This window comes from Phaeobacter sp. HS011, from assembly GCF_018101215.1.
In the GTDB taxonomy this organism is placed as follows: domain Bacteria; phylum Pseudomonadota; class Alphaproteobacteria; order Rhodobacterales; family Rhodobacteraceae; genus Phaeobacter; species Phaeobacter inhibens.
This window is the reverse complement of record NZ_JAGEUF010000005.1, coordinates 336,419-391,302: the sequence shown is the minus strand read 5'-3', so window position 1 is coordinate 391,302 and position 54,884 is coordinate 336,419. Positions and strand designations below refer to the sequence as shown.

Annotated in this window: 64 protein-coding genes (1 of these 64 cut by a window edge); 29 read left to right on the top strand and 35 right to left on the bottom strand. The window is 58.6% G+C overall.

Going from position 1 to position 54,884, the window contains the following annotated elements:
- The 8 genes from J4721_RS12535 to hmgA form a co-directional block, all read right to left on the bottom strand.
- On the bottom strand, positions 1-479 hold the 5' portion of the coding sequence (locus J4721_RS12535; protein WP_211002773.1) for an NnrU family protein. Its footprint begins 217 nt before the window's first position; 479 of the gene's 696 nt are visible here — the first part of the coding sequence; its start codon is at positions 477-479; its stop codon lies beyond the left edge, outside the window.
- A 44-nt stretch (positions 480-523) separates the two neighbouring features.
- Positions 524-1,210, bottom strand: a complete 687-nt coding sequence (gene maiA / locus J4721_RS12530) for a maleylacetoacetate isomerase (RefSeq protein WP_211002772.1) — start codon at positions 1,208-1,210, stop codon at positions 524-526.
- A gap of 51 nt (positions 1,211-1,261) precedes the next feature.
- Complete coding sequence (locus J4721_RS12525) at positions 1,262-1,804, bottom strand: VOC family protein (protein ID WP_014878840.1); 543 nt, start codon at positions 1,802-1,804, stop codon at positions 1,262-1,264.
- Complete coding sequence (locus J4721_RS12520) at positions 1,801-2,031, bottom strand: DUF2783 domain-containing protein (RefSeq protein ID WP_014876120.1); 231 nt, start codon at positions 2,029-2,031, stop codon at positions 1,801-1,803. Before J4721_RS12520 ends, J4721_RS12525 begins: the two co-directional genes overlap by 4 nt.
- Positions 2,028-3,647, bottom strand: coding sequence for an FAD-dependent oxidoreductase (locus J4721_RS12515; RefSeq protein ID WP_211002771.1), 1,620 nt, complete (start codon positions 3,645-3,647; stop codon positions 2,028-2,030). The genes J4721_RS12520 and J4721_RS12515 overlap by 4 nt, the downstream gene beginning before the upstream one ends.
- Before the next feature lie 154 nt (positions 3,648-3,801).
- Complete coding sequence (locus tag J4721_RS12510; RefSeq protein ID WP_014876118.1) at positions 3,802-4,752, bottom strand: MBL fold metallo-hydrolase; 951 nt, start codon at positions 4,750-4,752, stop codon at positions 3,802-3,804.
- Positions 4,753-4,763: 11 nt separating this feature from the next.
- The gene (fahA, locus tag J4721_RS12505) at positions 4,764-6,020 is read right to left on the bottom strand and encodes a fumarylacetoacetase (RefSeq protein WP_102873429.1); all 1,257 of its coding nucleotides are present in this window, start codon (positions 6,018-6,020) and stop codon (positions 4,764-4,766) included.
- A 104-nt stretch (positions 6,021-6,124) separates the two neighbouring features.
- Positions 6,125-7,486, bottom strand: a complete 1,362-nt coding sequence (hmgA, locus tag J4721_RS12500; RefSeq protein ID WP_014876116.1) for a homogentisate 1,2-dioxygenase — start codon at positions 7,484-7,486, stop codon at positions 6,125-6,127.
- Between the two features lie 73 nt (positions 7,487-7,559).
- Here hmgA and J4721_RS12495 point away from each other — a divergent pair, with 73 nt between their 5' ends.
- The 3 genes from J4721_RS12495 (at position 7,560) to J4721_RS12485 (ending at position 9,754) form a co-directional block, all read left to right on the top strand.
- Entirely contained in the window at positions 7,560-8,000 is a 441-nt protein-coding gene (locus J4721_RS12495) for a MarR family winged helix-turn-helix transcriptional regulator (RefSeq protein WP_014878845.1), read from the top strand.
- 57 nt (positions 8,001-8,057) lie between these two features.
- Complete coding sequence (locus J4721_RS12490; protein WP_061048126.1) at positions 8,058-9,272, top strand: adenylate/guanylate cyclase domain-containing protein; 1,215 nt, start codon at positions 8,058-8,060, stop codon at positions 9,270-9,272.
- Positions 9,273-9,442: 170 nt separating this feature from the next.
- Positions 9,443-9,754 (top strand): VPEID-CTERM sorting domain-containing protein, encoded by a 312-nt coding sequence (locus J4721_RS12485; protein ID WP_211002770.1) that lies wholly within the window; start codon positions 9,443-9,445, stop codon positions 9,752-9,754.
- A 36-nt stretch (positions 9,755-9,790) separates the two neighbouring features.
- Here J4721_RS12485 and xrtE read toward each other — a convergent pair whose 3' ends face one another.
- The 5 genes from xrtE to trmD form a co-directional block, all read right to left on the bottom strand.
- A complete protein-coding gene (gene xrtE, locus J4721_RS12480) occupies positions 9,791-11,419 on the bottom strand; it encodes an exosortase E/protease, VPEID-CTERM system (protein WP_211002769.1) in 1,629 nt (542 codons plus the stop codon).
- A complete protein-coding gene (locus J4721_RS12475) occupies positions 11,406-12,215 on the bottom strand; it encodes a division plane positioning ATPase MipZ (RefSeq protein WP_014878849.1) in 810 nt (269 codons plus the stop codon). The genes xrtE and J4721_RS12475 overlap by 14 nt, the downstream gene beginning before the upstream one ends.
- A 219-nt stretch (positions 12,216-12,434) precedes the next feature.
- Positions 12,435-12,656 (bottom strand): 50S ribosomal protein L31, encoded by a 222-nt coding sequence (gene rpmE, locus J4721_RS12470; protein ID WP_014876110.1) that lies wholly within the window; start codon positions 12,654-12,656, stop codon positions 12,435-12,437.
- A gap of 11 nt (positions 12,657-12,667) precedes the next feature.
- The gene (rplS, locus tag J4721_RS12465; protein ID WP_014876109.1) at positions 12,668-13,039 is read right to left on the bottom strand and encodes a 50S ribosomal protein L19; all 372 of its coding nucleotides are present in this window, start codon (positions 13,037-13,039) and stop codon (positions 12,668-12,670) included.
- Between the two features lie 302 nt (positions 13,040-13,341).
- Complete coding sequence (trmD, locus tag J4721_RS12460) at positions 13,342-14,142, bottom strand: tRNA (guanosine(37)-N1)-methyltransferase TrmD (RefSeq protein ID WP_027248507.1); 801 nt, start codon at positions 14,140-14,142, stop codon at positions 13,342-13,344.
- Between the two features lie 55 nt (positions 14,143-14,197).
- Here trmD and J4721_RS12455 point away from each other — a divergent pair, with 55 nt between their 5' ends.
- Entirely contained in the window at positions 14,198-15,238 is a 1,041-nt protein-coding gene (locus J4721_RS12455) for a phosphotransferase family protein (RefSeq protein ID WP_247656085.1), read from the top strand.
- A gap of 12 nt (positions 15,239-15,250) precedes the next feature.
- Here the strand turns inward: J4721_RS12455 and rimM are convergent, their stop codons facing one another.
- The 8 genes from rimM to ffh form a co-directional block, all read right to left on the bottom strand.
- Positions 15,251-15,754, bottom strand: a complete 504-nt coding sequence (rimM, locus tag J4721_RS12450; RefSeq protein ID WP_014876106.1) for a ribosome maturation factor RimM — start codon at positions 15,752-15,754, stop codon at positions 15,251-15,253.
- Between the two features lie 150 nt (positions 15,755-15,904).
- Positions 15,905-16,546 carry a 5,6-dimethylbenzimidazole synthase gene (gene bluB, locus J4721_RS12445; protein ID WP_102873433.1) on the bottom strand — a complete coding sequence of 214 codons (642 nt, stop codon included), beginning with the start codon at positions 16,544-16,546 and terminating at the stop codon, positions 15,905-15,907.
- Positions 16,547-16,550: 4 nt separating this feature from the next.
- Positions 16,551-16,910: a 30S ribosomal protein S16 gene (rpsP, locus tag J4721_RS12440; protein ID WP_014876104.1), complete on the bottom strand. Its 360-nt coding sequence runs from the start codon at positions 16,908-16,910 to the stop codon at positions 16,551-16,553.
- 41 nt (positions 16,911-16,951) lie between these two features.
- Positions 16,952-17,260: a chorismate mutase gene (locus tag J4721_RS12435; RefSeq protein WP_014876103.1), complete on the bottom strand. Its 309-nt coding sequence runs from the start codon at positions 17,258-17,260 to the stop codon at positions 16,952-16,954.
- Between the two features lie 57 nt (positions 17,261-17,317).
- Entirely contained in the window at positions 17,318-17,920 is a 603-nt protein-coding gene (locus J4721_RS12430) for a GNAT family N-acetyltransferase (RefSeq protein WP_027248509.1), read from the bottom strand.
- Positions 17,921-17,957: 37 nt separating this feature from the next.
- The gene (locus J4721_RS12425; RefSeq protein WP_014878854.1) at positions 17,958-18,704 is read right to left on the bottom strand and encodes a GNAT family N-acetyltransferase; all 747 of its coding nucleotides are present in this window, start codon (positions 18,702-18,704) and stop codon (positions 17,958-17,960) included.
- Entirely contained in the window at positions 18,701-19,246 is a 546-nt protein-coding gene (locus tag J4721_RS12420) for a GNAT family N-acetyltransferase (protein WP_102914378.1), read from the bottom strand. Before J4721_RS12420 ends, J4721_RS12425 begins: the two co-directional genes overlap by 4 nt.
- A 1-nt stretch (position 19,247) precedes the next feature.
- Positions 19,248-20,771: a signal recognition particle protein gene (ffh, locus tag J4721_RS12415; protein WP_014878856.1), complete on the bottom strand. Its 1,524-nt coding sequence runs from the start codon at positions 20,769-20,771 to the stop codon at positions 19,248-19,250.
- A 491-nt stretch (positions 20,772-21,262) separates the two neighbouring features.
- Here ffh and J4721_RS12410 point away from each other — a divergent pair, with 491 nt between their 5' ends.
- The 4 genes from J4721_RS12410 (at position 21,263) to J4721_RS12395 (ending at position 25,783) form a co-directional block, all read left to right on the top strand.
- Complete coding sequence (locus J4721_RS12410; RefSeq protein ID WP_211002768.1) at positions 21,263-23,257, top strand: elongation factor G; 1,995 nt, start codon at positions 21,263-21,265, stop codon at positions 23,255-23,257.
- Between the two features lie 108 nt (positions 23,258-23,365).
- A complete protein-coding gene (locus tag J4721_RS12405) occupies positions 23,366-23,893 on the top strand; it encodes a prolyl-tRNA synthetase associated domain-containing protein (protein ID WP_102875272.1) in 528 nt (175 codons plus the stop codon).
- Between the two features lie 106 nt (positions 23,894-23,999).
- Positions 24,000-24,878 (top strand): LysR family transcriptional regulator, encoded by an 879-nt coding sequence (locus tag J4721_RS12400; protein WP_102873438.1) that lies wholly within the window; start codon positions 24,000-24,002, stop codon positions 24,876-24,878.
- Positions 24,875-25,783, top strand: coding sequence for a DMT family transporter (locus J4721_RS12395; RefSeq protein WP_102873439.1), 909 nt, complete (start codon positions 24,875-24,877; stop codon positions 25,781-25,783). Before J4721_RS12400 ends, J4721_RS12395 begins: the two co-directional genes overlap by 4 nt.
- Positions 25,784-25,789: 6 nt before the next feature.
- Here J4721_RS12395 and J4721_RS12390 read toward each other — a convergent pair whose 3' ends face one another.
- Entirely contained in the window at positions 25,790-26,137 is a 348-nt protein-coding gene (locus J4721_RS12390) for a helix-turn-helix transcriptional regulator (protein WP_014878861.1), read from the bottom strand.
- Positions 26,138-26,233: 96 nt separating this feature from the next.
- Between J4721_RS12390 and J4721_RS12385 the strand changes: the two genes are divergently transcribed.
- The 7 genes from J4721_RS12385 (at position 26,234) to J4721_RS12355 (ending at position 30,918) form a co-directional block, all read left to right on the top strand.
- Entirely contained in the window at positions 26,234-27,127 is an 894-nt protein-coding gene (locus J4721_RS12385; protein WP_211002767.1) for a DMT family transporter, read from the top strand.
- A 196-nt stretch (positions 27,128-27,323) separates the two neighbouring features.
- Positions 27,324-27,668 carry an AtpZ/AtpI family protein gene (locus tag J4721_RS12380; RefSeq protein ID WP_211002766.1) on the top strand — a complete coding sequence of 115 codons (345 nt, stop codon included), beginning with the start codon at positions 27,324-27,326 and terminating at the stop codon, positions 27,666-27,668.
- Between the two features lie 27 nt (positions 27,669-27,695).
- Entirely contained in the window at positions 27,696-28,499 is an 804-nt protein-coding gene (locus J4721_RS12375; protein ID WP_014876091.1) for a F0F1 ATP synthase subunit A, read from the top strand.
- 57 nt (positions 28,500-28,556) lie between these two features.
- Positions 28,557-28,781: a F0F1 ATP synthase subunit C gene (locus J4721_RS12370; RefSeq protein ID WP_008562443.1), complete on the top strand. Its 225-nt coding sequence runs from the start codon at positions 28,557-28,559 to the stop codon at positions 28,779-28,781.
- Positions 28,782-28,867: 86 nt separating this feature from the next.
- A complete protein-coding gene (locus J4721_RS12365) occupies positions 28,868-29,413 on the top strand; it encodes a F0F1 ATP synthase subunit B' (RefSeq protein WP_014876090.1) in 546 nt (181 codons plus the stop codon).
- Positions 29,414-29,417: 4 nt separating this feature from the next.
- Positions 29,418-29,978 carry a F0F1 ATP synthase subunit B gene (locus J4721_RS12360; protein ID WP_014876089.1) on the top strand — a complete coding sequence of 187 codons (561 nt, stop codon included), beginning with the start codon at positions 29,418-29,420 and terminating at the stop codon, positions 29,976-29,978.
- A gap of 190 nt (positions 29,979-30,168) precedes the next feature.
- The gene (locus J4721_RS12355; RefSeq protein WP_211002765.1) at positions 30,169-30,918 is read left to right on the top strand and encodes an acyltransferase; all 750 of its coding nucleotides are present in this window, start codon (positions 30,169-30,171) and stop codon (positions 30,916-30,918) included.
- A gap of 36 nt (positions 30,919-30,954) precedes the next feature.
- Here J4721_RS12355 and J4721_RS12350 read toward each other — a convergent pair whose 3' ends face one another.
- A complete protein-coding gene (locus J4721_RS12350; RefSeq protein ID WP_014876087.1) occupies positions 30,955-31,725 on the bottom strand; it encodes a FadR/GntR family transcriptional regulator in 771 nt (256 codons plus the stop codon).
- A 158-nt stretch (positions 31,726-31,883) separates the two neighbouring features.
- On the opposite strand from J4721_RS12350, the gene J4721_RS12345 reads away from it, so the two are divergent.
- The 4 genes from J4721_RS12345 to J4721_RS12330 all read left to right on the top strand — a co-directional run bounded on the left by J4721_RS12345 (position 31,884) and on the right by J4721_RS12330 (position 36,780).
- Positions 31,884-32,222, top strand: coding sequence for a hypothetical protein (locus J4721_RS12345; RefSeq protein ID WP_014878866.1), 339 nt, complete (start codon positions 31,884-31,886; stop codon positions 32,220-32,222).
- A 123-nt stretch (positions 32,223-32,345) separates the two neighbouring features.
- Positions 32,346-35,801 (top strand): chromosome segregation SMC family protein, encoded by a 3,456-nt coding sequence (locus tag J4721_RS12340; protein WP_211002764.1) that lies wholly within the window; start codon positions 32,346-32,348, stop codon positions 35,799-35,801.
- 58 nt (positions 35,802-35,859) lie between these two features.
- Positions 35,860-36,327, top strand: coding sequence for a YbjN domain-containing protein (locus tag J4721_RS12335; RefSeq protein WP_014876085.1), 468 nt, complete (start codon positions 35,860-35,862; stop codon positions 36,325-36,327).
- Positions 36,328-36,390: 63 nt separating this feature from the next.
- Positions 36,391-36,780 carry a hypothetical protein gene (locus J4721_RS12330; protein WP_211002763.1) on the top strand — a complete coding sequence of 130 codons (390 nt, stop codon included), beginning with the start codon at positions 36,391-36,393 and terminating at the stop codon, positions 36,778-36,780.
- A gap of 40 nt (positions 36,781-36,820) precedes the next feature.
- Here the strand turns inward: J4721_RS12330 and J4721_RS12325 are convergent, their stop codons facing one another.
- The 4 genes from J4721_RS12325 to J4721_RS12310 form a co-directional block, all read right to left on the bottom strand.
- On the bottom strand, positions 36,821-37,993 hold the full coding sequence (locus J4721_RS12325) for a lytic murein transglycosylase (RefSeq protein WP_211002762.1): 1,173 nt from the start codon (positions 37,991-37,993) through the stop codon (positions 36,821-36,823).
- A 39-nt stretch (positions 37,994-38,032) separates the two neighbouring features.
- Positions 38,033-38,944 (bottom strand): adenosylcobinamide-phosphate synthase CbiB, encoded by a 912-nt coding sequence (gene cbiB, locus J4721_RS12320; RefSeq protein ID WP_211002761.1) that lies wholly within the window; start codon positions 38,942-38,944, stop codon positions 38,033-38,035.
- On the bottom strand, positions 38,941-39,894 hold the full coding sequence (locus J4721_RS12315; protein WP_102855892.1) for a threonine-phosphate decarboxylase: 954 nt from the start codon (positions 39,892-39,894) through the stop codon (positions 38,941-38,943). The genes cbiB and J4721_RS12315 overlap by 4 nt, the downstream gene beginning before the upstream one ends.
- A 425-nt stretch (positions 39,895-40,319) precedes the next feature.
- The gene (locus J4721_RS12310) at positions 40,320-41,294 is read right to left on the bottom strand and encodes a glutathione S-transferase family protein (RefSeq protein ID WP_211002760.1); all 975 of its coding nucleotides are present in this window, start codon (positions 41,292-41,294) and stop codon (positions 40,320-40,322) included.
- A gap of 326 nt (positions 41,295-41,620) precedes the next feature.
- Between J4721_RS12310 and J4721_RS12305 the strand changes: the two genes are divergently transcribed.
- The gene (locus J4721_RS12305) at positions 41,621-41,983 is read left to right on the top strand and encodes a hypothetical protein (RefSeq protein WP_061049554.1); all 363 of its coding nucleotides are present in this window, start codon (positions 41,621-41,623) and stop codon (positions 41,981-41,983) included.
- A gap of 156 nt (positions 41,984-42,139) precedes the next feature.
- On the opposite strand, the gene J4721_RS12300 is transcribed toward J4721_RS12305, so the two are convergent.
- On the bottom strand, positions 42,140-43,312 hold the full coding sequence (locus J4721_RS12300; RefSeq protein ID WP_211002759.1) for a MalY/PatB family protein: 1,173 nt from the start codon (positions 43,310-43,312) through the stop codon (positions 42,140-42,142).
- A gap of 97 nt (positions 43,313-43,409) precedes the next feature.
- Here J4721_RS12300 and def (J4721_RS12295) point away from each other — a divergent pair, with 97 nt between their 5' ends.
- The 5 genes from def (J4721_RS12295) to J4721_RS12275 all read left to right on the top strand — a co-directional run bounded on the left by def (J4721_RS12295) (position 43,410) and on the right by J4721_RS12275 (position 46,228).
- A complete protein-coding gene (gene def, locus J4721_RS12295; RefSeq protein WP_102855525.1) occupies positions 43,410-43,928 on the top strand; it encodes a peptide deformylase in 519 nt (172 codons plus the stop codon).
- A gap of 72 nt (positions 43,929-44,000) precedes the next feature.
- Entirely contained in the window at positions 44,001-44,510 is a 510-nt protein-coding gene (def, locus tag J4721_RS12290) for a peptide deformylase (RefSeq protein ID WP_211002758.1), read from the top strand.
- Positions 44,507-45,004, top strand: a complete 498-nt coding sequence (def, locus tag J4721_RS12285) for a peptide deformylase (RefSeq protein WP_014878876.1) — start codon at positions 44,507-44,509, stop codon at positions 45,002-45,004. Before def (J4721_RS12290) ends, def (J4721_RS12285) begins: the two co-directional genes overlap by 4 nt.
- A 69-nt stretch (positions 45,005-45,073) precedes the next feature.
- A complete protein-coding gene (fmt, locus tag J4721_RS12280; protein ID WP_211002757.1) occupies positions 45,074-45,979 on the top strand; it encodes a methionyl-tRNA formyltransferase in 906 nt (301 codons plus the stop codon).
- 12 nt (positions 45,980-45,991) lie between these two features.
- On the top strand, positions 45,992-46,228 hold the full coding sequence (locus tag J4721_RS12275) for a hypothetical protein (RefSeq protein ID WP_014878878.1): 237 nt from the start codon (positions 45,992-45,994) through the stop codon (positions 46,226-46,228).
- Between the two features lie 17 nt (positions 46,229-46,245).
- Here J4721_RS12275 and J4721_RS12270 read toward each other — a convergent pair whose 3' ends face one another.
- The 7 genes from J4721_RS12270 to J4721_RS12240 all read right to left on the bottom strand — a co-directional run bounded on the left by J4721_RS12270 (position 46,246) and on the right by J4721_RS12240 (position 50,820).
- Positions 46,246-46,869 (bottom strand): trimeric intracellular cation channel family protein, encoded by a 624-nt coding sequence (locus J4721_RS12270; RefSeq protein WP_014876072.1) that lies wholly within the window; start codon positions 46,867-46,869, stop codon positions 46,246-46,248.
- Positions 46,866-47,333 (bottom strand): ribonuclease HI, encoded by a 468-nt coding sequence (rnhA, locus tag J4721_RS12265; protein ID WP_014876071.1) that lies wholly within the window; start codon positions 47,331-47,333, stop codon positions 46,866-46,868. The genes J4721_RS12270 and rnhA overlap by 4 nt, the downstream gene beginning before the upstream one ends.
- The gene (locus tag J4721_RS12260; protein ID WP_014876070.1) at positions 47,326-47,925 is read right to left on the bottom strand and encodes a class I SAM-dependent methyltransferase; all 600 of its coding nucleotides are present in this window, start codon (positions 47,923-47,925) and stop codon (positions 47,326-47,328) included. The genes rnhA and J4721_RS12260 overlap by 8 nt, the downstream gene beginning before the upstream one ends.
- Positions 47,922-48,374 carry a DUF3429 domain-containing protein gene (locus J4721_RS12255; RefSeq protein ID WP_014876069.1) on the bottom strand — a complete coding sequence of 151 codons (453 nt, stop codon included), beginning with the start codon at positions 48,372-48,374 and terminating at the stop codon, positions 47,922-47,924. Before J4721_RS12255 ends, J4721_RS12260 begins: the two co-directional genes overlap by 4 nt.
- Positions 48,371-48,988 (bottom strand): LysE family translocator, encoded by a 618-nt coding sequence (locus tag J4721_RS12250; protein WP_211002756.1) that lies wholly within the window; start codon positions 48,986-48,988, stop codon positions 48,371-48,373. The genes J4721_RS12255 and J4721_RS12250 overlap by 4 nt, the downstream gene beginning before the upstream one ends.
- A gap of 121 nt (positions 48,989-49,109) precedes the next feature.
- Positions 49,110-50,060: a 4-hydroxy-3-methylbut-2-enyl diphosphate reductase gene (gene ispH / locus J4721_RS12245; protein ID WP_014876067.1), complete on the bottom strand. Its 951-nt coding sequence runs from the start codon at positions 50,058-50,060 to the stop codon at positions 49,110-49,112.
- A gap of 190 nt (positions 50,061-50,250) precedes the next feature.
- Positions 50,251-50,820 (bottom strand): NYN domain-containing protein, encoded by a 570-nt coding sequence (locus tag J4721_RS12240; RefSeq protein ID WP_014876066.1) that lies wholly within the window; start codon positions 50,818-50,820, stop codon positions 50,251-50,253.
- A gap of 139 nt (positions 50,821-50,959) precedes the next feature.
- Here J4721_RS12240 and folK point away from each other — a divergent pair, with 139 nt between their 5' ends.
- From folK to J4721_RS12220, 4 genes are all read left to right on the top strand, one after another.
- Positions 50,960-51,529, top strand: coding sequence for a 2-amino-4-hydroxy-6-hydroxymethyldihydropteridine diphosphokinase (gene folK / locus J4721_RS12235; protein ID WP_014878883.1), 570 nt, complete (start codon positions 50,960-50,962; stop codon positions 51,527-51,529).
- 92 nt (positions 51,530-51,621) lie between these two features.
- Positions 51,622-51,975: a DNA-directed RNA polymerase subunit omega gene (gene rpoZ / locus J4721_RS12230; RefSeq protein WP_014876064.1), complete on the top strand. Its 354-nt coding sequence runs from the start codon at positions 51,622-51,624 to the stop codon at positions 51,973-51,975.
- A 40-nt stretch (positions 51,976-52,015) separates the two neighbouring features.
- Positions 52,016-54,148 (top strand): bifunctional (p)ppGpp synthetase/guanosine-3',5'-bis(diphosphate) 3'-pyrophosphohydrolase, encoded by a 2,133-nt coding sequence (locus J4721_RS12225; RefSeq protein WP_014876063.1) that lies wholly within the window; start codon positions 52,016-52,018, stop codon positions 54,146-54,148.
- A gap of 33 nt (positions 54,149-54,181) precedes the next feature.
- On the top strand, positions 54,182-54,835 hold the full coding sequence (locus J4721_RS12220; protein ID WP_014876062.1) for a DUF2062 domain-containing protein: 654 nt from the start codon (positions 54,182-54,184) through the stop codon (positions 54,833-54,835).
- The last annotated feature ends 49 nt before the right edge of the window (positions 54,836-54,884 follow it).

The following is a 54,884-nucleotide window of genomic DNA, read 5'->3' as shown; positions in this document are numbered from 1 at the left end:
AGGACCGCAGCGCTTGCAAGAAACAACGACCCGCCAAAAACAATGGCATGAGCCAGATCGCCATTGGCCAAAAGATGTGACAGCGACCAAAGCAGCAGAGCCAACAGGAGCGGGTGGCGGCTAAGCGCGGCTCGGCCAAGGTCACCCTGTGTCGGATCGGCGGTACGCTTTCCTCCCAGTGTGTAGGGGGTATCCACCCCCATGCCCCAGACTGCCAGTACAAAGGCCACGGGCATTGCCAGCATAGGCGCCCAGCGGGCCCAATCGAGAGGTGGCCAAAGTTCAACATAGGGCGCCTGCGCCGCCGCGACGATCACCCAGCCAAACAATACCAACGACAATAGCCCGTAGGCCGAGAAATAAACCTTGCGCCCGAGGGATGCGATCATCCGCCCGCGCAGATCGGCGAGCCGCGGCAAAAAGTGACTGACGGTGAACACCGTCATAGCGAGGGCGAAGCCCGTCCAACCGGTTGCCATCTATGATCTCCTCGCCCGGCGAAAACGGTGTGACTGCGCGCGGATCATTCTGTCTGCTTCTGTGGCGGATCCAAAGTGTGAACTGCGTCAGGATGCGCCATCGCGAAGGCCGGGTTCCCAGCGCAGGTAGTCTCTATCGTCACGAGACGTGGGAGATCATCGAAATTCACCCCCCACCGGCGTGCGTTGTAGAGCTGCGGTATAAGACAAAGATCTGCAAGCCCCGGATGATCGCCAGTGCAATAGGGCGCAACGGGATGTTCCTCCAGCAGTGTGTTAAAGGCAACAAGCCCCGGACGAATGAAATGTCGCATCCAGTCGGCGGGCATGTCGACAGGTTGCGCGGCTGGGGAGGCAGCGGATCCCGTGCAAAGACCACTGGCATGGCGGGCAACTTTCAGATTGCAGACCGGATGCAGGTCGACGGCAATGGCGTGAGCCAAGGCTTGAGCCGTGGCGCGCTCTGCCGGAGTGCGAGGCAATAAATCCAGATGCCGGGTCTGGTCCAGATAGTCTAGAATAGCCAGTGACTGCGTCAGCCGTAGTCCGTCGATCTCCAGCACAGGCACCAGGCCTTGGGGGTTGCGGGCCAGATGGTCGGGGCTGACCTGCTCTCCCTTCACCAAATCGACCGTTACGGCCCGATAGGCGATACCCGCCAGGTTCAGCGCAATGCGGACCCGGTAGCTGGCCGATGATCGCCAATAGTCATATAATATGACGTCAGACATTCCGGTTCCCCTACATCGCGATAGTCATAGACAACAGTACAGCCCGTAGGCCTAAACATTGTTCAGCTCCTTGGCATGCAGCCAGTCGGCATGTTTTGGGGCCTTCTTGGTCTTTGACCAGTCCTCCAGCATATCCCATTTTACGGCGTTCAGGCGCTGAAGAAGAGCCTCCTCTTCGGGATCAGGGCAGGCCAGTTCAACCCGGTGACCGTTCGGATCGAAGAAATAGATTGAGTGAAAGATGGAGTGGTCGGTCACACCCAAAACCTCAACCCCGTTGGCTTCCAGATGCTCTTTGAACTCAATCAGTGTGTTGCGGTCTTTCACCTTGAAGGCGATGTGCTGCACCCAGATGGGGGTGTTGCGGTCGCGATCCATTTCCGGTTTGGTCGGCAGCTCAAAGAAGGCCAGCACGTTGCCGTTACCCGCATCCATAAAAATATGCATGTAGGGGTCCGGCTCATGGGTAGAGGGGACATGGTCCTCGGCAATCGCCAGGACGAAATCCATGTTCAGCATCTTATTGTACCATTCAACCGTCTGCTTGGCGTCCTTGCAGCGGTAGGCGACATGGTGGATTTGCTCGATTTTCATGTGTCAGTCTCCCCTTGCGGTAGCGCAGCAGCTGCCAGCGCTTGTGTCAGGATTGCGCGCGTTCCAATATGGTTCGCCAGCACCAGTACCAGACGCGCGTTCAACGCATCGCTTTGGCTCTTGGTCAGCCCCTCATGGGCCGCGAGCAGATCCGCATAGAAGTCATCGGCCCTTTCGATGTTGGGGGCCAAAATCAGATGTTCAGGATCGGTGCTAAGAGCGTTCATACCGAGGTCTCCTTGCCAATCGCGCGGCGCAGGGCTGCACGAAATTGGTTTTCGTCAAAGGCCGGGCGCCGCGCCGCTACGTGCTGATCGGGACGGATCAGATAGACGGCACTAGTTTCATCGCCGAGGTAACGCTCGCGCAGGGTTCTGGTCGTGTCGTCTTTGGTCGACAAGTTGAGCCGCGTCACCGTGATGCCCGCTTCTTCAAAGCTATCGGGGGCCTCTGCGTCGATGGTCAGCAGGGTAAACCGGTCTGCCAGTTGGGGCAGCAGATATCCGTCCGGGGTAGGCGCATCTGGGCAGGGGCTACCCGGCCTGGTCCGATGCGGCCCACGCAAGGCATCCGCCGAATTCAGCGCCGACCCCTCATAGGTGCAGGGGAGGGATAGGCGCCCAGAATTCACCAGCGGGCGGGCAAAGGCGTGATGTTCGGACAGATCCAGAACCGCGTCCCGCAGAACCCGGCTCATTTCCGACTTCGGTGTGATGAAATCGGTGGAACGGGATGAGTTCAGGATGTTTTCATCTGCGCCATGGACGCGTTCGCGGTCATAACTGTCCAGCAGGCTCTCCGGCGCCTTTCCCTCTAGCACCAGTTTCAGTTTCCAGCACAGGTTATCTGTGTCCTGCAAACCGGAGTTGGCCCCCCGGGCGCCGAATGGTGACACCTGATGTGCGGCATCGCCTGCAAAGAGCACGCGACCGTGGCGGAATTTTTCCATCCGGCGGCACTGGAAGGTGTAGATTGAGACCCACTCCAGCTCGAATTTCACATCCTCGCCCAGCATTTCCTTCAGCCTTGGGATCACGTTCTCCGGGCGCTTCTCTCGTTCCTTGTCGATGTCCCAGCCCAACTGCAGGTCGATCCGCCAGACACCGTCAGGCTGTTTGTGCAGGAGTGCTGATTGCCCCTTGTTGAAAGGCGGGTCAAACCAGAACCAACGCTCGGTCGGAAAGTCTGCCTCCATGATCACATCCGCGATCAGGAAGTTGTCCTCAAACACCCGACCCACGAAATCGAGCCCCAGCATCTGCCGGGTTGGGGAGCCCGCGCCATCGCAGGCAATCAGCCAATCTGCCTCAAGATTGTAAGCCCCTTCTGGTGTGTCGATCTCCAGCGTGACGTGATCCTCATGGGTGCCGATTGCAGAGACCTTGTTACGCCCACGAATCTCAATCGGGGCCCCTGCTGCCTGAAGTGCCTTAGCCCGCTGAACCAGATATTCCTCAAAGTAATATTGCTGCAGGTTGATAAAGGCGGGCTGCGCATGGCCGCTCTCCGGCAGCAGGTTGAATTCATAGACCTTGCGGTCATCAAAAAACACTTTGCCCAGGTTCCACTGCACGCCTTTGTCCACGAGCGGGTCGCAGAAGCCGAGGCGGTCAGCGATTTCAAGACTGCGTTTGGAAAAACAGATGGCCCGGCTGCCGAAGCTGACCTTGTCATTCTCGTCAAGCACCACGACCCCAATCCCCTGTTGGGCGAGATCAATTGCGGCGGCCAGCCCCACAGGTCCGGCACCAATCACGATGACAGGGTGGCGTACCGGGGAGCCTGTGTCCTGATCTTCGCTGCGCTGATAGGGGTACATGGGAACTTCAAAGATCTTGTTCATCTGGTTTCCTCCCGAAAATACATGCCGTAGGGCAAAGCTCTCCCATGTACCGGCAGGGGTTGCCGGTATCGGATAAGAGCCTGTCATAAATTGCCCCGGCACGACACGATCTGGATCAAATCACCCCAGATGGGTCTCTGCCGGGTCTTGGATCTTAGCCCTGCAGTGCGTCCCACATTTCCAGATCGCGCTGGGCGGTCCAGATGCGTGGGGTATCGACGCCGCGGGCCTCATCATAGGCGCGCGCCACGTTGAAGGGCAGACAATGCTCATAGATCGCGTAGTCCGCAAACTTCGGATCACATTCGGCGCGCACCGCGTCCCAGGCCTCTTTCAGGGTGCCGTTGCGGGCCGCAACCTTGGCGGCAGGGCGGTAGGTGCTTTCGACGAAATCGCGGGTGTTCTCAATGGCAGCAGTGACCATCTCTTTGCCCACCAGCGCATCGCCGCGGCCTGGCGCGATGGCGTCGACGTCATAGGCCTTGATATTGTCCAGCGTCCGGCCCCAGTCGCCGAAATGCCCGTCGCCGCAATAACAGGCCGAGTGGTATTCAACGATGTCACCGGTGAACATCACGTTCTGATCTGGCACATGGATCACCGCGTCACCTGCGGTATGGGCACGGCCCAGATGCTTGATGTCGACGCGGCGGTTGCCGAGGTAAACAGTCATCGAGTCGCTGAAGGTGGTGGTCGGCCAGGTCAGACCGGGGATGCTCTCATGGCCTTCGAAGAGGCGTGGGAAGCGCTGGAACTCGCTGTCCCAGTCTTCCCGCCCACGTTCGACGACCATCGACCGCGCCTTATCCGACATGATGATGTTCTGCGCGCCAAAGGCAGATGCGCCCAGCACGCGGACAGCATGATAATGCGTCAGCACCACATGGGTGATGGGCTTGTCGGTCACGGACCGGACGCATTCGATCACCTTATTCGCCAGCCGCGGGGTGGCCTGGGCCTCAACGATCATCACAGAGTCATCGCCGATGATGACGCCGGAGTTCGGGTCGCCCTCGGCGGTGAAGGCATACAGGCCCTCGCCGATCTCATCAAAGGTGATCTTCTTTTCGGTCATGTCCCCTTGGGACGCAAAAGCTTTTGCCATGGTGGTCTTCCTTATCTTGCGTAGGGGTCTTCAAGGGCGGCCAGAACAGTGCCGGTGCAATCGCCAAAGCCGATGGTATAGCCATCGCCCTTTGCCGCGCCCTTCAGGGTCAGCGTATCGCCATCAGCGATGAAAGAACGCTCCTCGCCGGTGTCCAGCGTCAGCGGCTCCTTGCCGCCCCAGCTGAGTTCCAGAAGTGAGCCACGGCTGTCCTTGGTTGACCCGGAAATGGTGCCCGAACCCAAAAGGTCGCCTGCGTTCATCGGGCAGCCGGAGGTGGCGTGATGTGCCAGCTGCTGCGCGGCGGAGTAGTACATCTCCTTGTAGTTGGTGCGTGCGATGGTGGTCGCCTCTTTGCCCTGCGGCGCCATTGTGACTTCCAGGTCGATATCATAAAGCATCGGCCCGCAATCCTTCAGGTGGTCCAGCAGCTCCACCTCGCGCTCCGGCGTGTCGCAGCGGAACGGCTCCAGCGCCGCTTTGGTCACAATCCAGGGGCTGATCGTGTTGGCCGTCGCCTTGGCCTGAAACGGCCCTAGCGGTTGATATTCCCAGGCTTGAATATCGCGTGCAGACCAGTCGTTCAGCAGCACGTAACCAAAGATATGATCGTCTGCTTCCTGAACGGTGATCGGCCCCTCGGAAGGGGTGCCGACGATGGCGCCCATTTCCAGCTCGATATCGAAGCGCGCGCAGGGCGCCCACCGTGGCTTGTCGTCATTCGGGCCTTTCAGCTGGCCCCAGGGGCGGCGTACATCGGTGCCGGACACCACCACAGAGGAGGCGCGACCATTGTAGCCGATCGGGATATGGAGCCAGTTCGGAGGCAGGGCATTTTCCGGGCCGCGGAACATGGTACCAACATTGAAGGCGTGGTTCTTGCCGGCGTAGAAGTCGGTGTATTCGCTCACCGCAAACGGCATGAGCAGTTCGGCAGCGGAGGCGGCAACCAGCAGAGGCTCGACCTTGTCCTGTTCGGCGGCTCCTTCGGACAGCAATGCGGTCAGACGGTCGCGCAGTGCAGCCCAGACGGCGGGGCCTTCCTCCATCAGGTCGTTCCAATAGGGCACGTCGAACAGCGGCGCATCGCCCAGCTGGATCAGCCCGGTCTCCTCGGCGGCCTGCATGTCCAGGATCATGTCGCCGATCGCAACACCACAGCGCGGATCATCACTGTCGACAGAGAACACACCATACGGCAGGTTGTTCAGGGGGAAGGGGTGGGCCGTACTATTGGCAGAAGAGACCCAGGATTTCATCAAAGGCATGCGTGATCCTTTTGTTTGAGAGCCGCTGCTCTCGTCATCTTTCCCGAAATACTCCGGGGGTGAATGCGGCCCTTGGGCCGCAGAGGGGGCAGCGCCCCCCCTATTTATTTTTTGCCCGGGGTGCCGTCGAATTTCTTTTCGATGTCGGCCCAGCAATCGATGTAGTCATCCTGCAGCGGTGCCTCATTGGCGGCAAATGGGGTCAGATGCTGCGGGAAACGGGTCTCGAACATAAAGGACATTGTGTTGTCCAACTTCTCCGGACCCAAATCTGCGTTGGATGCGCCCTCAAAGGCGTTTCTATCCGGGCCGTGCGGCAGCATCATATTGTGCAGGCTGACGCCGCCGGGAACAAAGCCCTGTGGCTTGGCGTCATACTGGCCATAGATATTGCCCATCAGTTCCGACATGATGTTCTTGTGATACCACGGTGGGCGGAAGGTATCTTCCGCCACCATCCAACGTTCCCGGAACAGAACAAAATCGATATTTGCGGTGCCGGGCTGGCCAGACGGCGCCGTCAGCACGGTAAAGATTGACGGATCCGGATGGTCAAACAGGATGGCTCCAACCGGGCAATAGGTCCGCAGGTCATATTTCACCGGCGTGTAGTTGCCGTGCCAGGCCACGACATCCAGCGGTGAGTGACCGATTTTGGTCTCGTGAAACTGGCCACACCACTTGATTGTGACGGTAGAAGGCGTCTCACGATCCTCAAATGCCGCCACCGGGGCCTTGAAATCCCGGGGATTTGCCATGCAGTTGGCCCCGATCGGACCACGGCCGGGCAATTCAAACTTCTGCCCGTAATTTTCGCAGACAAAGCCACGACAGGGGCCGTCCAGCACTTCGACCCGGTAGACCAGCCCGCGTGGGATGATGGCAATTTCCTGAGGTTCAATATCGATGATGCCCAGCTCGGTTGCAAACCGCAGGCGCCCTTTCTGTGGGACCACCAGCAATTCGGAATCAGCGGAATAAAAGTAGCTGTCCACCATGGAGTCGGTAACCAGATAGATATGGCTCGCCATGCCGACCTGGGTGTTGACGTCTCCTGCCGTGGTCATGGTGCGCATACCCGTGAGCCAGGTCAGTCCCTCTGTGCCGTGCGGCACGGGATCCCAGCGGTACTGACCGAGGCTGATCACATCCGGGTCCACGTTCGGGGCGGACTTCCAATAGGGCAGATCAATCTTAGCGTAGCGGTGCGAGTGTTTGACCGACGGGCGAATGCGATAGCACCAGGTGCGTTCGTTCTGATGGCTTGGAGCGGTAAAGGCCGTACCACTCAGCTGTTCGCCATAAAGGCCGTAGTTGCATTTCTGGGGGCTGTTCATGCCCTGCGGTAGGGCACCGGGCAACGCTTCTGTTTCAAAGTCATTGCCAAATCCGGGCATATAACCCGTGTGAGGCCCTGCAGGAGATGGGGCCTGGATCATTTCATGGGCATCGACTTCGTGATTCATGATGCGCTCCTTGTTGGTGTGCTCTGTTTCGGTAATAGTTGATTTTGTAACTAACAAGGGATAGCTCTATCCCATGGATGAAAAAGATGACTTCGCGCTGCAGGATTTCTTGCCGTATCTGCTCAACCGGGCTGCGGAGGAATCCTCGCTTGAGTTTCAAAAGCACTACAAGAACCGCTATGGAATGCTGCGCAATGAATGGCGGGTGCTGTTTCATTTGGGCAATTACGGTCGCATGACAGCAACTGAGATCGGCCAGCGTGCCAAGATACATAAGACGAAGATCAGCCGGGCGGTTGCGAAACTTGCAGAACGTCGCTTTGTTCTGCGTCATCGCGATGAGAAAGATCGTCGTGCCGAGCACCTGGAGCTTACGTCGCAAGGTGAGGCCGCGTATCGTGACCTGAGCACGCAGGCTGCGATCTATGACCGTCAACTCGCGGGGCGGCTCAGCGACGGGGAAAGTGCGGCGCTGCGCCACATGTTGCGCAAACTTGCAGGAATTGAGCCATAGACATCGCCGGGCCGAGGCCTCAGATTGGACCGGCAACACAATATGAGGCCGTGCATAATGACGGATGCTGCTTCGCGCGCCACGCCGATAATCGACTGGCTCACTGCTGAAGGGCTACGAGGGGCCAGCCGTCAGGAGATGTTGCAGGGGTTCTGCCAGAGGCTCGCCGATATCGGGGTGCCTCTGCTGCGCTTCCATCTGGCACAGCGCGCCTATCATCCGAAATATGGTGGTATCGGGTTTAGCTGGACGCGGTCCGACGGGCTGTCGCATGAGTTCTATGAACACAGCGATACCCCGCGGGATGAATGGCTTTACAGCACTTTCTACTACATGTTGGAACGCGATGTTCCGGAGTTCCGAAGTAAGCTGACGGGCCATGTTCTGGAGAGATTTCCGGCGTTGGCACAGTTCAAGCAGCGCGGGGCGACGGATTATTTTGCATTGGCAAAGCGGTTCGGCGATTTTGCTGACGCGCCCTTTGACCCTCGGCGCCCGGGCGAGGGTATATTGTCCTCTTGGTCGACCGATCACCCGGAGGGGTTTACAGATGCAGATCTGGCCCTGATCCGCCAGATTTATTCGCATCTGGCATTGGCGTTGCGCGCGGCGTCCGCACAGCAGATGGCCAAAGATCTGTTGCAGGTCTATCTGGGGCGCGATGCCGGGCAGCGGGTTTTGTCGGGAGAAATTCAACGCGGATCCTCCCGCCAGATTGATGCGGTGATCTGTTACTTCGATCTGAAAGGGTTCACCCAGCTAGCAGAACAAATTCCGGGTGCCGAACTGATTGATATGCTCAACGATTACTTCGGTCTGGCTGTTGAGACGATCCAGTCTCATGGTGGGAATATTCTGAAATTCATGGGTGATGGTATATTGTCCATGTTCGATCTTGGCAGCATTGGCGAGGATGCGACTGCTGCCCTGGCAGCCGCCAGCGCGCTACAGGGGAAAATTCGCAATCGAAATATGCAGCGCTCTGCGCAAGGCGTGCCAACTGCGGATTTCACTCTTGCACTGCACGCCGGCGAAATCCTCTACGGAAATATTGGGTCTGAGAACCGGCTGGATTTCACAGTTATAGGGCCAACCGTCAATCTGACGGCCCGAATCTCAGGTATGCACACTTCCGTCGGGCGCAGCATCATCGTGTCTGAACAGGTGCAGAAAGCAGCTCAGCCGACCAGCCACGATCTGGTCTCGTTGGGGCGCTATATGCTGCGCGGTGTCGCGGAGCCGGTGGAGTTGTTCACGATCTACGAGGGTTAATTTCCGCGGCCTGTTTGGGGTAGGAATTCTGTGAAAGGTAAAATTTGCCATAATTTTCGCATTTTTCTCCCTTAGTGCTGAGAGCAAGAAAAGGGTGTGGCCAGTGGGATTCGTCAAAAAATCGCAACGCGTCACCCCGGACAGCGACAGAGCAGCAAGGATAAGACGCAATGAAACTGACACTGCGCATGACCCATCTGATAGCCACAGCGGCTGTTTGGCTCGCAACCGGTCCGAGAGCCTTTGCGGCGGGTGAGTGGCCGGATGCTGGTGGCCCCGGGAACGGCAATGGCAATGGGTGGGGCAATGGCTGGGGCAACGGTTGGGGCAACGGCGGAGGTAATGGAAATGGCAATGGCAACGGTGGTGGCCAGACGGTTCCGGAGATCGATGTCAGTGCAGGTCTGCTCGCCGTCGCTGCGGTTGCGGCAGCGCTGCTGTTGACCTGGGAATTGCGCCGTCGCCGATCCGTACAGAACTGACGCTGTCACAGCGTATCACGTCAGGGAAAACCGGGCCTAGATCAGGGCCCAGTTTTCTGTGGCAAAGGCGACATAAGCGATCAGCGCATTGGCCACCATATGGGCCACTATCGCTGCAGCGAGACCACCTCCGCGCAGATACAGCGCACCAAATATGGCGCCTGCCGCCATTCCCAAGGCAAAGCGATCATGCATCAGACCAAAGAGCGCACTCGTAACGAGGAGTGCGATGACGGCCCGCAGAATCTGACTTTGCCCCGCCATGCGTCGTAGCAGATATCCGCGAAAAAATAGTTCTTCGACAATCGGGACTAGAACCATGGTCCCGAGAAGACGTGTGCCAACCCAGAGCATATCACGCTCATCGGTGCCGCCCCGGCTGATATCCGGCGTAGACGTCACAATCCAGACGGCGGCGATCGCGGCGCCAGCCGCGATATCAATCGGCCGTGGTCGATATGCCAACTGGCGTAGGGCTGGCCAGAATACGAGCAAAGCGGCGGCCATCATCGCCGCGCGTAGCGGGTAGCCTTGCGCAGGATTGGCCCAAATCGCGGACACCAGTACACCGCTTAACATCATCACGATAAATGGAATGATGGAGGCGAGCAGCATATCAGCGCGCATCGGCGGCAGCTCAGCCGCAGCTGCGGCCAGCGCCTCCGGATTGCTCTGCAACCAGCGAGAGCGATGCGCAATGGCCAGAACCAGCAGCGCCAACAGCGTGAACATCAGCCAGCCGGCATAACTATGGAAGCCGTTAACTGCGTGCTCCGGTGCAATCCATGCGCCGATCAGGATCAGGATGGCGATACGTGCGACGTTGAATGCCCAGCTGAGCAGAAGCGCAGCTGGGAACAATACCAGCCAGTACCGTGTCTGACGGATATCCCGTCCCATCAGCAGCGCATATAGCCCCATGAATGTGGTCACGAGCGCAAAACCCTCTACGCCGGAGCATGGCTCACCGATCTCCACCAAAAACCCGTCAACACGGATCAGATGCAGCGCCGCATCAGACCAGACCGTCGCGCCGGAGACTTCCAGTACCCAAGTCACCAGAATGAATGTCACCGAGGTCAGCGCCTCGATATTCCAAATCGGCTCCATCATGCGGGTTATATCAGGCATGACCAGCGCGACCATCAGCGCCAAGGTCAAAGAGAACCCACAGCCGCGCAACCAGACCAGCCATGCTCGCAGTGGCATAAGTGACAGCACCCCGCCCAGCCCGGCTATGGCGCCACCCAGGCAGATCAGAATCAGGGTTGGTGATATCCATGCGTTGATCCCAGCGGGACCAAAGAGCGCCAGCGGGACAAGTGCGATTATTAGCCCCGAAAAGTTGAGGGCCAGCGCCGAGGGGCGTCTTGGGGCCAGTCCTATGGCTGCGGTCAACGCGTGATATGCGTTGCGCATCAGGATCAGATACAGCCCAAGCACAGTTAGAAGGGCCAGCAAGCGCCCAGCGATAGAGCGTACAGTTGTGCAGGCAAGATCTACGCCAGTGAACTTGCAATGCACGTTCGCCAGCAGCTGATAGGCCACCATGATAATAAACAGTTCAACAACTGCCAGCCCAAGAACCAGGACCAGCCGCCGCCCGCCGCGCTGAACGACCCGCCCGGTCTCGCCGGCGGTGAGGGCTTGGTCAGATATCGACATCCACGCCTGGCAGGTTCAGCGATTTCATCATGTCGCGCAGTTCCTGACGTGCGGCGATATTTGAGATATTCAGCTGCTTGACGCCAATGTCCTTCAGGTCGAGCAACGTCAGTCCACGCGGGAACAGCTCCCGAAAGACAACCCGCTCAGAAAAGCCGGGTGCGACGCGAAACCCGATCCGTTTGGACAGCATCGAAATGGCGCGTTCCATCTTCTCCTTGTTGACCATGCGCTGGGTGCCGACACGATTGCGGATCACGATCCAGTCAATCGGCTTCAACCCGGCCTGGGCTCGCAGTTGCCGCGCATTCCAGACCATTTCGGAATAGACGGAAGGGCCAGTGATTTTCTCACCCTTTTGGTCGGTATGAGCTAGGAGGTCAAAATCGACAAAACTGTCGTTCAGCGGTGTGATCAGCGTATCTGCCAGAGAATGGGCGACTTGGCTCAGACGGGTATGCGATCCCGGGCAGTCAATCAGGATGAAATCATTGCTGGGTTCCAGTTCGGAAACCGCCGCAGACAGCCGGTGGTCATAGACATTTTCGCCCGGCTGTAGGCTATCAGCGTCGATTTCAGGCAGTTCGTGCAGCGCTACCAACGGCAGCTCCAACGCAGCTTTCTCCATGAATGCCTTGCGGTTCTCCAGATAGCGCCCCAGTGACCGCTGCCGCAAATCAAGGTCCAAGGCGGCAATTTTGTACCCAAGCCGGGCCAGCGTGGTTGCCACATGCATGGAGACGGTGGACTTGCCCGCACCACCTTTTTCGTTGCCGACGACAATAATATGCGCCACGTTCACTTCCCCCAATCACTGCGCGAAATACTGCGCATCTTGGGCTGACTATACTGCCCGCACGAATCGATGGGAAGCGCGATATCCGCAGGTTAGGGCCTGATTTAGGCTCTGTAGTTTCTGCCGGGCGAACCTGGGCAATGAACTTGTTCGTTGGGGCTGCAACAAAAAACGCCGCCCGAAGGAGCGGCGTTTTCCGAAAAATAAGACCAGATCGGCTTAGAAGCCCAGACCTTCGTATTTCTTTTTGAACTTGGAGACACGGCCACCGGCGTCCATCAGACGGGTGGAGCCACCGGTCCATGCGGGATGCACGGTGGGGTCGATGTCCAGAGCCAGGGTGTCACCCTCTTTGCCCCAGGTGGAGCGCATCTTGAGGATGGTGCCATCGGTCATTTTGACGTCGATGAAGTGGTATTCGGGATGGGTGTCGGCTTTCATGATACCACTCCTTACGCTTTGGCTTTGTAGTTTGTATCTTCTGCAATCCGTGCGGATTTACCGCGACGGGCGCGCAGATAGTACAGTTTCGCGCGACGCACACGGCCGCGGCGAACGACAGTGATGCTGTCGATGTTGGTCGAATGCAGCGGGAACACACGCTCCACACCTTCGCCAAACGAAATTTTGCGAACGGTGAACGAACCGGCGATGCCGGAGCCGTTTTTACGGCTGATGCAGACGCCTTCGTAGTTCTGCACGCGCGAACGGCTGCCTTCGGTCACTTTGTAGCCGACGCGGATGGTGTCACCGGCTTTGAAATCGGGGATCTCTTTCCCCAGGGCGGCAACTTGTTCCGCCTCCAACTGTGCGATCAGGTCCATCGCAGGTCTCCTATAATTGCTCGTGGTTTTGTCCACGAAGTTTTGCGCGGTTGCGAGAGCTCTTGGTCTTCATCGGGTCCCGCAGATAGCAGCCCGCCAGAGATCACTCCGTTCTTTCCTAAGCGTGTATCGTGCATCCCCCCAGATTGCCGAAGAAGGCGGGTCAGGGATTTCATGATGCAACAGAACAGCGGTCCATAGACGCAAAAGCGAATCCAGACAGACGCCTTCTATGCTTGTTTGATCGGTGGATCAAGGGGACAGTCTGTGTTTGAGAACCGCAGATGCTGCCTTCGGATCGTTCAATCTTTTTTCTTACGGTCCTGGTGGGCCTGCCAGAGATCAGGACGGCGCGCTTGCGTGATGTCTTCACTCATTTTCTGGCGCCATTCAGCAATTTTACCGTGATGGCCGGACATCAGCACATCAGGAATGGTTTGCCCTTTCCATTCCGCCGGGCGGGTATATTGCGGATGTTCAAGCAGGCCGGAGGAAAAACTCTCCTCTTCGGTAGAGGCCTGATTGCCAAGGACACCAGGGATCAGGCGCACGGTGGCGTCGATCATCGCCTGCGCTGCAATCTCGCCACCGGTCATGACAAAATCCCCCAAGGAGACTTCCTGAATTCCATAGTGCTGCAACACGCGCTCATCGACGCCTTCAAATCGCCCGCAGAGCAGTGTGACACCATCGCAGCGTGACAGATCCTGCATCAGAGCCTGATCCATCCGGCGACCGCGCGGCGACAGGTAGATCAACGGCCAATTGCCGACAGTGCCCGCCATCGTATGCTCAATCGCATCTCCCAGCACATCCGCCCGCAGCACCATGCCAGCGCCTCCACCTGCTGGGGTGTCATCGACGTTGCGGTGTTTTCCAATGCCAAACTGGCGTAGATCAACCGTCTCCAGCTGCCACAGCCCCTCTTGCAGGGCCTTGCCGGTCAGGCTTTCACCCAAAATGCCGGGGAAGGCATTCGGGAACAGGGTCATGATTTTCGCCTTCCAAACGCCGACCAGATCCGGCGTTGGAGTCATCAGCTCGCGTGGCTTGAAAGAGGGGCGAATGGCCTTGCGGCCGTGAGATTTGTTTTGTGCACTCATGTGGTGCTGTTTAATCCAGTTAGAACGACACGCAATAAAAAGCTTTGGTGTTTGAATGAATTCGGAAATGCCCCCAATTGTAACTGCCCGTGAGTATCAGGCCGCAATTGATGCGGTGCAGGCGCGCGCCAGAGCGTTCTGGCCACGCATTGCATCGGACCTTGGTCTGGCTGCCGAAGGTGCCCGGTTTCGTCAGCTTCTGGTGAACAGCCGGTATCAGCATGTTCGCAGCGTGCAGGAGGTGAAAACGGCAACCGGGCAACGCTATGTTTTGAGAGCTGCGTTTGATGAAACCAACGCCGCGGGGCAATTCAAGTCTCTAGACAGGCATCAACAGGCGTCGGCAAGGCTGAGCGCAGTCCCAGGTGTGTCATCACCTTCGATATTGTGGCGTGATCGGGACAGCGTTGTTGTGTTGATGGAGTTTGCCGAGGGTGACACAGCGTACCGCGCACTATCGCTGAGTGAGTACGGGTTTGGTGACCGGGCAGAGGTGCTTCAGCGGATAGGGCATGCTGTTGCTGCGCTTCACCGTGTATCGGACGTTGGAGAACAAAGGTTTTGGCCCAAATCATTCCTGAAACAGGTTTCAACTCAGGCAGAAGCTGTTCGGGCGGGGCAATTTCACGTCCTGAAACCCAAAAGATTCCTAGGGCTGTGTGCGTTGCTGCATCGCGCTGGACGTTCTGCCCGCGGGCAGGTTTTTCGCGGCGCGGTAGAACACGGTGATTTGCATCTGCGTAATGTTATGATGTCCGACACCGATGTGTCCTTCATCGACTATTCAAACCACAAGGGGATTTTTCCCCACCGGGACATTGCAAATATTTGGCTATCCAACTGCCCGGATCACCTGGCAGCTAACGGACGTCAGCCCGGTTTCGGCGGTGTTGCCAGTGCGGATTGGGTGGCATTCGAAGACGGATACGGTATGCGGCTGACAGCTGATCCGCTTTTCCGGTTTTTCTTCATCTGGCGTCTGTTCAAGCTGTGGTCCGCTCTGGCGGCGAGGCCATCGGATCAACACCGGCGCACTACCGACGTCGTGGCCGGTGCTCAAAATGTTTTGGACGCTTTATTGGAAGCTGACGCGTGAATGCTGAAGCCCTCAGAACAACCCTTCCGGCGGATCTGCGATGATGCGGCCCGCTGCAAGATCTACAGTTGGCACTGCGGCTAGCGTAAAGGGCAGCAATACTGTCTTACTGTCTGCGGGGATGGTGATTTCCAGAAGATCACTGGCGCCGTGGTTCTGTACTGATTTTACGGTGCCCAGCAGTGTTCCGCCGGTGTCGTAAACCTCCAGCCCCATCAGATCGGTGTGATAGTATTCATCATCCGGCAGGCTCGGCAGACGGTCGCGCGGCGCGAACAGCCGGATCCCCTTCAGAGCATCAGCCTGTTCCTTGGTCTCGATCCCGCCGATACGGGCGGTAAACCCGTTCTTGATGGCGCGGACCAAGGTGATCGTATAGGTCTGGCTGCCGTCTTCTGTGCTGAGTGGGGAATAGTCTTCAATATCCTCGGGCATCGCACAGAAACTCTTCAGCCGCACCTCGCCCCGCACCCCGTACGAGCCGGAAATGGCGCCAACGCAAATCTGCTCAGTCATTCAATCCATCCTTTGCAGAACCGCTCAGCAGTCCAGGTACCGCCTGCGAGTCCACAGCGTTCTGTTTGGTAGTTGCGTTCATAGAGAACACCCGCGGTAAAGGCGATCAGAACAAAAACCGCAAGCCGGATCAATCGCCACATCAGTGGATTACCGGGTTTCGATCGGCAATGCGTTGCGTCGGGTTTCCCAGCCCAGCTGCTCCAGTTCCGGCGTTTTGGATATCCGCTCGGGATGGCCAACGCAGAAATATCCAATCAACTGCCAGTCGGCTGGGACATCCAAATCCCGGTTCAGCTGTTGCGGATCAAGGATCGACACCCAGCCCAGCCCCAGACCTTCGGCACGTAGGGCGAGCCAGAACAGGGTCACAGCGGTAACGACGGAGTAGCGGCGCATCTCCGGCATCGTGCCAGCACCGAGCTTGTGACCTTTTGTTGTGGAATCGTCGCAGTAGATCGCCAGCTGAACAGGTGCTTCGCGCATGCCTGACAGTTTCAGCTTGGCATAGCGTTCGGCCTTGGCTTCTGAAAAACCGGCCAGCGCCGTGGCATTTGCGGTCTCGAAATTCTCAAGTGCTGCAGCACGGGCTGAGTCACTTTCTACGCGGATCACCCGCCAAGGTTCGCTGAGCCCGACCGAGGGCGCCAGCTGAATGGTGTCGAGACAGCGCGTAAGCACTGCCTCGTCCACCGGATCGGAGCGAAACCGGCGCACATCGCGCCGGACCCGCATCAACAGATCAAGTTGCATGCGGAAGTCTTCAGAAAACGAATTGTCCCGCATGTTCATCAACTTACTCCGCGTCTGCAGTCGCTTCAGCAGCTTTGGCTGCTTTTTCTTCGGCGCGCTCCTGAGCTTTCTTGCCAGGGGTGCCTTTCTTGGGGTTGTTCCGCTCCACCTTAGCGCGAACGCCAGCAGCTTCCAACATCCGAGCAATACGATCTGTAGGCTGAGCGCCCTGATCCAGCCAGTGCTGCACGCGTTCCATGTCCATTTTTACGCGCTCTTCACTGTCTTTCGGCAGCAGCGGGTTGTAGGTGCCCAGCTTTTCGATGAAGCGACCATCGCGCGGCATACGGCTGTCAGCAGCCACAATGCGATAGAAGGGACGCTTTTTCGAGCCGCCGCGGGCCAGACGAATTTTCATTGCCATGGGTTCAGTCTCCTTTAATGGCGTTTACAGGGATATCCCTGTTATTCCTGGTGTTTCTTATGGTGTCGGATGACTTCCTGAATGATGAAATTCAGAAAAGCCTTGGCGAAATCGGGGTCCAGGTCGGCCTGTTCCGCCAGGTCTTCGAGTCGTGCGATCTGCGCGGTTTCACGCGTCGGATCGGACGGGGGAAGGTCGTGTTCAGCCTTGAGCCGGCCCACCGCCTGGGTGTGCTTGAAACGCTCGCCCAAAGTATAAACGAGAATAGCATCAAGGCGATCAATGCTCTCGCGGTGGCCTTTCAGCAGCGCCGCTGCACGGGCGACGGGATCTTGGGTCTCTGTCGTCATTTCTGACTCCGCAAGGAGATGAATGAAAAGCGCATTGCGCGGCTTTGGGTGATGGGATCAGTCAAGCGCCCAGCCCTCCGGTTTAAACAGGGGATCTGCGTAATGGCTGATTTCCATCTCGATCCCATGGATCAGCTGGCTGTCCTTCAGCGCATTCGGGGCCGGGTGGCGATAGACAGCGTCGCTGCCGTCAATCGTGTCGGCATCGTGATCCTTCTGTGCGCCCAGCCGCTCTGCCAAACGGATCGAATCCAGATTCTTCGGATCAATATAGCTGACCGCGCCATCCCAGCCGAGGGTATTGTAATAGTAGTTGCGGGCCGCGTGAGTGGCTTCCAGCGCATAGCCCTTACCAGCGGCATCAGGCCAGATGATCCAGGCGATTTCGCGTTCCGGCCAGCCTGCGGGCATCCAGCCCCCGGCCATCCCATATGTTTCCTCGGTGATCTTGTCGTGGATCATCCACATGCCAAACCCGCGCACCTGCCAATGGCCAATTTCAGCGGCGTAGAGCATCCAGGCTTCGTATGGATTCAGCGGGCCGCCCATGAAGCGCGCACGGTAAGAGCTGAACGTCGCTTTGAAGTCGGGGTAATCCACGGCTTCGGGGCCCCGCAGGACCAGGCGCTTGGTTTCGATCACAGGGATGGACGAGGGCATCAGGCACACCCTACGCTGCTGAGATAACGACAAGAGGTCATTGGAGACGCCCCGTTATCACTGGCTCGCCCAAGAGGCGCTGGCGAGGCTGATGCCGCCAGGTTCGCATGTTGTTGGCCGGGGCCAGACGGAAAGATACCAATTGCTCCGGGCGGGCGCCAATGCGCTGCGCCAGAGCGATGGATGCGGTGTTATCCTCCGGAATGAAGGAGGCGATATTGCTCCAGTTCTTTTCTCGGAAGAGCCAGTCAAGAACGGCCTCTGCGGCCTCGCTTGCGTAGCCTTTGCCACGGGCATCCTCTGTCAGGTGCCAGGAGAGTTCCGGTTCTGGCCAGCCTTTCGGGAACCATGGGCCGATCATGCCGACCGGGCGCCCGGTGCTGCGCTCGACCAGGGCGAACAACCCATAGCCGCGCAGGTGCCAATGACCGATGATGGTGGCAATCGACCACCAGAGCGCATCTGGATCGTCCGCTGCATCAATAAAGCGCGGCGCGCCAATGCGCAAAAAGGCATCATGCGCGTCGAAACCGGCCTCCGCAGGGGACACCAGTGTAAGCCTCTGCGTCATGAGGCTAGGGAAACGATAACCCGTGTCTGACATTACCACATCCGTATCAACCCCTGCCGCACAGGCCGCAGCGATCTGTTTATGCATCAAAGACAGCCCGACCATGCCAGATGCCGGAAAATAATGGGTTAAAGCACCGTCCAAGCGTGGCATAGTCGCCACAGCGGCACCGGTACGGCGGCCTGGGTGACAGACAAGGGAGAGATCCATCATGCGTAGGCCTCCATCCCGCCGTCCGCATCAGGTGCGTTATGGCGGTAGACGAGCGTATCTGCAGACGTTTCGCCTTCGGGCAAAGGTGCCTCAGGATCCTGGGTGGCCCCTAGCCGCTCAGCCACTGAGACCGATTTATCGTTTCCGGGCGTGATGTAGCTGACAAGGGTGGTCGCGCCCATTTGGGACCACGCCCATTCCAACGCTGCAGATGCTGCTTCAGTGACGTAACCGTTGCCCTCGAAGCCGTTGCAAAGTGTCCAGCCGATCTCCGCTTCGGGGTAATGGGCTGGTTTGTTGATTCCAACTTGGCCAACAAATGCGCCATCCTCGCTGCGTTCGATTGCCCAGCTGCCGAAACCCAGAAGGGACCAGCTGCCCACTTCCGCGGCAATCGTCTGCCAGCTGTCCTTGAGCGAAAACGGCCCACCCATATAGCGTGCGCGTTCACTGCCCAGCACATCGTGAAGCGGCGCGAAGTCCGACATCACGTGGTGGCGCAGCGTGAGGCGCGCAGTGGATATGGTGGGCGCAATAGTCACCTTACTTCTTCTTTCCAAAGCCGCTCAGGCCACCGGGGAGGCCGCCCATGCCGCCCAGACCCGGCAGGCCACCGGCTAGGCCCTTGCCGCCGCCCATGGCTTTGGCCGCTGCTTCCAGTGCCTTTGGATCCATCTGGCTCGGATCCATTCCAGCCATGTCGGGCATGCCACCGCCTTTGCCGAACATGCCAGACATGGCCTGTTTCAACATCTTGCCTTTACCCATCTTGCCCATCTTTTTCATGACGTCGGCCATTTGACGGTGCATTTTCATCAACTTGTTGAGGTCGGAGACCTGCATGCCGGAACCCGCTGCGATCCGTTTCTTGCGAGACGCCTGGAGCAGGGCAGGATTGGCGCGTTCTTTCTTGGTCATGGATTGGATCATGGCGATCTGCTGGCGCAGCACCTTGTCATCGAAACCGGATTCTTCGACTTGTTTTGCCATTTTGGCCATGCCGGGCATCATCTGCATCATGCCTTGCATGCCGCCCATCTGGATCATCTGCTCAAGCTGCATCTTCAGGTCATTCATATTGAAATGACCCTTCATCATGCGCTTCATCATGCGTTCGGCCTGTTCGGCCTCGATGGTTTCCTGGGCTTTTTCAACCAGAGCAACGATATCGCCCATGCCGAGAATCCGGCCTGCGATTCGGTCAGGCTCGAAGGTCTCGATGGCATCCATCTTCTCGCCCAGACCGACAAAGCGGATGGGTTTACCGGTGACCGCGCGCATCGACAGCGCCGCACCACCGCGGCCGTCGCCATCCATCCGGGTCAGAACGACGCCGGAGATGCCGATCTTGGCATCGAATTCCTCGGCCACCTCGACGGCGACCTGACCGGTCAACCCGTCAACAACCAGCAGGGTTTCACGGGGGGAGACGACATCGCGGACGTCCTCCACCTCCTGCATGAGCACTTCGTCAATCTGCAGGCGGCCGGCAGTATCGAGCATGTAGACATCGTAGCCACCCAACGCGGCTTGCTGCTTGGCACGTTTGGCAATGTCGACCGGTTTCTGTCCCGGCACGATTGGCAGCGTGTCGACGCCGATCTGGGTGCCCAGTACAGCAAGCTGGTCCATCGCAGCAGGGCGATACACATCGAGCGACGCCATCAGGACGCGCTTACCTTCTTTATCTTTCAGACGCTTGGCGAGCTTACCAGTGGTTGTGGTCTTACCTGAGCCTTGCAGACCAACCATCAGGATCGGTGCCGGCGGGTTGTCAACTTTCAGTTGGCCTGGATCCTCCGCACCGCGCAGCACGTCCACCAGGGCGTCATGGACGATTTTGACAACCTGTTGGCCCGGCGTGACCGATTTTGTCACCGCCTGGCCCGTAGCCTGTTCCTGCACACGCTTCACGAAATCGCGGGCAACCGGTAGCGAAACATCTGCCTCCAGCAGGGCGACGCGAACTTCGCGCAGGGCGGTTTTGACGTCCTCCTCAGAGAGTGCGCCCTGTTTGGTTAGCCGGTCAAAGACACCGGATAGGCGTTCGGATAAATTTTCAAACATGCCTTCGGCCTCCTATGCCGGTTTCAACGTGGGCGCCCCACATGTAGGGAGCATATGATCCATGCGCAATCACCCCCACGGGCGTAACACGCTGGTGGAGGGCGATCCCCGGCAATGGCAGGGACCGGAAGACTATAGCGGCTCCCGGATTTGGGCCATCCGTTACGCGTTCGCCTGCAATGAGTCAACCCGAAGCGCTTTGTCAGGAATGGATGGTGCGCTGCCATGCGCTGAGTGCAACGGTTGACGCAAGGTACTCCGGTGAGGGAGTATCAGGAGGCGGGGCGGGTCGATACTCATGAAGGGCAACCGCATTGCAGGCGTATGAACCGCGCCTATCGATGGCCCTTCGGTCGATCTCAGACACGAACAAAAAACGTGGGTCAGCCCAAGCCCCATTTCAGAGGCAGCTATTCTCAAGGCATCTGGTGCGGCGTTCCTGTCGTATTCCTTCATCGGGCGGCTTTGCAGCCACAGAAGGATCAGGACAGATGCGTGTTTTTACAGTTATTGGCCCCTCTCATTCCGGAAAGACCGAGCTGGCAAAAGCCTTAGCAACACTTCAGGAGCCAGAGCAGAAGCCACAGCAGGCTACAGGTGTTGCTGAGTTGAGAGCGTTTCAATTCATGGATGAATCCTGGGGCGTGATTGATATTGCTGGTGGGGTTGAGAATTTGGTGACTGCGGGGCCAGCGTTGGCTGCCAGTGATGCGGCGGTTGTTTGCGTATCGGCGGACCCAGCCGCCGGGGTTTTGGCTGCGCCTTATCTCAGGATGGTCGAAGAGGCGGGCATTCCCGCCTTTCTTTTTATCAACCGTATGGATCAGGCCGCCGGGAGGGTGGCCGATATCGTCGCCGCGCTGCAAACCTATTGTCGGCACAACATCGTCCTGCGCCAGATACCGATGCGTGCAGGGGGGGAGGTGATCGGGGCGGTGGATCTGATCTCAGAACGGGCGTGGAAATATCAAGAGGGGCAGCCCTCAGCCCTGGTGGCTTTCCCGGATAGCATCCATGCGCGCGAACGTCAGGCACGGGGAGAAATGCTGGAAGCGCTGGCCGACTATGATGACGATCTGCTGGAGCAATTGATCGAAGACCGTAAGCCGTTGACAGAAGCTGTCTACGACGTGGCCACCCGTGTCTTGCAGCATAACGATCTAATTCCGGCGCTCTTAGGGTCTGCGCTTCATCGCAACGGGATCCTTCGTCTGATGAAATCTCTGCGCCATGAGGCCCCAGCGGTCGAAGTCGCGGCGCAGCGGTTGGCAGCGGATGGGCAGCCTCTGGCAGTGGGCTGTATCGGAGATCTTGTTAAACATCTCGGCAAGACGGTCGTCGTCCGCGCGTTAAGCCAACCAGTGGGAGCCGGGGCACAGATTGGTGGCGGTAATCTTGGGGCGATGACACAGTTGAGAGGGCAAAGCGCGGTTGAGAAAACCGGCGCAGGTGCGCCCGCAACCGGGCGGGCTGCCGGCAATGGGCGCAATTCATCCCAAGCCTGTTCGGGTGACCTGGCGCCGGGCGATATTGCGCAGGTGGTGAAATCGGATCATCTGAGCCTCGGGTACGCCTATCTGGAAAACCGTGCCGCGCAATTGCCGCAGTGGGCCCAGCCGCGCCCGTCGAGTTACCAGCGGATTGTCACGCCCGTGCATGATCGTGATGATGTCCGGCTGACTACGGCGTTGGAGCGAATTGCTGAGATTGATACAGGGATGCAGATCGAACAGGATGAGATCAGCGGGCACGCGCTGCTGCACCTACAGGGGCCGCTGCATCTGCGCCGCATCCTGACGCTGCTGAATGAGTCATTCGGTATCGACGTAGGAGATGAACCCGTGCCGCCCGCCCTACGGGAGACGATCACGCGCCCGGTCACAATCCATCACCGCCACCGCAAACAATCTGGCGGAGCAGGTCAGTTTGCCGACGTGGTGCTGAGCATCGCGCCGGCCACGCGCGGGTCCGGTTTCCACTTTACCGATGAGGTCAAAGGCGGTGCGGTGCCCAGGGGCTATATTCCGTCAGTAGAGGCGGGCGCGCGTGAGGCGTTGAAGACGGGTGCTAATGGTCATCCCGTTGTCGATGTGCAGGTCACTCTGATGGATGGCAAGCACCACTCCGTTGACAGTTCGGACTACGCGTTTCGTACGGCGGGCAAATCTGCGGTTCGTGAGGCTCTGGCAGAGGCGGGGTCGGTGGTGCTGCAACCTATCATGCGGGTGGAGATCCACGTTCCTTCAGTCTTTACCGGTGGGCTAGTCCCTGTGGTCAGCGGGATGCAGGGTCAGATCCTTGGTTTTGCAGCCCACCCCGAGGCCGCAGGCTGGGATGTGTTTGAAACCCTGCTGCCGGTGGCGGTTCAGGATCAGCTTTGTAGTAGTCTTGCCAGCGCAACCCGCGGTACGGCCTGGTTCTCGAGCGGGTTCGATCACTACGAAGAGGCACGCCGCACATCGTCTGCGGCAGGTGGAGGGCGCTGACGAAATACCAATAAGAAAGCAGACGGAAGTTGATGTTCCCTCTTGTATGCCCTCGCGTTTCTCATTGATCTGCAGACAATATCAGATGTTCAGATCAATGAGGCCGCAATGGACGCATCATCCCAGTTTCAGGACAGCTTGCCTGTTTCTTCCGACAAACTTTTAGCGCAGCTGGATGCGTGGGGCATCAGCTATCGGTTGCACAGCCACGCGCCATTGCGCACCGTTGCGGATGCCAAGACGGTCGAGGCGGGCTTCATGCAGGCAGGGGAGCGCGCGCTGCGGCTCAAGACCCTCTACTTGCGGGACAAGAAAAAACGCAATCATCTGGTCAGCCTGGAGCAGGACCGCGATGTGGATTTGAAAGCGCTAGCTGCTGAACTGGGACTGGGGAATCTGTCATTTGGATCAGCGGAGCGCCTACTAGAAACCCTTGGTGTGCGCCCTGGCGCTGTCACGCCTTTGGCAATGGTCAACGGGGTCAACCAGGATGTTCACTTCTATATGGACAAGGCTGCGCAGCAGGCGGATGTGATCTACATGCATCCTTTGGTGAATGATCGCACCGTTGCCCTGACGCGACAGGCATTTCTGGATGTGATGAGCCGATTGAGCGTGACGATCATCTGGGTCTGAAGTGGCAGGCCATCCCGTGATCACTGCGCAATTTTGAACCTTTCTCTGGCTAGGGTCCGTGGAATGTGCATGGTTGCAGTAAGTGAGACGCAGATAAGAGGTGATCATGGACAACTGGGACGAGGTACGTACCGCCTATCAGGTGGCCCGGATGGGAACCGTGAGCGGCGCCGCCGAGGTGTTGGGCGTCCACCACGCGACAGTCATTCGTCACGTCGATGCCATTGAGGCGCGTCTTGGTGTCAAGCTGTTCCAGCGCCACGCTCGTGGCTACACCCCGACAGAGGCCGGTCAGGATCTGCTACGGGTCGCGCAGGCCACGGATGATCAGTTCGGCCAGCTGGTTGGCCGGCTGAAGGGGCATGGAGATGCGGTATCCGGCGAATTGGTCGTGACCTCGTTATCCTCGATGTCGACACTGCTGGTGCCTGCGCTCACTGAATTTCAGCGTCGGCACCCCGAGTTGGTGATCCGTTTCCTGACCGGTAGCCGCCTGTTTCGACTGGAATACGGGGAGGCACATGTCGCGATCCGTGCCGGATCTCCGCCGGAACAGCCAGACAATGTGGTTCAGCCCTTTATGCGGCAACAGCACGGGCTTTACGCCAGTGCCTCATATCTTGAACGGTTCGGTCCTCTGAAGGGGCTGGACGATATGGCCAACCACCGGTTCATCTGTAATGACGACATAGATAGCCGGGCGCCCTATTCCCGCTGGCTGCGTGCCCATGCGCCCGAGAGTGCGTTGTCGTTTCGCTGTGTGAACGCGGTCTCTATGCAGGAGGCTCTGCTGGCCGGAGCGGGGATTGGTTTCCTGACCCGCTGGGAGGCGGCGCGGCATCCCGGGCTTACCCAGATAATGGAGCCGCTTCCGGAGTGGGCAGGGGAGTTGTGGCTTGTCACCCATGTTGATCTGCACCGCACGACCAAGGTGCAGAGCTTTCTCAGTTTCCTCAAAGCAGAAGCCAAGGCCTGGACCGCATGACACCGAGCTATCGCGGTCATCTTGCAATGCTGGTGTTCTCAGCCCTGGTGGCCGGATCGTTTTCGCTTGGCGCGATGGTGGCCAATGACATCACTCCCATGGCCCTCAATGCCATTCGGTTTGTGATTGCTGCGGTGGTGATCGGCATTGCGGCACAGCTCACCCATGGCCTGCGCCGCATAGATTTTGTGGCGCCTTGGCGTTTCCTCGTGCTGGGTGGCCTGTTTGCCATCTATTTTGTGCTGATGTTTTACGGGTTGCAAACTGCCGCCCCAGTGAGTGCGGCTGCAGTATTCACACTGACACCGGTTTTGAGTGGGGTTTTCGGCTGGATCCTACTGCGCCAGGTCACAACCTGGCGGATGGCTCTGGCGTTGGCGATTGGTGCTATGGGGGCGATCTGGGTGATCTTTCGCGGTGACCCGACGGCCATCTGGGCCTTTGAGATTGGCCGTGGAGAGATGATATATTTTTGGGGATGTGTGGCCCACGCCGCCTATACGCCGATGGTGCGCTTGCTGAACCGGGGGGAACCTGCGGTGGTGTTTACCTTTGGGATGCTGGTAGCGGGCGCGATGATCCTGTTGGTGGTCGGCTGGGGCGACATTCGCGCCACGCGTTGGACCGAATTATCACCGCTTGTCTGGGTGGTCCTGTTCTATGTCGCGCTGATCGCCAGTGCGGCGACTTTTGTTCTGCTGCAATATGCAACGCTTCATCTGCCCTCGGCCAAGGTCATGGCTTATACCTACCTCACGCCAAGCTGGGTCATCTTGTGGGAAATTGCGCTGGGCCGCCCGGCACCTAGTGGCATCGTAGCGCTGGGCGTGGTTTGCACCATTTGGGCGCTTTGGCTGTTGTTGCGGGAGGGGCGCAGCATCGTGCCGGAGACCCAGTCTGGCTAACCCGCCTCACTCGGAGGAGGGATCTGCTGTCGGACTGTCGAGCTCGATCTCAAGGAAACGCTCAAATGCGTCCAGATTGACCGGCTCGTACTGACCAAAACCCTGCATCCAGACAGAGGCCGACCGCATGGCGTCTGGCTGCAATTTGCACCATTTCACGCGGCCACGTTTTTCCTGCGCAATGAGACCTGCTCGTGTCAGGATCATCAGATGCTTGGAGATCGCCGCAAGTGACATTTCAAAGGGTTCAGCGACATCCGTGACGGCCATGTCATCCTCCAGCAGCATCGTCAGAATGCTACGCCGGGTTGGGTCCGCAAGGGCGGCAAATACGGTATCAAGAGGATCGCTCATGCCGACACACCTAAACCGCAAGATGCGGGTCGACAATCCCAAGCCACTAGCCGCATACCACCGGCAACGACGGCAGAGCGCGAAAGAGACATAGTCATGGCACTGAAATACTGGGCAGCGATCTTTGTACTGGGGATCGGCTGGGGCATGTCCTTCATGTTCAATGCTGTATTGCTGCGCGAACTGGGCCCCCTGTCGGTGTCCATGGGGCGGGTAGGCTTCGGTGCGTTGGGATGTTGGATCTATGTCGTGGCGGCACGTAAGCAGGTGCCGGACCAACCACGGCGTTGGCTGGCGCTTTTTGGCTTTGGTGTATTGAGCTATGCGGCGCCCTTTGCCTTCTACGCGCTGGGACAACAGCATATTGCCAGTGGCGTGGCCGGAATCCTAAATGCGTTTACTCCTGCGCTTGCCGTTATGGTGGCGCATTTCTGGCCGGGTGGAGAGCGGGCGACCTTGCAGAAATCGTTCGGTGTGGTTTTTGGCTTTTTTGGGATCCTGGTCTTGTCGTGGCCGTTGCTACAGGGCGGGCGCCAGTCTGAGGTCTGGGCCGTGCTCGTTACGCTTTGCGCGCCACTGTGCTATGGATTTTCGGTCAATATCGCCCGCCAGTTCCGGGATATCGACCCGGTGGTGCTTGTCGCCGTTGCCTTGACCGGGGCCACTGCGGCCATCACGCCGCTGGCGATTTGGGCTGAAGGTTTGCCGGTGATCACCCGATTGGAGACCTGGGGCGCGTTGTTCATCATCGGTTTCATCCTGACGTCAGCAGCTTTCATCCTGTTCTATTGGGTTCTGCCTCGGGTTGGGCCGACGAATATCACTTTGCCAACGCTGATCGCCCCGGTTTCCGCCTTGGCGATGGGGGCGTGGGTCTTGCAGGAGCCGCTCAAACTGGAGCATCTGACAGGCATGGGCCTGATCCTGATCGGGCTGGTGCTGATTGATGGTCGTCTGCTGCGTAAAATACGACGTCGGTCGGCCCTTTGATAAAATCAACCTTTTGGTTGAATATGAGTTTTGACCACAAAATGGCCTCCTGCGTCGAAGGTGCTCAGGAGGTCATGCGATGGTATTCTATTTAAATATAATAATTACAATACCTTATCATAAACTCCGCAGTGCTTTCAGGGTTGTTGACTCTGAGGCTTGGACTCCTTAGCACCACATCAGAATTCACGTGAGGATGGCGACCGTGTCACAAGAGCCAGACAAGCAGCGCTTGGCGCAGCTAGAGGCCAAGTTGGTAGAGGCGCGTAAGGCCCAAGAGCCCAAGCCGCGCGTGGATGAACATTATTCGACAGCCAATCAGGCTTGGCGGATGGTGATTGAGTTGGTGGCCGGTCTGATGATCGGCTTTGGTATCGGATACGGGTTGGACCTTCTGCTTGGGACCATACCGATCTTTCTGGTGCTGTTCACGATGCTGGGTCTGGCGGCCGGGGTGAAGACAATGCTCCGCAGCGCGCAAGAGATCCAGGAAAAGAAACTGGCCGAAATGGCCGAACAAGATGCGCAAGACCGGGACTGATCCCCCGGTGACAGGAGAAACGGGACAATGGGCAAACTAATCTTTGGTGCAGCTTTTCTGCTGGTACTTGCGTCTGGGCTGTTCTTTGCCCCTGCTATTCCGGGCCTTCAGATTCACCCGACTGACCAGTTTCTGGTCAAACCGCTGGGTGGCGCAGCTGAGCTGAACTTCTACACCCCGACCAACGTGACCCTGTGGATGGGGTTGGCGATAGTGGCGATCTTCGCGCTGATGGTTCTGGGGTCTGCAAAACGTGCGATCGTCCCGTCGCGCATCCAGTCAGTTGCTGAGCTTGCCTACGGTTTCATCTACAAGATGGTCGAAGACGTCACCGGTAAAGACGGTCTGAAGTTCTTCCCCTACATCATGACCCTGTTCATGTTCATCTTGACGGCGAACATGCTGGGCCTGATTCCAGGCAGCTTCACCACCACCTCGCATTTCGCTGTGACGGCGGTTCTGGCAATGCTGGTGTTCGTGACCGTGACCGTGACTGGTTTCGTGCTGCACGGTACCAAGTTCCTGGGTCTGTTCTGGGTTGGCTCCGCGCCGCTGGCGCTGCGCCCGGTGCTGGCGATCATCGAACTGATTTCCTATTTTGTGCGTCCTGTCAGTCACTGCATTCGTCTTGCAGGTAACGTGATGGCGGGCCACGCGGTTCTGAAGGTTTTCGCAGGTTTTGCAGGCGCACTGGGCCTGTTCAGCTTCCTGCCGATTTTTGCCATCACCGCGGTCTACGCACTCGAAGTTCTCGTGGCCTTCATTCAGGCATACGTGTTCACCATTCTGACCTGCGTGTACCTGAAGGACGCGCTGCACCCGTCGCACTAAGACGCGGTCAGGTCCGAACAACAAGATCCTCAACTTCCAATCGTAAGGAGATACACAATGGAAGGCGAACTCGCACACATCGGCGCTGGCCTGGCTGGCATGGGTACTGGTATTGCTGCACTGGGTGTTGGCAACGTTGCTGCTAACTTCCTGGCAGGCGCTCTGCGCAACCCCTCCGCGGCTGCTTCCCAGACCGCAACCCTCTTCATCGGCATCGCATTTGCAGAAGCTCTGGGCATCTTCTCGTTCCTGGTCGCTCTGCTGCTGATGTTCGCTGTCTAAGACCCTTCGGAACCATTTTCCTTACGGCCGGGCGGTGTGGATGACCGCGCCGCCCGGTGTAACGGCAAGTTCCCTAGGAGGACGACATGGCAACTCAGACGCAGGACGCAGGTCACGGTGCCGCAGAGGCCGCCCACGGTTCGGGCGGCATGCCGCAGCTGGACTTTTCGACCTATGCGAACCAGATCTTCTGGCTCGTGGTCACGCTCGTCGTGATCTATTTCATCCTGTCGCGCATCGCGCTGCCCCGCATTGCGGCAGTGTTGGCCGAGCGTCAGGGAACCATTACCAACGACCTCGCCGCGGCTGAAGACCTGAAGGCCAAAGCCGTTGAGGCCGAAACCGCTTATAATCAGGCTCTGGCAGATGCCCGTGCAGAGGCTCAGCGCATCGCTGCTGAAACCCGTGCGGAAATTCAGGCAGATCTGGATGAGGCCATTGCCAAGGCAGACGCACAGATTGCGGCCAAGGCAGCGGAATCAGAAGCCGTCATCGCCGAGATCAAGGCCGGTGCCATCGCCAGTGTCGAAGCCGTCGCTGTTGATACCGCCGCTGAGATCGTCGCCACCTTCGGCGGCAAGGCAGACGAAAAAGCCGTCGCAGCTGCGGTTGCCGACCGGATGAAAGGATAAGAACATGCGCTCTGTACTGGCTCTTGCTCTGACCTTTGGTGCCACCAGCCCCGCATTTGCGGCGTCCGGCCCATTCCTGTCGATGAGCAACACTGACTTTGTCGTGACGCTCGCATTCCTGCTGTTCGTCGGCATCCTGCTTTATGCGAAAGTACCGGGTCTGCTGGGTGGCCAGCTGGACGCCCGTGCGGAAGGCATCAAAAAGGACCTCGAAGAGGCCCGTGCCCTGCGTGAAGAAGCTCAGACCATTCTGGCATCTTACGAACGCAAGCAGCAGGAAGTTCAGGCGCAGGCCGATCGGATCGTTGCTTCGGCGCGTGAAGATGCTGCGAAAGCAGCTGACCAAGCCAAGGCCGATCTGGAAATCTCGATTGCGCGTCGCATGACCGCTGCCGAGGAACAGATCACAGCGGCGCAGGACTCCGCAGTGAAAGAAGTACGCGATCAGGCGATCACCGTTGCAATTGCAGCGGCGGACGCGGTGATCTCGAAACAGATGACAGCGACCGAAGCCAACAAGCTGATTGACGCTGCTATCGCTGACGTGGACGCCAAGCTGCACTAAGTCGCTCTTGCATCGACGCGTTTAAAAAAAACCCGGCCCAAGTGGCCGGGTTTTTTGTGTCAAACGCGTTGTATGCGATGTCTACGCGGGTTCTTAGTTACCTAAATAGTGGAATGGGCGCGGGCAGAGCGATAGAAGGGGCGCAAGTCCCGGCCTGTTGGTGGGCTTTCGGTTACCAGAGGAGTCACAGATGCGCGCCCATCCCACGGCCATTGTCAGCCCCAAGGCCAAGATCCACCCGAGCGTAGAAATCGGCCCTTTCTCGATCATTCATGGCAATGTTGAGATTGGCGAGGGAACAAGCGTCGGCAGCAATTGTGAGCTGGGCGTCGCAACCCGTCTGGGGGATGGCTCTGCGCTGCGCATCGGGGAGAGGGCGACAATCCGATCCCATAGCGTTTTCTACGAAAGCTCAAGCTTCGGCGATGGTCTGGTGACCGGGCATCGGGTCACAGTGCGTGAACTCACGCAGGCTGGGCGCGGTTTTCAGATCGGCACATTGAGCGATATCCAGGGTCATTGCACTGTTGGCGACTTCGTGCGGTTGCACAGCAATGTACACATTGGGCAAAAGAGTGTCGTGGAAGACTACGTTTGGATTTTTCCCTATGTGGTGCTGACCAATGACCCGCATCCGCCAAGCGAGGTATTGCTGGGCGCGCGGATCAAATCATTTGCTGTGATTGCCACAATGACCACGGTTCTGCCGGGGGTCACTGTAGGCGAAGGGGCGCTGGTCGGGGCATGCAGCGCCGTCACCAAAGACGTCGCAGACCATCGAATTGCGGTTGGTAATCCGGCTGTTGACCGGGGAGATGCCAATCGGGTCCGCCTGAAAGATGGCACTGACCGGGCGGCCTACCCCTGGAAGTCTCATTTTCACCGAGGATATCCCGAGGCTGTTGTCGCCGAGTGGATGGCGTCATTGCCCAAATCGTGATGAGATCACAGGCCATCTAAGCTAGCGGATGGGTGCTCAGGTCTTGCCGGTTTCATGCTGCAGACGTTGCTTGGCCACTTCAGCATTGCGCAGGGCGCGCTGATGGTCGGTGAGGGCCTGCTTCACATAGTCTAGATGGGTTTCAACAGCGGCACGCGCTGCCGACGGGTCGCGGGCCTGCAGCGCGGCGTTGATCGCGCTGTGCTGGGCCAACAGGGCGTCGCGTGTGGTGTGCTGCTGAAACATGACGCGACGATTATAAAAAACACCTTCGCGCAACAGCTCGAACATGGAGCGCATCATATGCAGCATGACCACATTGTGGCTCGCATCCATGATTGCAGAATGGAACTGGGCATCCAGCGCTGCGGCCTCTTCTGACGTGGCAGGATCACCGGCCTGCTCCATCTTCTCGAAAATCGTCTGGATCACTTCGAGATCATAGTCGGATCCGTATTTGGCAGCGCGCTCGGCGGCTAGCCCTTCCATATCTCTGCGAAAGCTGAGGTAGTCGAAAACCGCCTCATCATGGCTTGCAAACAACTGCACCAAGGCCGGTGAAAACGCGGAGCCAAGCACATCGGCGACAAACACTCCTGCGCCAGCCCGCGAGACCAGCAGGCCGCGGTCCTGCAATTCGGCCAGCGCATCCCGCAAGGAGGGTCGTGAAACGCCCAGACGCTCCGCCAACTCCCGCTCGGCAGGGAGCCGTTCGCCAGGTGTGAGGATGCCGCGCAGGATGAATTGCTCAATCTGGCGCACCACAGACGCGGAGAGTTTTTCGGGCTGTACTTTTTGAAAGGGCATACTGTTTGTCTTTTTCGGACACGATTGGTCAAAACATATGACCACGAGGCCAAAGCCATCGCAAGGGGCTGCGCGTTCATTCAACAGACAGAACGCCTTTTCCGTGCTAGTCCGAAGATACAAGCGAAGATCCAGTCTTAATCGGCACAGGGATACAGATGTGTGATCTGATCAGGCGAGCGGTGCAATCCCGCTCTATTTTTATGTTCCTTCTTGCTGTTCTGCCTGTGGCCTGCGATACGGCAAGCCCGCATTTCCGTGGGCAGGCTGTGCAACGGATCACGGTGGAGAGCAGCGTATTTGAGGTGCGCCTGCGCGGATCGCTCGCAGAGGCGGTGCGTGTCAATTCGCAATATGCGCCGCGCCTCGGCCCAATCAGGAAACGCGCGCAGCGCGCTATGGAATTGGCAAGCGGTTGTCCGGTGCGCGATGTCTTGGGCGATCAAGCTGTCCTCGTCGGGCGGTTGAACTGCGGGAGCGGCGAAGCCGCGAAATGAAGAGTTATCCACAATATATGGTGGCGATATGACGCTGACCTGGCGGATTTGGGGGGCAGCCACATTGACAGTGGTGTAACAAACCCATGACACTTACATCCCAATGAATCACAGGATATCGGCTTGCGCTTCTCGAAACTCAGACTGAACGGCTTCAAGAGCTTTGTGGACCCAACGGATCTGCTGATCGCGGATGGCCTGACAGGAGTTGTGGGCCCAAATGGCTGTGGCAAATCCAACCTTCTTGAGGCGCTGCGCTGGGTGATGGGCGAAAATCGCCCAAAGGCGATGCGTGGCGGCGGCATGGAGGACGTGATTTTTGCCGGCACCAGTTCCAGGCCAGCCCGTAATTTTGCCGAGGTCAGCCTGCAGATCGACAATAGTGAGCGGCTGGCCCCATCTGGCTTCAACGAGAGCGACAATCTTGAAATCCTGCGCCGTATCACCCGCGATGTCGGCAGCGCCTACAAAACCAACGGTAAGGATGTGCGCGCGCGCGATGTACAGATGCTGTTTGCCGATGCCTCAACTGGTGCGCATTCTCCAGCTTTGGTTCGGCAGGGGCAAATTGCCGAGTTGATTAATGCCAAGCCGAAAGCACGGCGGCGTATTCTGGAAGAGGCGGCAGGTATCTCTGGCCTTTACCAGCGGCGGCACGAGGCCGAGCTGAAGCTGAAGAACACCGAACAGAACCTGTTGCGCGTCGATGATGTGATTGAACAGCTCGCGGCACAACTCTCGCAGCTGGCCCGTCAGGCACGCCATGCACAGCGGTATCGCGATATCGGTGAACAGCTGCGTCGGGCCGAGGGCATGTTGCTCTACCGTCGCTGGCGGGAGGCGGATGACACGCGGCTGGAAGCTGAAGATATACTTCGAACCCGCGAGACACAGGCGGCCAAAGCAGAGGCGTTGGCCCGTGCTGCCGATGGCAAGCGGCTGGAGGCTGAGAGTGCGCTGCCGCCCCTGCGCGAGGAAGAGGCAATTGCCGCCGCCGTCCTGCAACGACTGTTCGTCCAGCGCGACGCGTTGAGTGATCAGGAGGCGCAGGCGCGCCAGACCATCGAAACGCTGACCAACCGCGTGGCACAGTTGGGCCGCGACATTGAGCGCGAAAGCGGGCTGAACCGAGATGCCGGCGAAACGATTGAACGGCTGGACTGGGAACAGCGTGAGTTGGCGCGGGCTGCTATCGGTCACGATGATCGCATGGCTGAGGCCGCAGAGCGTTCGCGAGAAGCGGGATCGGTGCTTCAGGCCCGCGAGGAACATCTGACGAGCCTGACAGAAGATGTCGCGCGGCTTGCGGCACGTCATCAATCAGCGCAGCGTCAGGTCGAAGATTGCCGCCGTGCTTTGCTCCGTGCCGAGGAGGAAGGGGGGGCTTCCCGCGAAGCGATGGTTGAGGCTGGCGATACGCTGGCCCAGGCAGAGGCAGCGTTTGAGGCGGCGATTGAGGCTGAAGAGGAAGCGCGCGCCGCGGCTGAACTCGCCGATGAGGCGCTCGCCGCGGCAGATGAAGCGCGCAACGATACCCAATCGCGTGAGGCCGAGGCCCGTGCGCGCCGCTCCGAAGCGGAGGGCGAATTGGGTGCACTGCGGGCAGAGGTGACAGCGCTTGCGAAGCTCGTCGAACGCGATACCGCCGAGGGTGGCCATGTTCTGGACGAGATGCGCGTCGCAGCGGGATATGAGAAGGCGCTTGGTGCTGCTCTTGCCGATGACCTGCGCGCCCCTCTGGCGGAGGTTGATGGCCCGAGCGGTTGGGTCACCTTGCCGCCATATGACGGCGATGCGCCGCTGCCAGCGGGTGCGGTACCGCTCTCCCTGCATGTCAGTTGCCCCGATGCGCTGCATCGTCGGATTTCTCAGGTTGGTCTCGTCGATGCTGATGCCGCGCGTGACCTGCATTCGCGGCTGATGCCTGGGCAGCGTCTGGTCACCCTTGAAGGGGATCTGTGGCGCTGGGATGGGTTCCGGGCCTGGGCTGAGGATGCGCCAAGCGCGGCTGCGTTACGGCTGGAGCAAATGAACCGCCTTGAAGTGCTGAAACAGGACATGGAGCACGTGGGCGCGCGTGCAGATGGAGCTAAGGCTGCGCATGAAGTTCTTATGCGCAAGCTGGCAGAGGTTACCACCGCAGATCAGACCGCGCGTCAGGCGCGCCGGGTTGCTGATCAACGCGTTGCGGATGCGGCGCGCGCGCTGAGCCGGGCTGAAAGTCATCGCAATCTGTCCGAAGGCAAGCTGGAAACCCTCAGCATCGCGGTTGCCCGGCACGATGAGGATGCTGCCGCTGCGCAGGCACATCTGACGGAAGCGGAAGCCGCTGTTGAAGGATTGGAGGATCTCGCTGAGGCGCGTGCCAAGGTCGAGGATATAAAACAGGCGGTGGAAGCTGCACGGATCACGATGCTGACCCATCGGTCGACCCAGGATGAGCTGCGGCGTGAAGGAGAGGCCCGCACTGCGCGTGGGCAGCAGGTCACCAAGGATCTCTCGGGGTGGCGTCACCGGCTGGAGAGTGCGGACAGGCGGATCGCTGAGCTGACAGAGCGCCGTGCCACGACCGAGGAAGAGCTGCAAGAGGCACATCAGGTCCCTGCCGAAATTGCGGAGACCCACGAGGAACTAAACCTTGCCATTGAAGAAGCTGAAGCGCGTAAGGCAGTTGCCTCCGATGCGCTGATTGGTGCTGAAACTGTTCTGCGCGACGCCGTTCAAAACGAACGTGAATGCGCGCGACTGGCCTCTGAAGCGCGTGAAGCACGGGCCCGGTCTGAGGCGCGTTGCGACGCAGCCCGCGAAGCCGTAGGTCATGCCGAAGCGCGTATTCGCGAAGAACAACAGACAGTGCCTGACGCTCTGTTGGCCAGCCTTGATGCGACGCCTGAAGACATGCCGAACGCAGAGGAACTGGAAGCAGAGGTCAACCGTCACAAGCGCCAGCGCGACGCGCTGGGAGCGGTCAACCTGCGCGCAGAAGAAGACGCGCGTACGGTTCAGGATGAGCATGATCAATTGGTGCGCGAGAAGGCTGATCTGGAAGAAGCCGTCAAGACGCTGCGGTCGGGCATCGCCAGCCTCAACCGCGAGGGCCGCGAACGGTTGCTGACCGCGTTTGAGGAGGTGAATGCGAGCTTTACCATGCTGTTTACTCATCTCTTCGGCGGCGGGGAGGCCAATCTTGTCATGGTCGAAAGTGATGATCCGTTGGATGCCGGGCTGGAGATCATGTGTCAGCCGCCGGGCAAGAAACTCTCGACGCTGTCACTGCTGTCAGGGGGCGAACAGACATTGACCGCAATGGCCCTGATCTTTGCGGTGTTTCTGTCGAACCCGGCCCCGATCTGTGTGCTGGACGAGGTGGATGCGCCGCTGGATGATGCCAATGTCACCCGTTTCTGCGATTTGCTGGACGAGATGTGCCGCCAGACCGACACGCGCTTTCTGATTATCACGCACCACGCGGTGACGATGGCGCGGATGGATCGGCTGTTCGGGGTTACCATGCAGGAAAAAGGCGTCAGCCAACTGGTGTCTGTGGATCTCAAGAAAGCTGAGGCGTTGGTCGCCTGACCCCTTGTTCCAACGCGGTGCAGGTTTTATCCTCGGCGGGCCAATGACAGGATTTACAATGAAATTTCTTTCTCTACTGACTGCCGCTGCCCTGTTCGTCCTGCCGGGCCTTGGGCATGCTGAAAACATTCTGGCCAAGGATGCGACCACGCTTGCGCGTTTCTTTGAAACTGAAGGTGTTGAATTCGAGGTCACGACCGACGATGTCGGAGACCCGAAGCTGAAAGTCGACTACTACGGCAATGATTTTTCGATCTACTTCTATGGTTGCGAAAACAATAAGAACTGTGATGCGATCCAGTTCTTCTCCGGCTACCAGACAGATGGTGGCGTCCGTGTGGTCAAGATCAATGAATGGAACACCGAAAACCGGTTTGGTCGGGCCTATATTTCCGACGAAGGGGCCGCTCGGGTGGAACTGGATGTGTATCTGGGGGACACCGGCATGAACCCCGATGATTTTGCCGAGCTGCTCGGCTACTGGTCACGGATCGTTCAGGAATTCGAAGAATTCATCAACTGGTGATCACATCTGCCCTGTCACTGAAATGTGAGACGGGGCCGGGGAAAATACCGCTAAGCTGGCTGCATGAAACATCTCATGCTGCTGGCTTTTTTTGTGCTTATCGGATCGTTTCCGGTGCCAAGCGACGTACTGGCGCAAGATGGCGCTATGTGGGTGGATGATCAGCTCTATGATGAAGAGGCGCTTGCGGCGTTGCCGGGGCAGTCCTTTGTTTTTTATGATGATGGTGAGGCACTATTCGGGGACGACGGAGCCTATTCCTACACCTATTCAGCTGCAAACGGCGGTGGCACTGCATGGGGAAACTACCGTGTTGCCCAAGATGGTCGGGTATGTGTGACTTTCGTCAACGGCATGTCCCGTTGCGATCAATATGTGACCAACCGGGATCGTACTGTGGTCATTACCTCAGACGGGCAAAGGTTTCCGGTACGATTATCGCATCTCCCCTGAGACGCGGCGCGGCGCCCCGGGGGCGATCTGCCAAAACAGGTCAGAGACGGGACAACAGCGCCGGTGTTGGCCAAGCGTCGGCGGGGAGGCCAAGGCGCTTTTGTTCTTTTTGCACCGCCACGCGCGTCTTGGCACCCAGGATGCCATCGACATCACCCACGTCATGACCGCGCGCCTTTAGTTTGCGCTGCAATTGCTCCATTTGCTTCGCTGCAAGGCCGGTGTCGGGGGTACCTGCATTATAAGCCGCAGAGCCCGACAGCCGGGTCGCAAAATAAGCGGCAGTCAGCACATAGGTGAAGCTCTGGTTCCATTCGAAATAGACATCGAAATTGGGGTAGGCGAGGAAGGCAGGCCCCTTATGCCCCTGCGGCAGGATCAGCGCGGCCTTGGTGCCGCGATCCGCCAGTCGGCCATCGCGGGGGCTTATGCCCAATGCTTGCCAGTCAGCGACCGTCTTCTTGTGGTGGACACCACTGAGGCTCAGGTCCAGATCGGCCGGGATTGTCACTTCCTGCAACCAGGGTTCATTTGGGCGCCATCCCAAATGAGAGAGCATCTTGGCACCGGACATCAATGCATCGGGGGCGGATGTCTTGAGGCTGACATGGCCGTCCCCGTCGGCATCAACACCGTTTTCGAGAATGTCGCCCGGTAGCATTTGAACCATGCCGATTTCACCGGCCCAGGCACCGGTGGTGCGGCGTGGATCGAAGTTGTCCTGGCGGAACAACTCCAGTGCGGCAAAGACTTGGGGGCGGAACAATTCGGGCCGACGACAATCATGCGCTAGGGTCACCAGTGCATTCAACGTGTTGAAATTTCCTTGCACGGCGCCGTAATCGGTTTCAAAGGCCCAGAACGCCAGCAAAACGCTGCGATCAATGCCATAGGTCGTCTCTATCCTGCGGAATGTGGCGTCGTACTTGCGCGACATCGCCTGGCCACGGTCCAGCCGACTCTTGGAGATCAGCCGCCGCGAAAACTCGATAAAGGGTTTCTGGAACACGCCCTGCGCGCGGTCAGCCTTTAACACTGCCGGATCTTGGCGCACATTCTCAAAGAAACGATTGACCGTGGCGCTGTCATAGCCCCCCGTCAGCGCCTCTTCCTTCATGAGCTGAACGAAATTGCGAAACCCGCCACCACATTGCGCATGGGCCTGAAGCGGGAGCAGAAATGAGACAAGGGCGAGAATGCTAGGGCGCAACACAGGTGGCGTGTCCTTTTGAGAGGTGTTGCCCCTTGTTAGCTATAACAGCACGGCAATGGCAACCGTTAGCGCAAGTCCGAAGGCCCAAGAGGCCCATAGAAGGTGTATGCTGCGCATGATGCTGTGGGCGCTGGCGCTCTTGCAGCCGCTGGCGTTGACCCAGGCGAACTCCTGCAGTTTCCCATCATAAGACCGCGGGCCGGCGAGTGCGATCCGCAACGCACGCGCCATAGCGGCCTCGGGCCAGCCGGCGTTCGGAGAGCGGTGGCGGCGGGCATCCTGTGTAATGTCAGACCAGCTGCGCAATACCAGGCCAACGGTGGCAATCATCAGTGCGGACAGGCGTGCTGGGATCAGGTTCAGCACATCGTCCAACCGGGCCGACGCCCAGCCGAAATTCTTGTGGCGCGGTGTCTTATAGCCAATCATGCTGTCCGCTGTGTTGGTGATCTTGTAGATCATCAAACCCGGCAAGCCGCCAATTAGAAACCAGAACGCAGGGGCGACCACGCCGTCCGAAAAATTCTCTGCCCCGCTTTCGATAGCAGAACGCGCAATCTGCGGCGTGGTCATGCCGGTGGTATCACGGCTGACAATCATTGAAACTGCTTCACGGCCTTCTGTCAGATCAAGGCGCAGACCATCGGCAACGGCCTCGACATGGTCGCAAAGCGACCGCTGTGCCAGCAAGATGGCGGCGACCAGGATTTGAACCAAAGGGCCGAACAGTGTCAGCAGCCAGCCAAGCCAGCCCGCTGACACAACCAGAAGCGCAATGGCCAGGACGCCACGCGCCTTCCGCTGTTTCCCGGTATTCAGCGTCTGATCGACGAGAGACACGGCGCGGCCCATCAATACCGCAGGATGGGGCAGGCGTGACCAGAGCCAACGCGGTTCGCCGAAAATGGCATCGAGCAGCAGCGCCGGTATCAACAAGGCGGCAGTGGTCACAGAGCGGCCTCAAGTCGTGCCCAGCCTTCACCCGTTGGCAGACCAAGTCGCAGATAGGTTTTGGAGTATGGGAAAATACGGGTCCAGATTTGAGCGCGGGCGAGCCGGACCTGCCAGGCAGCGGCGTCGTCAACTTCATAAAGGCGGAACAGATCGGTGCCGCCGACCAGTTTCGCTCCCTTTCTGGTCACCATCTCGTCCAGACGTTTTGCGTCCTGCTGCAAGCGTGCTCGCGTGGTATCTGCCCAATCAGGATCTTGCAGGGCCTGGGCGCCGATGCGCAAGGCGGGCCCCGAGACGGCCCACGGTCCTTGCCAGGCTGCGAGGTTTCTGATCAAGCAGGGATCCCCAATAGCAAACCCCAGCCGCAATCCAGCGAGGCCCCAGAACTTGCCAAAACTCTTGAGGATAACGACGCCGGGACGAGCGGCCAAATGCATTAGGCTGTCTGCGGGACAGACATCACAGAAGCTCTCATCAATGACGACCAGCGGGGCCTGCACATCTTCGGCACTCCAGCGGCGGCCATCAGGATTGTTCGGATGAACCAGCACGCAGGCTTCGGCCGGGCCCGCAGTGACAGTCTGCCACCCGCGCGCGGCGAAGGCTGCGGCGTGCTCATTGTAGGTTGGTGGTGTTATCTGAACCCACCGGGGATCAGCCAAGGCCGGAATGGCGGCAATCAGAGCTGAAGCACCCGGGGCTGCCAAAACGGCAGCCTCTTGCGGAACGTTCCAGAAGTGACGCGCGGCCGTCACCAAATCAGTCATTGCCGCCTGATCGGGGAGGGCGCCCCAATCCGCTGCGGTCAAATCAGGCATAGGATAGGGAACAGGGTTGATCCCGGTCGAGATATCGACCCAGTCGCTGGCTACACCACCATATTCAGAAATCGCGGCGCTGAGGTTGCCGCCGTGGTCCCGTTTGGGGACCTCTGTCAGATCCAGCATGCCTGTCATCTTGGGCCTTAACAAATGAACCAGAACCGAGGGCCAGAAAATATGCCGACCCAATACCGCCGTATGGAACAGCAATTGCGAGAAAGCAACCATAGCGTCTCGGGATCAACAACTCACTAATATCGGGGAGTCTCGTGCTGCTGAATCATCTTATGGATGTATTTTGAAATGGAGGATCTGGGCATCTTACTAGGTCCGCAGTATTTCTAAGGCGAAATTGTATTGGATCCGGTTGATATTTCGGCCCCGTCGATTCCCTCGCTGGGAACGGCAAGCCAGCACCGTCAAACCAGCTTTTGCAGGTCTTTAGAGGACAATCACGTCGGGCCTGTCGAATTGTTGCGGTGCATATGGCGTACCACGAATGCCTGACCGAGGGCGGATTGTCCGCTCCCGGTTACTGAGCGGCCCAATTTCTAACCGCGACCGTGCGGTGCCATCCAGTCGATGCGCGGGTTGGTTGGGATGATCCGATGAGGATTGATGGTATCATGACTGTAGTGATAGTGGCGCACGATATGGTCCATCCCAACGGTGTCCGAAACACCCGGCCATTGATAAAGCGCGCGCGTATAGGCCCAAAGATGCGGATAATCGATCAAGCGTCTGCGGTTACACTTGAAATGCAGGTGGTAGACAGAATCGAAGCGGACCAATGTGGTGAACAACCGCCAGTCTGCCTCAGTCAGCCTGTCACTCAGCAGGAATCGGTGCTCTGACAGGATGTCTTCCAGCCAGTCCAATGTATCGAACAAAGGGTCGATCGCCGCATCATACGCTTCCTGTCTGGTGGCAAACCCGCATTTGTAAACACCGTTGTTCAAGGTCGAATATACCCGGGTGTTCACGGCTTCAATCGGCTCCCGCAGCTCCTCCGGCCAGTAGTCCTCATGGTTGCCGGTGATCTCGTCAAAGGCGCTATTGAACATACGGATGATGTCGGCACTTTCGTTTGAGACGATGGTATTTCCCTTTTTATCCCAAAGGATTGGAACCGTGACCCGGCCAGAGTATTGCGGGTCGGCACGGGTGTATATCTGATGCACATGGTCATAACCGAACAGGTGGTCCCCGGTGGCGCCATGATCGTCCTTGGCGAGGCTCCAGCCCTTGTCCAGCATGTCCGGGTGCACAACGGATACGGTGATATGATCGGTTAGTGCTTTTAGCTGGCGGAAGATGAGTGTGCGATGAGCCCAGGGGCAGGCCAGCGAGACATAGAGATGGTAGCGTCCGCTTTCGGCGGGAAAGCCACCGTTGCCAGACGGCCCTGCCTGTCCATCTTTGGTGACCCAGTTGCGAAACTGGGCTTGCGAGCGTTTGAACGCGCCACCGGATGATGCGGTATCGTACCATTGGTCGTGCCAGACGCCATCAATCAAGAGGCCCATCGAATACTCCTATGCGCTGTGAATACATGCTGTCTGCTGTGTAACCTAGGCGGCGCAGACGCCTACGCCCATGGCTGTCGGCGCGCAGCTTCCCTGCGTCTACGCACAGGTGGCTGGTACGCGATGTGCCGGGGTGCCATTGGTTTTGCTCTGGCGCATCTAAAGTGGTGCTGTGGGCAAGGCGTGGAAATGATTCAAAAAGTTCACTTGATTTTATCCTTTGCGCGTTCACACTTGTGAGGAACAGGGCAAAACGCCCGCCTGCTCTGGCAACCAGTCGCGCAGCGGTTGATGTCAGAGTGGTATCAGATCGAAAGGTCACTGCCATGACGACATTTGTTCCCCAATCGGTACAGGACGCGCTGGATGCTGCACGGCTGGATGGTATGAAAAACAAGAGCCGCCTGCGCGTGGCTACGGATGATCATGTCTTTCCCGTGCTGCGCATGTGGAAAGATGGATTTTCGGTTGAGGCGGCAGATGCGCCGCAGCTGCGCGGGCTGGTCGACCTCTACGATGGAACCCGTCATTTGTCGCAATGTCTGATCGTGGCATCAGATGAAGACGCGGGTGAAATGCGCTATGAATTCAAGCGTGCGACGCTGGCGGCGGATCAGGCACCACTGGATTTTTACCGCGCACCTGATGCGCCTGTTGCACTGATCGCACAGGACGATATGCGGCTGTAAGCATGGTTAGATCTTGGCGCTGACCCAACATGCCAAATGAACCAGAAAGCCAATTTGAAAGGGGACCAAGAATAAGCGGTCCCCTTTTTTCGTTGTGTTTCTGCCCGGTGTTTTTTGGTCTGGCTTGAAATCGGGCTGTTGTCGGTCGCGACGCTGCTATTGCAGGTCGGAGAAGGCGTTGCGCAGTCGATCGCAGGCCTCCTCCACCCGTGCGCGTTGCGTGCCGAGGTTGAAGCGCAGGAAATTTTCGCCGCCAGTGCCAAAGCTCGGGCCGTGATTGGCTGCAATCTTGGCGCCCTGTTCTACCCGCGCCGTAAATTCCTCGCGGCTCATGCCGGTGCCAGAGAAATCGACCCAGGCGAGATAGGTTGCCTCCAGCCTGGTGGAGCGCAGGCCCGGGATCTCATTCACCGCAGCATCAAAGAGCTGGCGATTGCCATCGAGATAGGGCACCAGCTCATCCACCCATGCGGCACCTTCGGGAGAATAAGCCGCCGCCGTAGCCCATTGGCCGGGGGAATTCGGCGATAGCGCCAACGCCATCATCCGGTGGGAAAATTTCGCCCGCAGCTCTGGGTCCGGAATGATGACCTGACCGGTGTGCATGCCGGCAAAATTGAACGTTTTGGACGGGGCGGTCAGCATGAGCAGACGATCGGTGATGTCCGGGGCTGCGTTCTGCATCGGGATATGGGTAGCGCCGTCGAAGACTAAATCGTGATGGATTTCGTCCGACAGCAGGATCAGATCGTGCCGCTTGGCGAAGTCGGCAACGCCGCGCAGCTCTTCCTCGGTCCATACTCGGCCAACCGGATTATGCGGCGAGCAGAGGATGACCATTTTCTCCGCGCCGGTCATCTGCGCGTCATAAGTGGTGAAGTCCATCTCATACCGTCCGTCATTGACGGCGAGTTCACATTCAACCACTTCACGCCCGGCGTTGCGGATGACCTTGGCAAAGGCGTGATAGACGGGTGTGAACAATACGATCTCATCACCCTGTTGGGTGAAGGTGTCGAGACACATGCCGACACCATTGACCAGCCCTGTTGTGGTGAAAATCGCCTCCGGATCGACCGACCATCCGTGGCGGTTCTGCATCCACCAGCAGATCGCGGATTTATAGGGGCTGTCGCAATTCACATATCCATAGACCCCGTGGTCTGCCATCTCGCGCATTTTGTCGGTCACCACCGAGGGAACTGCGAAATCCATATCCGCAACCCACATCGACAGGCCCTCGTCGCGTGGCACGTTGTAGAGATCCTCCATCATGTCCCACTTGATGCAATGTGTGTTCCGGCGATCAATGATCTTGTCAAAATTCATGTCTGAACTCCCGTTGTTCCCGGGCGAAGCTAACGGCAATCCAGCCGCGTGCAAGGGGGGCGTTGCAGGGCGCGCGTCAATGGCCTAAATCAGCGGCATGAAACGTCCGATCCTGATCCACCCTGATCCCCGCCTCAAGAAGGTTTGTGCAGCCGTGCCGGATATGTCCGATGCGTTGCGTATGCTGGCCGATGACATGTTGGAAACCATGTATGCTGCGCCGGGTATCGGGCTTGCTGCGCCGCAGATCGGGGTGATGGACCGGCTGATCGTGCTCGATTGCGTCAAGGAAGAGGACGGCCCGGCGCGCCCGTTAGTGATGTTCAATCCTGAAGTTGTGGCGTCCTCGGACGAGACGAATGTCTATGAGGAAGGCTGCCTGTCGATTCCCGACCAATATGCCGAGGTGACCCGCCCCAAGGTGGTTGAGGTCGAATGGATGGACCGGGACGGCAATGCACAGCGGGAGACATTCGACGGGCTCTGGGCCACATGTGTCCAGCATGAGATCGATCATCTGAATGGCAAGCTGTTCATCGACTACCTGAAACCGCTGAAGCGGCAGATGATCACCCGGAAGATGCAGAAACTGAAACGTGAGCGTGGCCGCGGCTGACAGCGCGGCGGCCCGTCATGAGGCTGAGCGTGGGTCAAAACATGGGTGCGTGTTTTCGGGAAAGGTGACGAAATGGCAGTTCTCCCTATCAGGGCTTGGCCCGATCTGGTGCTGAGCGCCCCGACAGCCCCAGTCGCCGCACTGCGAGACGTTGAAACGCTTGCCCTCGATATGCTGGAAACAATGTATGCCGCGCCGGGGCGTGGGTTGGCTGCGCCACAGGTTGGTGTGCTGATCCGGCTTTTCGTGATGGACACCACTTGGAAAGAAGGCACGCGTGACCCTCTGGTCTGCGTCAACCCTGACATCGTTGCGCTTTCGGCAGAGACGGCCACAATGTCCGAGGGCTGTCTTTCGATCAAAGGTGTCAGTCTTGAGGTTACGCGCCCGGCCTGGGTCGATCTGGCCTGGAGCGATTTGCAAGGGGTTCGTCATCAACGCCGGTTTGAGGGGTTCGCCGCAGCCTGCGTACAACATGAATATGATCACCTTGAGGGGCGCGTGACCTTTGACAAGGTGTCCCCTGCGGCGCGTGCTGCTGCCGTCGCCACCTATGAAACTTATCTGGAGACAACCCGATGACCGTGCGCCCCTGCCTGCCCTGGCCTGACAAATATCTGCGCAGCCGCGCCGAGGAGGTCAGCGAAATCACTGACGAAACGCTGACCCTCTGGCAGGACATGATCGATACAATGGAGGCGATGCCCGGTGTCGGGCTGGCCGCTAACCAGATCGGTGTCTTGCAGCGGCTTGCGGTGGTTGATGGTTCCAGCGAGCGGGGGCGTGCAGTCCGTCTGGCCAATCCTGAAATTCTGCATGCGTCGGTCGCGCTGCGCGAGCATGAGGAAGCCAGTCCGAACCTGCCCGGTGTCTCGGCCAAGATCAAACGCCCCCGTGCGGTGACTGTGCGTTACATGGATGAAACCGGTGCAACGGTTGAGCGGGATTTCGTTGGGATTGAAGCCACCAGCGTGCAACACCAGATCGACCACCTGAACGGCAAAATGTATTTCGACAAGCTGTCGAAGGTGAAGCGCGATATGTTGATCCGCAAGGCAAAGAAGCTGAGCGGCTGAAAATCAATAGAGGTTTCTCCAAGTTAGAGCCTGTTTCGGATGGGCAAACTCAGAGTGAAGGGGCGACAGATGCGTATTGTTTTTATGGGGACACCTGATTTCTCTGTCCCGGTGCTCGATGCGTTGGTTGAGGCGGGGCATGATATTGCTGCCGTTTATTGTCAGCCACCTCGCCCAGCGGGGCGCGGCAAGAAGGACCGACCCACGCCGGTTCACGCCCGGGCGGAGGCGCTGGGGTTTGAGGTGCGCCACCCGGTCAGCCTGAAGGATGCGCAGCAGCAGGCCGAGTTTGCAGCGCTGAACGCCGATGTGGCGGTTGTGGTTGCCTACGGTTTGATCCTGCCGCAGGCTGTTCTGGACGCGCCGCGCCAAGGGTGCCTTAACATTCACGCAAGCCTCTTGCCGCGCTGGCGCGGCGCGGCACCGATCCACCGTGCGATCATGGCGGGGGATGCACAGACCGGGGTCTGTATCATGCAGATGGAGGCTGGGTTGGATACGGGGCCAGTTCTGATGCGCGAGGCGACAGATATCGGCGCAGAGGAAACCACTGCTCAGCTTCACGACTGCTTGTCTGAAATGGGGGCTGAGTTGATCGTGCAGGCGCTGACACAATTGACGAATCTAACACCAGTGGTGCAGCCGGACGATGGCGTGACCTACGCCCACAAGATCGACAAGGCGGAGGCCCGTGTGGATTGGACACGCCCAGCGGTTGAGGTTGATCAGCAGATCCGTGGGCTGTCCCCATTTCCCGGTGCCTGGTGCGAGATTGACGGCCAGCGCGTGAAGCTTCTGGCGTCACGTGTCGTCGATGGTGCCGGGGTTGCGGGCAGGGTTCTGGATGACAGCCTGCGCATTGCCTGCGGTGAGGGCGCGGTTGAACTGCTGAGGTTGCAGCGTGCGGGCAAGGGTGCGCAGGAGCGAGAGATCTTTTTGCGCGGCTTCCCTATTGCTGCTGGCACAGACCTTTAAAGGGGACGGGCGATGTTTCTAGCTCTTTTCGGCAGCGTAGTGATCGCCGGCATTGTCGGCTACCTAGCGGAGAAAACCGGCTTCACCCAGAACGGTTATCTGTCTTCCATCATCATCTGTGTGGGCGGCGCGTTTCTGTTCCATTTCGCAGTGATTATGTTCGGAATCGGATTTCGGGCGCCGGGGTGGAACGCCATCGCAGCCTCGATCGGCGCGCTGATCATTGTGCCGTTTCATTGGCGGCGCTAGGGGGCTGAGATACGGGATCAACTGCGCGGCGGGCGTGAGCGATAGACCGGCAGATGCCAGCCAAACGTGATTGAGCCTGCCCGCAGAACCCAACAGACCACTGCACAGGCCACCAGTGCCCAGCGGTTCGGCAGGCCAAAGGCGATGCTGACGACAGCGGTGATCGCCCCCGCCATCGCACAGGAAATATAAAGCTCCCCCTGCTTCAGAACCAGCGGGACCTCATTGCAAACGACATCCCGCATGAGCCCACCCAACGTGCCCGTTGCCATACCCATCAGCACCACGATCACGGGGGGCTGACCTGTCAGAATGGCCGCACCAGTGCCGGCAGACACCGCAACTGCCAGCGCAAAACTGTCAAGCCAGACAATCCAGCGCAACCGGCTCTCCACCAGATGGGCGGTGAAAAATACCAGCACCGCAGCAGCGGCCGCCAGCAGGATATTGGTGGAATCCCCGATCCAGAACACCGGATGCCGATCCAGAAGCAGATCCCTGACCGTGCCCCCGCCAACGGCCGTCAAACAGGCCACGAAGGCAAACCCGACAATATCAAGCTGCGCCCGACTGGCCACCAGCGCGCCAGAGGCGGCAAAGACCAGAACGGAGGCGTAATCCAGAAGGGTGAGGATGGTCATGCTTTGGCTTTGCCGGGTTTGAAGGGGGCCATTCCAGCTCGGGCCAGCTCATCAGCACGTTCATTTTCAGGATGCCCGGCATGCCCTTTGACCCATTCCCATGTCACGGTGTGACGGCGCTGTGCCTCGTCCAGACGCTGCCAGAGTTCGACATTTTTGACGGGCTTCTTCGACGCGGTTTTCCAACCGTTGCGTTTCCATCCGTGAATCCAGCCCGTGACGCCGTTCTTCACATATGCGGAATCGGTAACAACCGTCAGCGTGGACGGTCTCGCAAGGCTTTCGAGGGCATTGATTGCGGCCAGCAGTTCCATACGGTTGTTGGTGGTTTCGGCCTCGCCGCCGCTCAGTTCCTTTTCTTTGACGATGGTCTCACCATCCATTGCCCGCAGCAACACACCCCAACCGCCGGGGCCGGGATTACCAGAACACGCACCATCGGTGTAGGCGAACAGCTCAGCCATCGCAGGCCACCGAAATCCAGCGTGCCATTGATCCATCTAAGCCGGCGCTTTCGCCTGTGGTACTGTTGGTGGCCGTGAAACCGGCTGAGCGCAGCAGATCCTTCAATTCGTTGTCCTCATAATAGGTGTAGAGCCGCCCAAGGGCGTCCCGGGCCTCGCCCTTACCGAGCTTCAGCGCAATGTAAAAGGGGCCACCTGACCGCAGTGCTTGCCGGATGGCGCGCAAATGGCGGGGGAAGTCGGCGCGCGAGGCATGCAGCAGGCTGAAATTGGCCCAGACACCATCGTAGATGTCGATGCCGGTGAGCTCATCAAAGCTGGCAAGCTGGGTCTGAACCCCGGAGAGCTGGTCCGCCAACGCGATCATTTCAATCGAAGCATCCATGGCTAGGGGCCGCAGACCGGCGGCAGCCATAACCGCGCTGGATGTGCCTGGACCGCAACCCAGATCCAGCACCTGCCCTCCAGGCGGGCAGGCGGTGATGAATTCCTCAAGCCGCGGATCCTGCCGCAAGTGGATCTCGTTGCGGTCCGCATAATCCGATGCCTTGCGGTTGTAGATTTCCAGAGTCGTGCGGTCCGGTTCACTCATAGGTACACGCCTACGGCCAGGCTGGCGATCACGATAGATGTGAGCAGCAGTCGCAGCTGCATCCACCAGGATGGAGTCAGGCGCCATGCGGAGAAGGCATAGTCCAGCAGCAACAGCCCGGCGAAACCGTAGATCAGGTTGATGCCTGCGCTGGTTGGGCCACCGCCTGTCATAAAGAACGCCCAGAGTGCTGGCAGCACTGACAACGTGTAGCCCGTTGTGGCCCGCATTCCCGATGTCTTGGTCGCGAATCCCCACAGCACGCCGGACATGAAGCTGAGGATAACGGAGCCGTAGAACAGCTGCACATAGGGGCCGACAAACCGCGGACCCAGATGATCTGCGCCCCAGATCTGTAAGGACGAGAACTGCGTTGACAGCGCACCCCATACAAACGGTATCACGCCAGCGAGACCCAGGATCAGTGGTGCGGGTGGTATCCGGCTCATGCGCGTTCCATCGCCAGTCGTGCGGCCAAAGCAGTAAATAGCCCGGCAAAGCTGCGATTGAGCCATTTAACCATGGTGTCGGATCCCAGGATCAGGGTGCGCGCTTGGGCCGCGAACAGGCCATAGAGAACAAACACCGCAAAGGTCATAGCCATGAAGATCAGCCCAAGGATAATCATTTCCTGCGTTGCGGTCTCGGGCGTGCCTGAGAGGAAGGGGGGCAGAAGAGCCAGGAAAAACACGGAGAGCTTTGGGTTGAGAATGTTGATCATAGCCCCGCGCTTGGCAATTTTCGCGCCCCGGTCTCGCGCGGTGGGCGCATTGGACAGCGACAGGGCACCATCCGTTTTCAGCATCTGCCACGCAAGATAAAGAAGATAGAGAACGCCCGCGATCTTCACGGCCTGAAACAACAATGCAGAGGTGTGCAGAACTGCAGCCAACCCCAATGTGGCGGCCGCCAGATGAGGCAGGATGCCAAAGGTGCAGCCGACTGCGGCCCAGATTGCGGCTCTCCGTCCCTGACCAAGGCCAAGCGCCAGCGTGTACAGCACCCCTGTTCCCGGTGCGAGGACAACGACAAATGCGGTGATCAGAAATTGCAGTGAAATCAATTGATCAGCTCCTTCGGCAGGTAATGTGGCTCTGGCCAAGGGTAATCGGCTATTGATCAGTTGCAAGGCAAAGAAACCCTGCAGACAGGTAAAGCGGCTGCTGGGGGCAAGTGCGATTGCGTCAGGCGGGTTCGCGCAGAACCCGGGGAACCTTGAACTCGACCCGCTCAATTGCGGTCTCGACCAACTCAACAGTCACCTCGAACCGCTCCTTGAAGGCGTCGATGACCTCGTTCACCAGCAATTCAGGTGCAGAGGCGCCAGCGGTAATGGCGACCGATGAGATCCCCTCCAGCGCGCGCCAGTCGATATTCTCGGCGCGCTGCACCAGCTGTGCATATTGGCAGCCTGCCTTTGCGCCAACTTCCACAAGGCGGCGAGAGTTCGACGAATTCGGCGCGCCAACCACCAGCAGGGCGTCGGCCTTGGGGGCAACTTCCTTGACCGCTTCCTGGCGGTTCGTGGTGGCGTAGCAGATATCTTCCTTATGCGGACCGACGATATTGGGGAAGCGTGATTGCAGGGCGGCCACAATATCCTTGGTGTCATCCACCGACAGCGTCGTCTGGGTTACATAGGCCAGATTGTCAGGATCGCGTACCGCCACGGTGGCCACATCATCCGGCGTTTCGACCAGCAGCACCTCGCCATCAGGCAGCTGTCCCATGGTTCCGATGGTCTCCGGATGTCCCTTGTGACCAATCATGATCATCTGGAGGCCGTTTTCAGCGTGGCGCTGGGCCTCAATGTGGACCTTCGATACCAGCGGACATGTCGCGTCGACATAGATCATCTGGCGGCGATCAGCCTCTGCTGGAATAGACTTCGGCACGCCATGGGCGGAGAAAATCACCGGGCGGTCATCGGGGCATTCGTCCAGCTCCTCGACAAAAACAGCGCCTTTATCCCGCAGCCCATCGACCACATATTTATTGTGGACGATCTCATGGCGCACATAGACAGGTGCTCCCCATTTCTCGAGCGCCATTTCAACGATTTTGATGGCCCGGTCGACACCGGCACAGAAACCGCGTGGTGCGGCTAGATATAGCGTCAGGGGTGGCTTGGTCATCGCGGTCTCCTTACCGCTCAGAGCTAGGACTTTCCGACGGCAAGGTCCAGTCCTGCGCAGCGGACTCGTGCTGCTGATGCGTCAAATGGCGCGCGTGCTGCGCAAACAAAAGCCCGCAGTCAGTGAATAGCACTGCTGCGGGCTGTGTCTGCCATGTCCGAAGCGCGTCGTCTTCGGCAACAGATCAGTATCAGCCGCTTGCGGCCGACACCGAGCGGGGATCGCTTTGTTCGCGGGGGGGGCGACCAATCACGTCCTTCAACTCTTCCAGTTCGATGAAGTTGTCGGCCTGGCGGCGCAACTCGTCCGAGATCATCGGTGGCTGGCTGCGAATGGTGGAGACCACGGAGACGCGTACGCCCTGCCGCTGCAAACTGGCGATCAGGGGGCGAAAATCGCCATCGCCGGAAAATAGTACGATATGATCGACGCGCGGTGCCAGTTCCATGGCGTCCACCGTCAGCTCGATATCCATATTCCCCTTCACCTTTCGGCGGCCCATGCTGTCGGTGTATTCCTTGGCCGGTTTGGTCACCATGGTGAAGCCGTTGTAATGCAACCAGTCCACCAAAGGCCGGATGGGAGAATATTCATCATTTTCCAGCAGGGCAGTGTAGTAAAAGGCGCGCAGAAGTTTGCCCCGGCGCATGAATTCCTGCCTGAGTAACTTGTAATCGATGTCAAACCCCAGCGCCTTTGCAGCGGCATAAAGGTTCGAGCCATCGATGAACAGCGCAAGCCGTTCGTCCTTGTAAAACATCAAATATGTCCTTCCGGTAGGTCCGTCTCAGCAGTGAGGTTCCGTGAGTGAATGCTGAAATACGCTAAAACGGGTGGACTTAATGTAGGTTATTTGACATTTGCCGCAAGTGTGTGGGGATCAAGAAACGAGGGCAAAAATGACCGAAATCCGGTCAGAGGCGCTTATTGCCATGGGGGGAAACCTGCCTATCGGCGAGCAGTCGGTGGTCCATACCCTCATAGGGGCTGTTGAACAGTTGTCCGAATCAGACATCCGGCTGACGGCGGTGTCGCGGTTCTATCGTACGCCCTGTTTTCCGGCTGGATCTGGCCCTGACTATGTGAATGCAGCAATCGCAATACGCACAATTCTGTCTCCGCGAGATTTGCTAGATCTGTTGCATCAGGTTGAGGCTGATTTTGCCCGCCGCCGCGTACAGCGCTGGGGAATGCGGACGCTGGATCTGGACCTGATCGCCTATGATGATCTGATCTGTCCGGATGTGGCGACTTTCGAACGTTGGAAAGATCTGCCGCTTGAACAGCAAATGCAGGAGGCACCGGGGCAGATGCTGGTACCGCACCCACGGCTACAGGATCGCGGCTTTGTCCTCGTACCGTTGCGGGATATTGCGCCGGATTGGCGGCACCCGATTCTCGGTCAGACTGTCCGCGAGCTCTGCGCTGCGCTGCCAATGTCCGATTTGAATGAGATTTCGCCGGTCTGAGCCGTCGATGCGCCCCATTCGGCGCTTGTCAAGAGAAAGCTTTGGTTTTAGAAGTCACCCTTCTGGACTTATTTTGATTTGGAGAGTCGCCTATGGCCCGCGTGACGGTTGAAGACTGCGTAGACAAGGTTCCCAACCGCTTTGAGCTGGTGATGCTCGCCGCGCATCGTGCGCGTGAGATTTCGGCTGGTGCCGCGCTGACGGTTGAGCGGGACAACGACAAGAACCCTGTCGTATCCCTGCGTGAGATCGCTGACGAAACCCAAAGCGCCGACTCTCTGCGCGAGCGTCTGATCGAAAGCAACCAGACCCAGATCGAAGTGGATGAGCCGGAAGATGATTCCATGGCCCTTCTGATGGGTGCGGAAAACGACAAACCCGCCACCGATGACATGTCGGAAGAAAAACTGCTGCGTGCGCTAATGGAGGCGCAAGGGCAGGGTTGAGACGTCGCAAGACATAGTGAGCTGAGGCTGCGGACCGGAAATGATTTCACCAGAAGACCTGATTGCTCTGGTCCGCAACTACAATCCCCGGACCAATGCGGACAGGATCGCCGATGCCTATGCGTTCGGTGAACAAATGCACGATGGGCAGTTTCGCCATTCGGGCGAACCCTATTTCACCCATCCTGTAGCAGTCGCGGCCATCTTGACCGAACAGCGGCTGGATGATGCCACCATCATCACCGCCCTGCTGCACGACACCATCGAAGATACCAAGGCTTCCTACGACGAAATCTCCACGCGGTTCGGGGACGAGGTGGCAATGCTGGTCGATGGTGTGACCAAGCTGACAAACCTGCAGCTATCCAGCCGCGAAACCAAACAGGCCGAGAACTTCCGCAAGCTGTTCATGGCGATGTCGAAAGACCTGCGGGTCATTCTCGTCAAACTCGCGGACCGTCTGCATAACATGCGGACCATCAAGGCGATGCGCCCGGACAAACAGGCCCAAAAGGCGCGTGAGACCATGGATATCTATGCGCCGCTGGCAGGCCGCATGGGGATGCAGTGGATGCGCGAGGAGCTGGAAGATCTGGCCTTTCGTGTGCTTAATCCTGAAGGGCGGCAATCGATTATCCGCCGCTTCGTCACGTTGCAGCGCGAAACCGGCGACGTGATCCACCGCATCACCGGCGATATGCGGGCGGAGCTTGAGAAGACCGGGATTGAGGCTGAAGTTTTTGGTCGCGCCAAGAAGCCTTATTCCATCTGGCGCAAGATGCAGGAAAAGGATCAGGGCTTTTCGCGGCTCTCTGATATCTACGGGTTCCGTATTATCACTGCGAGTGAGGAAGACTGCTACCGTGCGCTTGGTGCCATCCATCAGCGCTGGCGGGCGGTGCCTGGCCGGTTCAAGGACTACATCAGCCAGCCAAAGTCCAACGGCTATCGGTCGATCCATGCAACCGTCTCCGGGCGCGACGGCAAGCGGGTAGAGGTACAGATCCGCACACGCCAGATGCACGATGTGGCGGAGACCGGTGTTGCGGCACATTGGTCCTATCGTGATGGTGTGCGATCTGAGAACCCCTTTGCCGTTGATCCGGCAAAGTGGATTGCGTCCCTCACGGAGCAGTTCGACGCAGAGGAAGATCATGATGAGTTCCTCGAGGCGGTCAAGCTGGAGATGTATTCTGATCAGGTGTTCTGCTTCACCCCCAAGGGGGATGTGATCAAACTGCCCAAGGGGGCGACCCCGATCGACTATGCCTATGCAATCCATACCCGCATCGGACATGCCTGTGTGGGGGCTAAGGTGGATGCAATCCGCGTGCCTTTGTGGACGCGTCTGCGCAATGGACAGTCGGTTGAGATCATCACGGCGGAAGGGCAGACCCCGCAGGTGAGCTGGCTGGACATCGCGACCACGGGCAAGGCGCGCACGGCGATCCGCCGCGCCCTGCGCGAAGCGGATCGTGCCCGGTTTGTGAAACTGGGTCACGAGTTGGCGCGATCTGCCTTTGAACATGTGGGCCGCAAGGCCACGGATAAGGCGCTGGAGACAGCGGCCCGCGCACTGCGGGTGAGTACGGTGGATGAGTTGCTGGCCCGTCTTGGCGCGGCCGTTCTTACCGCTCATGACGTGGTGCAGGCGGTCTATCCGGAGCTTGCCGCGGATGACAGTGACGAGGTGTCTCCCCGCCGCGCAGTGATTGGTCTTGAGCCGGGGCAGAGCTTCGAGCGTGCGCCCTGTTGCCAGCCCTTGCCGGGTGAGCGGATCATCGGCATCACCTACCGAGGGCGGGGTGTGGTGGTACATGCTGCAGATTGTGACGCGCTGGGAGAGGTGGAAGACCAGCCCGAACGCTGGGTCGACCTGCATTGGCATAGTGGAACCCACCCGGCGGTCTATGGTGTGACGCTGGAGCTGACGATTGGCAATGATGCCGGTGTTCTGGGGCGCATTTGCACATTGATCGGTGAGAAAAAGGCCAATATCTCAGACCTTGAATTTGTCGATCGGAAACCAGACTTTTACCGGCTGATGATTAATGTCGAGTTGCGGGATGTGGAACAGCTGCATTCGTTGATGTTGATGCTGGAAGCCGAGAGTGATGTCGCTGCTGTTGCTCGGTTCCGCGATTTGCCGGAAAGCCGCCCAAAGCTCGGGTAGCCGTTCAGTAGGATTTGGGAAGGACGCGTATCTTTGGTATTCAGGCGCCGTGATAGACGTCCGCCTCTGCGCGCGGTTGCCGATTTCCTGTGGCCGCGGGGCGGCTGGGGACGCGCGTTTCACTACGTTAAGCACCGTGTGCGTCGTCTGCCCGATTCGCCGGAGCGGATCGCCCGAGGGGTCTGGGCCGGTGTCTTCACCACGTTTACCCCGTTCTATGGCATGCACTTCGTTGTGGCTGCGATCATCGCACGGCTGATGAACGGGAATATTCTGGCGGCTCTCAGCGGTACGTTCTTTGGCAACCCGCTCACCTATGTGCCGATTGGCGTCGCCTCGCTACAGACCGGACACTGGATTCTGGGAACCGAATTCGATGCCGACGTGGATAAGTCACTGGTCGGGAAATTCCTGGCGGCGGGTGATGATCTGTTCGACAACCTGATTGCGTTAGTCACCGATCGCCCTGCGGATTGGCAGGGGCTGACCCTGTTCTACCACGAGGTGTTTTATCCCTATCTTGTCGGAGGCGTTATTCCGGGCATCATTACGGCAACGGTTTGCTATGTGCTCAGCGTTCCGGTGATCCGGGCCTATCAGCAGCGCCGCCGTGCCAAGATCAAGGCGAAGTTTGATATTATCAAGAAACGTGCCTCTCTGGACGCCGAAAGCGACAGCAGCAGCTGAGCCTTCGCGCCAAGGCACAATTTGGTGGTTTCCGGGCTTGCCCTTGCCA

Coding starts and splice junctions, on each gene's coding strand:
- maiA (WP_211002772.1), bottom strand. CDS start 1,210: ATGTCTGACGTCATATTATATGACTATTGGCGATCATCGGCCAGCTAC.
- J4721_RS12525 (WP_014878840.1), bottom strand. CDS start 1,804: ATGAAAATCGAGCAAATCCACCATGTCGCCTACCGCTGCAAGGACGCC.
- J4721_RS12520 (WP_014876120.1), bottom strand. CDS start 2,031: ATGAACGCTCTTAGCACCGATCCTGAACATCTGATTTTGGCCCCCAAC.
- J4721_RS12515 (WP_211002771.1), bottom strand. CDS start 3,647: ATGAACAAGATCTTTGAAGTTCCCATGTACCCCTATCAGCGCAGCGAA.
- J4721_RS12510 (WP_014876118.1), bottom strand. CDS start 4,752: ATGGCAAAAGCTTTTGCGTCCCAAGGGGACATGACCGAAAAGAAGATC.
- fahA (WP_102873429.1), bottom strand. CDS start 6,020: ATGCCTTTGATGAAATCCTGGGTCTCTTCTGCCAATAGTACGGCCCAC.
- hmgA (WP_014876116.1), bottom strand. CDS start 7,486: ATGAATCACGAAGTCGATGCCCATGAAATGATCCAGGCCCCATCTCCT.
- J4721_RS12495 (WP_014878845.1), top strand. CDS start 7,560: ATGGATGAAAAAGATGACTTCGCGCTGCAGGATTTCTTGCCGTATCTG.
- J4721_RS12490 (WP_061048126.1), top strand. CDS start 8,058: ATGACGGATGCTGCTTCGCGCGCCACGCCGATAATCGACTGGCTCACT.
- J4721_RS12485 (WP_211002770.1), top strand. CDS start 9,443: ATGAAACTGACACTGCGCATGACCCATCTGATAGCCACAGCGGCTGTT.
- xrtE (WP_211002769.1), bottom strand. CDS start 11,419: ATGTCGATATCTGACCAAGCCCTCACCGCCGGCGAGACCGGGCGGGTC.
- rpmE (WP_014876110.1), bottom strand. CDS start 12,656: ATGAAAGCCGACACCCATCCCGAATACCACTTCATCGACGTCAAAATG.
- rplS (WP_014876109.1), bottom strand. CDS start 13,039: ATGGACCTGATCGCACAGTTGGAGGCGGAACAAGTTGCCGCCCTGGGG.
- trmD (WP_027248507.1), bottom strand. CDS start 14,142: ATGAGTGCACAAAACAAATCTCACGGCCGCAAGGCCATTCGCCCCTCT.
- J4721_RS12455 (WP_247656085.1), top strand. CDS start 14,198: ATGAATTCGGAAATGCCCCCAATTGTAACTGCCCGTGAGTATCAGGCC.
- rimM (WP_014876106.1), bottom strand. CDS start 15,754: ATGACTGAGCAGATTTGCGTTGGCGCCATTTCCGGCTCGTACGGGGTG.
- bluB (WP_102873433.1), bottom strand. CDS start 16,546: ATGAACATGCGGGACAATTCGTTTTCTGAAGACTTCCGCATGCAACTT.
- rpsP (WP_014876104.1), bottom strand. CDS start 16,910: ATGGCAATGAAAATTCGTCTGGCCCGCGGCGGCTCGAAAAAGCGTCCC.
- J4721_RS12435 (WP_014876103.1), bottom strand. CDS start 17,260: ATGACGACAGAGACCCAAGATCCCGTCGCCCGTGCAGCGGCGCTGCTG.
- J4721_RS12430 (WP_027248509.1), bottom strand. CDS start 17,920: ATGCCCTCGTCCATCCCTGTGATCGAAACCAAGCGCCTGGTCCTGCGG.
- J4721_RS12425 (WP_014878854.1), bottom strand. CDS start 18,704: ATGATGGATCTCTCCCTTGTCTGTCACCCAGGCCGCCGTACCGGTGCC.
- ffh (WP_014878856.1), bottom strand. CDS start 20,771: ATGTTTGAAAATTTATCCGAACGCCTATCCGGTGTCTTTGACCGGCTA.
- J4721_RS12410 (WP_211002768.1), top strand. CDS start 21,263: ATGCGTGTTTTTACAGTTATTGGCCCCTCTCATTCCGGAAAGACCGAG.
- J4721_RS12405 (WP_102875272.1), top strand. CDS start 23,366: ATGGACGCATCATCCCAGTTTCAGGACAGCTTGCCTGTTTCTTCCGAC.
- J4721_RS12400 (WP_102873438.1), top strand. CDS start 24,000: ATGGACAACTGGGACGAGGTACGTACCGCCTATCAGGTGGCCCGGATG.
- J4721_RS12395 (WP_102873439.1), top strand. CDS start 24,875: ATGACACCGAGCTATCGCGGTCATCTTGCAATGCTGGTGTTCTCAGCC.
- J4721_RS12390 (WP_014878861.1), bottom strand. CDS start 26,137: ATGAGCGATCCTCTTGATACCGTATTTGCCGCCCTTGCGGACCCAACC.
- J4721_RS12385 (WP_211002767.1), top strand. CDS start 26,234: ATGGCACTGAAATACTGGGCAGCGATCTTTGTACTGGGGATCGGCTGG.
- J4721_RS12380 (WP_211002766.1), top strand. CDS start 27,324: ATGGCGACCGTGTCACAAGAGCCAGACAAGCAGCGCTTGGCGCAGCTA.
- J4721_RS12375 (WP_014876091.1), top strand. CDS start 27,696: ATGGGCAAACTAATCTTTGGTGCAGCTTTTCTGCTGGTACTTGCGTCT.
- J4721_RS12370 (WP_008562443.1), top strand. CDS start 28,557: ATGGAAGGCGAACTCGCACACATCGGCGCTGGCCTGGCTGGCATGGGT.
- J4721_RS12365 (WP_014876090.1), top strand. CDS start 28,868: ATGGCAACTCAGACGCAGGACGCAGGTCACGGTGCCGCAGAGGCCGCC.
- J4721_RS12360 (WP_014876089.1), top strand. CDS start 29,418: ATGCGCTCTGTACTGGCTCTTGCTCTGACCTTTGGTGCCACCAGCCCC.
- J4721_RS12355 (WP_211002765.1), top strand. CDS start 30,169: ATGCGCGCCCATCCCACGGCCATTGTCAGCCCCAAGGCCAAGATCCAC.
- J4721_RS12350 (WP_014876087.1), bottom strand. CDS start 31,725: ATGCCCTTTCAAAAAGTACAGCCCGAAAAACTCTCCGCGTCTGTGGTG.
- J4721_RS12345 (WP_014878866.1), top strand. CDS start 31,884: ATGTGTGATCTGATCAGGCGAGCGGTGCAATCCCGCTCTATTTTTATG.
- J4721_RS12335 (WP_014876085.1), top strand. CDS start 35,860: ATGAAATTTCTTTCTCTACTGACTGCCGCTGCCCTGTTCGTCCTGCCG.
- J4721_RS12330 (WP_211002763.1), top strand. CDS start 36,391: ATGAAACATCTCATGCTGCTGGCTTTTTTTGTGCTTATCGGATCGTTT.
- J4721_RS12315 (WP_102855892.1), bottom strand. CDS start 39,894: ATGCTGGATCTGACAGAGGTCCCCAAACGGGACCACGGCGGCAACCTC.
- J4721_RS12310 (WP_211002760.1), bottom strand. CDS start 41,294: ATGGGCCTCTTGATTGATGGCGTCTGGCACGACCAATGGTACGATACC.
- J4721_RS12305 (WP_061049554.1), top strand. CDS start 41,621: ATGACGACATTTGTTCCCCAATCGGTACAGGACGCGCTGGATGCTGCA.
- J4721_RS12300 (WP_211002759.1), bottom strand. CDS start 43,312: ATGAATTTTGACAAGATCATTGATCGCCGGAACACACATTGCATCAAG.
- def (WP_102855525.1), top strand. CDS start 43,410: ATGAAACGTCCGATCCTGATCCACCCTGATCCCCGCCTCAAGAAGGTT.
- def (WP_211002758.1), top strand. CDS start 44,001: ATGGCAGTTCTCCCTATCAGGGCTTGGCCCGATCTGGTGCTGAGCGCC.
- def (WP_014878876.1), top strand. CDS start 44,507: ATGACCGTGCGCCCCTGCCTGCCCTGGCCTGACAAATATCTGCGCAGC.
- fmt (WP_211002757.1), top strand. CDS start 45,074: ATGCGTATTGTTTTTATGGGGACACCTGATTTCTCTGTCCCGGTGCTC.
- J4721_RS12275 (WP_014878878.1), top strand. CDS start 45,992: ATGTTTCTAGCTCTTTTCGGCAGCGTAGTGATCGCCGGCATTGTCGGC.
- J4721_RS12270 (WP_014876072.1), bottom strand. CDS start 46,869: ATGACCATCCTCACCCTTCTGGATTACGCCTCCGTTCTGGTCTTTGCC.
- rnhA (WP_014876071.1), bottom strand. CDS start 47,333: ATGGCTGAGCTGTTCGCCTACACCGATGGTGCGTGTTCTGGTAATCCC.
- J4721_RS12260 (WP_014876070.1), bottom strand. CDS start 47,925: ATGAGTGAACCGGACCGCACGACTCTGGAAATCTACAACCGCAAGGCA.
- J4721_RS12255 (WP_014876069.1), bottom strand. CDS start 48,374: ATGAGCCGGATACCACCCGCACCACTGATCCTGGGTCTCGCTGGCGTG.
- ispH (WP_014876067.1), bottom strand. CDS start 50,060: ATGACCAAGCCACCCCTGACGCTATATCTAGCCGCACCACGCGGTTTC.
- J4721_RS12240 (WP_014876066.1), bottom strand. CDS start 50,820: ATGTTTTACAAGGACGAACGGCTTGCGCTGTTCATCGATGGCTCGAAC.
- folK (WP_014878883.1), top strand. CDS start 50,960: ATGACCGAAATCCGGTCAGAGGCGCTTATTGCCATGGGGGGAAACCTG.
- rpoZ (WP_014876064.1), top strand. CDS start 51,622: ATGGCCCGCGTGACGGTTGAAGACTGCGTAGACAAGGTTCCCAACCGC.
- J4721_RS12225 (WP_014876063.1), top strand. CDS start 52,016: ATGATTTCACCAGAAGACCTGATTGCTCTGGTCCGCAACTACAATCCC.